General features: G+C 44.0%; 49 protein-coding genes and 1 pseudogene (2 of these 50 only partly in view). 15 read left to right on the top strand and 35 right to left on the bottom strand.

Annotated elements, in window-relative coordinates; genetic code table 11:
- A protein-coding gene (locus tag F6K63_RS10610; RefSeq protein ID WP_287255919.1) for an RNA-guided endonuclease InsQ/TnpB family protein crosses the window boundary here: on the bottom strand, positions 1-1,295 show its 5' portion. It extends 103 nt beyond the left edge of the window; only the first 1,295 of its 1,398 coding nucleotides appear in the window; the start codon lies at positions 1,293-1,295; the stop codon falls past the left edge of the window.
- Positions 1,296-1,710: 415 nt separating this feature from the next.
- Between F6K63_RS10610 and F6K63_RS10605 the strand changes: the two genes are divergently transcribed.
- The 3 genes from F6K63_RS10605 to F6K63_RS10595 all read left to right on the top strand — a co-directional run bounded on the left by F6K63_RS10605 (position 1,711) and on the right by F6K63_RS10595 (position 4,054).
- A complete protein-coding gene (locus F6K63_RS10605) occupies positions 1,711-2,337 on the top strand; it encodes a PEP-CTERM sorting domain-containing protein (RefSeq protein ID WP_287312037.1) in 627 nt (208 codons plus the stop codon).
- A gap of 410 nt (positions 2,338-2,747) precedes the next feature.
- Positions 2,748-3,581 (top strand): PEP-CTERM sorting domain-containing protein, encoded by an 834-nt coding sequence (locus F6K63_RS10600; RefSeq protein WP_287312034.1) that lies wholly within the window; start codon positions 2,748-2,750, stop codon positions 3,579-3,581.
- 218 nt (positions 3,582-3,799) lie between these two features.
- Positions 3,800-4,054 carry a hypothetical protein gene (locus tag F6K63_RS10595; RefSeq protein ID WP_071106296.1) on the top strand — a complete coding sequence of 85 codons (255 nt, stop codon included), beginning with the start codon at positions 3,800-3,802 and terminating at the stop codon, positions 4,052-4,054.
- Between the two features lie 377 nt (positions 4,055-4,431).
- On the opposite strand, the gene F6K63_RS10590 is transcribed toward F6K63_RS10595, so the two are convergent.
- Positions 4,432-4,617: a hypothetical protein gene (locus F6K63_RS10590; RefSeq protein ID WP_162278958.1), complete on the bottom strand. Its 186-nt coding sequence runs from the start codon at positions 4,615-4,617 to the stop codon at positions 4,432-4,434.
- Between F6K63_RS10590 and modA the strand changes: the two genes are divergently transcribed.
- Both modA and modB read left to right on the top strand, forming a co-directional pair.
- Positions 4,550-5,344: a molybdate ABC transporter substrate-binding protein gene (modA, locus tag F6K63_RS10585; RefSeq protein ID WP_502708295.1), complete on the top strand. Its 795-nt coding sequence runs from the start codon at positions 4,550-4,552 to the stop codon at positions 5,342-5,344. The genes F6K63_RS10590 and modA overlap by 68 nt on opposite strands.
- Positions 5,345-5,358: 14 nt before the next feature.
- On the top strand, positions 5,359-7,410 hold the full coding sequence (gene modB, locus F6K63_RS10580; protein WP_287312029.1) for a molybdate ABC transporter permease subunit: 2,052 nt from the start codon (positions 5,359-5,361) through the stop codon (positions 7,408-7,410).
- Between the two features lie 220 nt (positions 7,411-7,630).
- On the opposite strand, the gene F6K63_RS10575 is transcribed toward modB, so the two are convergent.
- On the bottom strand, positions 7,631-8,371 hold the full coding sequence (locus F6K63_RS10575; protein ID WP_287256185.1) for a hypothetical protein: 741 nt from the start codon (positions 8,369-8,371) through the stop codon (positions 7,631-7,633).
- Positions 8,372-8,373: 2 nt separating this feature from the next.
- A complete protein-coding gene (locus F6K63_RS10570; protein WP_287256183.1) occupies positions 8,374-9,420 on the bottom strand; it encodes a hypothetical protein in 1,047 nt (348 codons plus the stop codon).
- A gap of 33 nt (positions 9,421-9,453) precedes the next feature.
- Here F6K63_RS10570 and F6K63_RS10565 point away from each other — a divergent pair, with 33 nt between their 5' ends.
- From F6K63_RS10565 to F6K63_RS10560, 3 genes are all read left to right on the top strand, one after another.
- Positions 9,454-9,678, top strand: coding sequence for a hypothetical protein (locus tag F6K63_RS10565; protein WP_287256181.1), 225 nt, complete (start codon positions 9,454-9,456; stop codon positions 9,676-9,678).
- A gap of 302 nt (positions 9,679-9,980) precedes the next feature.
- The gene (locus tag F6K63_RS37170; protein ID WP_502708301.1) at positions 9,981-10,067 is read left to right on the top strand and encodes a hypothetical protein; all 87 of its coding nucleotides are present in this window, start codon (positions 9,981-9,983) and stop codon (positions 10,065-10,067) included.
- A gap of 13 nt (positions 10,068-10,080) precedes the next feature.
- Entirely contained in the window at positions 10,081-10,557 is a 477-nt protein-coding gene (locus F6K63_RS10560; protein WP_287255243.1) for a type II toxin-antitoxin system HicB family antitoxin, read from the top strand.
- Between the two features lie 426 nt (positions 10,558-10,983).
- Here F6K63_RS10560 and F6K63_RS10555 read toward each other — a convergent pair whose 3' ends face one another.
- The 24 genes from F6K63_RS10555 to F6K63_RS10440 form a co-directional block, all read right to left on the bottom strand.
- Positions 10,984-11,292: a type II toxin-antitoxin system PemK/MazF family toxin gene (locus F6K63_RS10555; protein ID WP_287312027.1), complete on the bottom strand. Its 309-nt coding sequence runs from the start codon at positions 11,290-11,292 to the stop codon at positions 10,984-10,986.
- Entirely contained in the window at positions 11,286-11,537 is a 252-nt protein-coding gene (locus F6K63_RS10550; protein WP_287265155.1) for an AbrB/MazE/SpoVT family DNA-binding domain-containing protein, read from the bottom strand. Before F6K63_RS10550 ends, F6K63_RS10555 begins: the two co-directional genes overlap by 7 nt.
- 142 nt (positions 11,538-11,679) lie before the next feature.
- Complete coding sequence (locus F6K63_RS10545) at positions 11,680-17,406, bottom strand: AAA family ATPase (protein WP_287312025.1); 5,727 nt, start codon at positions 17,404-17,406, stop codon at positions 11,680-11,682.
- A 408-nt stretch (positions 17,407-17,814) separates the two neighbouring features.
- Positions 17,815-18,114, bottom strand: a complete 300-nt coding sequence (locus F6K63_RS10540) for a hypothetical protein (protein WP_287312022.1) — start codon at positions 18,112-18,114, stop codon at positions 17,815-17,817.
- Positions 18,115-18,168: 54 nt separating this feature from the next.
- Positions 18,169-19,593, bottom strand: a complete 1,425-nt coding sequence (locus tag F6K63_RS10535; protein WP_287312019.1) for a tetratricopeptide repeat protein — start codon at positions 19,591-19,593, stop codon at positions 18,169-18,171.
- A gap of 294 nt (positions 19,594-19,887) precedes the next feature.
- Positions 19,888-20,820 carry a tetratricopeptide repeat protein gene (locus F6K63_RS10530; RefSeq protein WP_287312016.1) on the bottom strand — a complete coding sequence of 311 codons (933 nt, stop codon included), beginning with the start codon at positions 20,818-20,820 and terminating at the stop codon, positions 19,888-19,890.
- A gap of 66 nt (positions 20,821-20,886) precedes the next feature.
- Entirely contained in the window at positions 20,887-21,111 is a 225-nt protein-coding gene (locus tag F6K63_RS10525; protein ID WP_287312013.1) for an element excision factor XisI family protein, read from the bottom strand.
- Entirely contained in the window at positions 21,099-21,515 is a 417-nt protein-coding gene (locus F6K63_RS10520; protein ID WP_287312010.1) for a XisH family protein, read from the bottom strand. Before F6K63_RS10520 ends, F6K63_RS10525 begins: the two co-directional genes overlap by 13 nt.
- Before the next feature lie 253 nt (positions 21,516-21,768).
- A complete protein-coding gene (locus tag F6K63_RS10515) occupies positions 21,769-22,125 on the bottom strand; it encodes a formylglycine-generating enzyme family protein (protein WP_071103639.1) in 357 nt (118 codons plus the stop codon).
- Between the two features lie 291 nt (positions 22,126-22,416).
- Positions 22,417-23,553 carry an HAD family hydrolase gene (locus F6K63_RS10510; protein WP_071103638.1) on the bottom strand — a complete coding sequence of 379 codons (1,137 nt, stop codon included), beginning with the start codon at positions 23,551-23,553 and terminating at the stop codon, positions 22,417-22,419.
- A gap of 330 nt (positions 23,554-23,883) precedes the next feature.
- Positions 23,884-25,575: an arylsulfatase gene (locus F6K63_RS10505; RefSeq protein WP_287312007.1), complete on the bottom strand. Its 1,692-nt coding sequence runs from the start codon at positions 25,573-25,575 to the stop codon at positions 23,884-23,886.
- Positions 25,576-26,483: 908 nt separating this feature from the next.
- Entirely contained in the window at positions 26,484-26,618 is a 135-nt protein-coding gene (locus F6K63_RS10500) for a hypothetical protein (protein ID WP_287312005.1), read from the bottom strand.
- Positions 26,619-26,755: 137 nt separating this feature from the next.
- Positions 26,756-27,256, bottom strand: a complete 501-nt coding sequence (locus F6K63_RS10495) for a hypothetical protein (protein WP_071103636.1) — start codon at positions 27,254-27,256, stop codon at positions 26,756-26,758.
- A 180-nt stretch (positions 27,257-27,436) separates the two neighbouring features.
- On the bottom strand, positions 27,437-29,170 hold the full coding sequence (locus tag F6K63_RS10490; RefSeq protein ID WP_287312003.1) for a 5'-nucleotidase C-terminal domain-containing protein: 1,734 nt from the start codon (positions 29,168-29,170) through the stop codon (positions 27,437-27,439).
- 129 nt (positions 29,171-29,299) lie between these two features.
- Positions 29,300-31,399, bottom strand: coding sequence for a DUF3604 domain-containing protein (locus tag F6K63_RS10485; RefSeq protein ID WP_502708300.1), 2,100 nt, complete (start codon positions 31,397-31,399; stop codon positions 29,300-29,302).
- A gap of 340 nt (positions 31,400-31,739) precedes the next feature.
- Positions 31,740-33,833, bottom strand: a complete 2,094-nt coding sequence (locus F6K63_RS10480; protein ID WP_287254978.1) for a DUF3604 domain-containing protein — start codon at positions 33,831-33,833, stop codon at positions 31,740-31,742.
- 188 nt (positions 33,834-34,021) lie between these two features.
- Positions 34,022-35,056, bottom strand: a complete 1,035-nt coding sequence (locus F6K63_RS10475; RefSeq protein WP_287311998.1) for a HupE/UreJ family protein — start codon at positions 35,054-35,056, stop codon at positions 34,022-34,024.
- Complete coding sequence (locus F6K63_RS10470; protein WP_287311997.1) at positions 35,053-36,009, bottom strand: peptidylprolyl isomerase; 957 nt, start codon at positions 36,007-36,009, stop codon at positions 35,053-35,055. Before F6K63_RS10470 ends, F6K63_RS10475 begins: the two co-directional genes overlap by 4 nt.
- Positions 36,010-36,261: 252 nt before the next feature.
- Positions 36,262-37,326 (bottom strand): cation diffusion facilitator family transporter, encoded by a 1,065-nt coding sequence (locus F6K63_RS10465; protein ID WP_287311995.1) that lies wholly within the window; start codon positions 37,324-37,326, stop codon positions 36,262-36,264.
- A 197-nt stretch (positions 37,327-37,523) separates the two neighbouring features.
- On the bottom strand, positions 37,524-38,645 hold the full coding sequence (locus F6K63_RS10460; protein WP_229414365.1) for an HAD family hydrolase: 1,122 nt from the start codon (positions 38,643-38,645) through the stop codon (positions 37,524-37,526).
- A gap of 185 nt (positions 38,646-38,830) precedes the next feature.
- Positions 38,831-40,480 carry an arylsulfatase gene (locus F6K63_RS10455; protein ID WP_502708299.1) on the bottom strand — a complete coding sequence of 550 codons (1,650 nt, stop codon included), beginning with the start codon at positions 40,478-40,480 and terminating at the stop codon, positions 38,831-38,833.
- A 1,029-nt stretch (positions 40,481-41,509) separates the two neighbouring features.
- A complete protein-coding gene (locus F6K63_RS10450; RefSeq protein WP_287248381.1) occupies positions 41,510-41,632 on the bottom strand; it encodes a hypothetical protein in 123 nt (40 codons plus the stop codon).
- An 898-nt stretch (positions 41,633-42,530) separates the two neighbouring features.
- Positions 42,531-43,388 (bottom strand): helix-turn-helix domain-containing protein, encoded by an 858-nt coding sequence (locus F6K63_RS10445; RefSeq protein WP_287297060.1) that lies wholly within the window; start codon positions 43,386-43,388, stop codon positions 42,531-42,533.
- 39 nt (positions 43,389-43,427) lie between these two features.
- On the bottom strand, positions 43,428-43,556 hold the full coding sequence (locus tag F6K63_RS10440) for a hypothetical protein (RefSeq protein WP_008181270.1): 129 nt from the start codon (positions 43,554-43,556) through the stop codon (positions 43,428-43,430).
- Positions 43,557-43,731: 175 nt separating this feature from the next.
- On the opposite strand from F6K63_RS10440, the gene F6K63_RS10435 reads away from it, so the two are divergent.
- The 3 genes from F6K63_RS10435 to F6K63_RS10425 all read left to right on the top strand — a co-directional run bounded on the left by F6K63_RS10435 (position 43,732) and on the right by F6K63_RS10425 (position 45,821).
- Positions 43,732-43,899, top strand: a complete 168-nt coding sequence (locus tag F6K63_RS10435; RefSeq protein ID WP_154659710.1) for a hypothetical protein — start codon at positions 43,732-43,734, stop codon at positions 43,897-43,899.
- A gap of 68 nt (positions 43,900-43,967) precedes the next feature.
- Positions 43,968-44,981 (top strand): hypothetical protein, encoded by a 1,014-nt coding sequence (locus F6K63_RS10430; protein WP_287311990.1) that lies wholly within the window; start codon positions 43,968-43,970, stop codon positions 44,979-44,981.
- Between the two features lie 384 nt (positions 44,982-45,365).
- Positions 45,366-45,821, top strand: a complete 456-nt coding sequence (locus tag F6K63_RS10425) for a DUF3531 family protein (RefSeq protein ID WP_287312108.1) — start codon at positions 45,366-45,368, stop codon at positions 45,819-45,821.
- Between the two features lie 368 nt (positions 45,822-46,189).
- Here F6K63_RS10425 and F6K63_RS10420 read toward each other — a convergent pair whose 3' ends face one another.
- Positions 46,190-46,528 carry a P-II family nitrogen regulator gene (locus F6K63_RS10420; protein ID WP_287248372.1) on the bottom strand — a complete coding sequence of 113 codons (339 nt, stop codon included), beginning with the start codon at positions 46,526-46,528 and terminating at the stop codon, positions 46,190-46,192.
- A 48-nt stretch (positions 46,529-46,576) separates the two neighbouring features.
- Between F6K63_RS10420 and F6K63_RS10415 the strand changes: the two genes are divergently transcribed.
- Positions 46,577-46,816, top strand: coding sequence for a hypothetical protein (locus F6K63_RS10415; protein ID WP_008181263.1), 240 nt, complete (start codon positions 46,577-46,579; stop codon positions 46,814-46,816).
- Positions 46,817-46,858: 42 nt separating this feature from the next.
- Here F6K63_RS10415 and feoB read toward each other — a convergent pair whose 3' ends face one another.
- The 4 genes from feoB to F6K63_RS10400 form a co-directional block, all read right to left on the bottom strand.
- Positions 46,859-48,712, bottom strand: coding sequence for a ferrous iron transport protein B (feoB, locus tag F6K63_RS10410; RefSeq protein WP_008181262.1), 1,854 nt, complete (start codon positions 48,710-48,712; stop codon positions 46,859-46,861).
- A 288-nt stretch (positions 48,713-49,000) separates the two neighbouring features.
- Positions 49,001-50,065 (bottom strand): AAA-like domain-containing protein, encoded by a 1,065-nt coding sequence (locus tag F6K63_RS10405; RefSeq protein ID WP_287294653.1) that lies wholly within the window; start codon positions 50,063-50,065, stop codon positions 49,001-49,003.
- Positions 50,066-50,729: 664 nt separating this feature from the next.
- Positions 50,730-50,876, bottom strand: coding sequence for a PEP-CTERM sorting domain-containing protein (locus F6K63_RS37165; RefSeq protein ID WP_353736747.1), 147 nt, complete (start codon positions 50,874-50,876; stop codon positions 50,730-50,732).
- Positions 50,815-51,111, bottom strand: coding sequence for a hypothetical protein (locus tag F6K63_RS10400; protein ID WP_287311988.1), 297 nt, complete (start codon positions 51,109-51,111; stop codon positions 50,815-50,817). Before F6K63_RS10400 ends, F6K63_RS37165 begins: the two co-directional genes overlap by 62 nt.
- 472 nt (positions 51,112-51,583) lie before the next feature.
- On the opposite strand from F6K63_RS10400, the gene F6K63_RS10395 reads away from it, so the two are divergent.
- Complete coding sequence (locus F6K63_RS10395) at positions 51,584-51,796, top strand: hypothetical protein (RefSeq protein WP_287311987.1); 213 nt, start codon at positions 51,584-51,586, stop codon at positions 51,794-51,796.
- 499 nt (positions 51,797-52,295) lie between these two features.
- On the opposite strand, the gene F6K63_RS10390 is transcribed toward F6K63_RS10395, so the two are convergent.
- Positions 52,296-54,365 (bottom strand): elongation factor G, encoded by a 2,070-nt coding sequence (locus tag F6K63_RS10390; protein ID WP_287311985.1) that lies wholly within the window; start codon positions 54,363-54,365, stop codon positions 52,296-52,298.
- Positions 54,366-54,739: 374 nt separating this feature from the next.
- Here F6K63_RS10390 and F6K63_RS10385 point away from each other — a divergent pair, with 374 nt between their 5' ends.
- Positions 54,740-55,753: a tetratricopeptide repeat protein gene (locus F6K63_RS10385; protein WP_008181208.1), complete on the top strand. Its 1,014-nt coding sequence runs from the start codon at positions 54,740-54,742 to the stop codon at positions 55,751-55,753.
- 1,265 nt (positions 55,754-57,018) lie between these two features.
- On the opposite strand, the gene F6K63_RS10380 is transcribed toward F6K63_RS10385, so the two are convergent.
- Entirely contained in the window at positions 57,019-57,198 is a 180-nt protein-coding gene (locus F6K63_RS10380; RefSeq protein WP_071103626.1) for a hypothetical protein, read from the bottom strand.
- 280 nt (positions 57,199-57,478) lie between these two features.
- Here F6K63_RS10380 and F6K63_RS10375 point away from each other — a divergent pair.
- Positions 57,479-57,671: pseudogene (locus F6K63_RS10375) on the top strand (hypothetical protein) (its annotated part continues 764 nt past the right edge of the window); the annotation flags it as partial.

Here is a 57,671-nt window from a genome sequence, read left to right as displayed (position 1 = left end):
CCCTTACAGCGTTTTATAGTGGGGAACACGCCCAGCCCCACTCGTTTTAGGTTAATTGCGGCATTTAGGTCACGATCAACCAATAACATTTCTTGCTCATCCCAATACTCGCGGAGGTCGCAATCCGTGAATACAAACTCGTCTCGATAGCTTAACAGCTGAGAGGTATAGGCAGGGTTACACTTTTTCGTTACTGCTCCAGCTTTTCCAGCTATGTAGTCCAGTACCTCAAAGAACTGCCCAAATCCTGCGTCCAACCAAGACTTATTTAATCCAGATTTAGCGGACTGTCCATTAGGCAAATATCCACCCTTCCCATCTGGCTTGGGTTTATTTCGTTTATTTAAACCACTAAGGTTCAAATTTTCATAATAGAAAACTTTTTTTCCGGTTCTAACCAGAACATGAGCTGTTTTATAGGCATGATCCTTTCGGCTCCTAGCAATCCGTTGATGTATTCTCGCTTCACGCGATTGCAATTTCCTTCTAGCTTTACTGCCTTTTGTCTTGGCATTCTTTTTTGTCTGTACCTTTTCTAGATCAGAATGATTATTACGGTAAGACTTAAGAGAAGGTAGTTTGGTATTTTCAGATGTTGCTAGATAATCGTCTCCGTAAAGTACCGCATCCAACCCTATGCTATTATCCCAAGTGGGAATAACACTTTCTGGTGTAAGCGTTGGTACTGTAGAATCTTTTAAGCATAAGGTTGTGTACCAACCATCGGTTTTCTTGGTGATTATAATATTCTTGATCTTAAACCCATGGGGCAGCGGACGATGTAGTCGTACCTTAAGCCAGCCCTTGAGTTTACTGATCTTTAGCCATATCCATTTCCTCTCGATTCTGGCTACAGAAAAACAGTCTTTCCCATCTATCTTTAAAGTCCTGTATCTAGCTTGATTTTTAAATCTAGGTTTTCCGCTACGACTACCATTACAATCGCCTTTGATAAATCGACTGAAAGCCATATCTGCTCTTTTACATACGTCCTGTAAAGTATTCGCCGGAACTCGGGTAAAGTCCAGCAATTCACCTGAGTGGACAACTGTCACCAAGTCTTTTTTCCAGATTGGTAACAGCTTTTTTTGACTGAAATAACCGGGGTTATCTCTGAGTTCTGGTAGATAAGTAATCAACGGACAAGAATTAACAGCAGTGCGGTTTTCATTCCACCACCGAAAGCGATCGCCCAACTGCCAGTTGTACCAGTACCGACAAATCCGTAGCCAATCATTTAGTTCTAGTTTTTGTTGACTACTTGGATAAGCCTGGTATTGGTAGTTGAGCAGCATCACGATCACCTCCTAGTTTTTATTGCGCTTTACATATTATAGACTGTAGTGCTTCTCAATTAGGTGAGGGACTTTCGTCTTAGGGAGTAGGGAGATGGAGAGATGGAGATTGAGATCAGCAAGGGTTGTCGTTTCGCCGATCAGCGATTGCATCACTACTCCCTGTTCCCTGTGCCCTTTTTTATATTATCAATCCTATACTAATCAGGCAATTTGGCCTCGGCACTTTTAGGGTTTTTGATAAAGTATTGACATGTATTTTAAAGGTGACTATAATTCAAGCTAACTCTATTTTTTTAAATCGATTCTGATAAATCATAATAATTTATCATAGCAAAAAAATCCTGTTAACTATTTCCTACCGTTCCCTATTCCCTATTCCCTATTCTACACATACTGAACGAGGATACTTTCTGTGACTAATCTTTCTCACCAATTCGCACTTGTTACTACTGCTGTCGCTTTAACCTCTGCTACTGTTGCAGTTTTACCCGCTGCTGCTGAGCAAATCATTAACCAAGAATTCAGCGGCGAACTTGAATTGTCGGATTTTCCTGATTTTCTGCCAGAGCCTCCTCCCGAAACTAGAGATTACGAGGGGTTTGTTGAATACAATACTGAAGGGGAATTACTCTCTTGGTTTCTTGATGTAGAAGGGTTAGAGCAAGTCGGTTCTGATATTACCCTTGAACCGTTGCCTTCTCCTTTTCCTTCTCCTCTTCCTGTTCCTCCTAGAAACTTTATTACGACCTTTGACGCTACCCCTGATAGTTGGATTCTAGATATCGATTTTGGTAGGGCTGTTGATGCCGGGGCTTATACTCTTACCTGGAACAGAGACTCAGGAATTACCTTTACTCTTGGGGGTTCGCTATTACCTCCAACTGTCTATGTTGATCCCAATCCTAATTTTAGCGAAACTATCACCGAGGATCCCTCAAAGCCAGATCCAACCAGTGTACCTGAACCTGCGTCTGGATTAGCACTACTGGGACTTAGTGCTTTAGGTGCTGGTTCTTTGTTGAAAAGAAGGGAGCAATAATAAGAGATTCTAGTTAAGTTTTATTAACTAAATAAACCATAATTGTAGAGCGAGTTAAGTCCATAAAAATGGACTTTTTTTTATATATAGCTACGATCAACGCTATAAACCGGCGGCAGATGCAGAGGCTATCCCAAAAAATAGAAGTCAGTAAAATGGCCTATAAGTTAATTTAATCTTTCCACTGTTGTTATTTTTTGTGATAGTCTAATTTTAGCAAATGTGATCGAGTTATTTTTTTTGCCAAAAGAATAATTCGGCGTAAAGGTTAAAGTTTTACCAGATTAAATTTTATGTCTGATAAATTCTTCGGTGCTTGAGATTTTTTTGGAAACTATCCAAAATCTTAATTGCCCACTTTGTGGTGCAATTAACTCAATTTGTCTACTTACTCAACCAGGAGAATTTCTTTGATTAATTTTTATAAACAATTAGGTGTTGTTACTACTGCTATCGCTTTAACCTGTGCTACTGTTGGAGTTTTACCCGCTGCTGCTTTCCAGATAATCAAGCACGAATTCAGTGGCGAACTTGAATTGTTGTCTTCTAGATTTGGTCTGCCGTCTATATTTATATTGGATGAGTCTAGTGGTACACTAGAACCTTTTTCCCAAACTAAAGATTACGAAGGGTTTGTTGAGTACACTACTGAAGGAGAATTACTCTCTTGGTCTCTTGATGTAGAAGATTCATCTCGACTAGGTTCTGATACGCTTGAACCTTTGCCTTTTCCTGTTACTCTTGATCCTAGAACCTTTGTTCCTACAGTAGGTTCTGATCTTACTTTTGAAATTTTGCCTACTACTCTCCCTATTATTCCTAGAACTTTTGTTACTACCTTTAGAGCTACCCCTGATAATTGGACTCTAGATGTCGATTTTGGTAGGTTTATGGACCTAGGAGGTCAGACCCTTACCTGGAACAGAGAGTCAGGAATTAGGTTTTCTCGTGACTCAGCCTTCTTTCCTCCAACTATCTATGTTGATCTCAATCCTAATTTTAAAGAAACTATCACCAACCTTCCCTCAAACTGGGTTGATGTTGATCCTAATCCTAATTTTAAGGAAACCATCACCAACATTCCCTCAAACTGGCTTGATTCAGCAAGTGTCCCTGAACCGGCTTCTGGATTAGCGCTATACTGGGTTGATCCAACTAGTGTCCCTGAACCTGCTTCTGGATTAGCACTACTGGGAGTTAGTGCTTTAGGGGCTGGTTCAGTTTTGAAAAGAAGGGATAAATAATTAAGATCTTTCACCAAGTGAAAAGTTGATCTGTAAAGGTAGGCAAGAGAGAACAGGAGTATCGTTAAAATTAATACAAAAAAAAGCGATCGCTAAGGTTACGCGATCGCTTTTTTTATCCCCTTAAAATAACCCCCAAAAAAATTATAATAACCCCTTGACAAATTAATAATATAATCATTACAATAATCATATAAACAAAATTCAACTCTTGAGCTATGTCGCAAGAATTTATCCCTAACCCCGACAATAATCCTGAACATCAAATTCCCGGAATTAATCTTGAAGATATTTTCCCAAAGCAACAACCTGTTCAGCACATTTTAAAGGGGCCTCGTCAAGCAGTAACTAATAGTATTCATACCCTCTCTGCCATGGGCTACGCACAGGCTTCCGAGTGGAGTCCTCTGCAACCTACGGGCATGCCAGGAGAGGTGATTACTATCATCACTAAGTATTGGATGCTACGTTAAAACGTTAGTTTTTCGGGGGGGTTTCCCCCCTTGGCAAAAACCAAGGTTCCGGTATGATTAAATAGGATCATATTTCGATGGGTTCGGAAACTGAGTGACATAGCGATGCAGCGCGGTCTTGGGGGTTTCCCCCATGAGCGACTGCATCAAGAGAGCGATTTAACTCCACTTACTGTGGATTTGAAATAGCCGTGGATATTATTTCTACGGCTATTTTTTTTGTTCTTAAGGGGAGCATGTCAATTTTGTTAATCCCTGATTTAGATCCCCCTAAATCCCCCTTAATAAGGGGGACTTTTGAATCTAATTCCCCCCTTTTTTAAGGGGGGCTAGGGGGGATCTATTTACCTAATTACAAAGGTGACATGCTCCCGTTGTTAAGTATCTAATTGGGTAGGGAGTAGGGAATCGGGAATCGGAAATCGGAAATCGGGAATAAAATTTAAATGAAGGTCACGCTTACTATAAAGCGCTATAACTCTACTACTAAGTTTTATGGTTAAATCCCTAACTAGATCATGGTTGTTGTGCTTAAGTCTATCCTTAGTTTTGGTAGCTTGCAATGGTGCTACCCTTAACAATCAACAGCCAGAAGTGGTGAGCCTAACTGTATCAGTGGCTGCTAGCTTACAAGATGCGATGAAAGCTATCAAAGTACTCTACACTAAGGAAACACCAGATGTTACTATTATTTATAACTTTGCATCCTCTGGTTCGTTGCAGCAACAAATCGAACAGGGAGCGCCAGTGGATGTTTTTATTTCAGCCGCTCCGAAACAGATGAATGATCTGGAATATAAGGGGCTTTTAGTACAAGGTACAAGGCAAAGTCTTGTTAATAATCAGGTAGTTTTAGTTAGTCCTAAAGAGGAGACTGGTATCTCTAATTTTAAGGACTTAACCTCTGATAACATCAGTAAAATAGCAATGGGAGACCCGGAAAGTGTACCAGCTGGACAGTATGCTAAGGAAGTTCTCACTAGTCTTAATTTGTTTGAACAGCTCAAACCGAAGTTAGTTTTTGGCAAAGATGTTCGCCAAGTTCTATCTTATGTGGAAACCGGTAATGTGGATGCTGGATTGGTGTATGCAACAGATGCTAAACTATCAAACCAAGTTAAAATAGTTGCTACTGCTCCGCCAGAGTCTTACTCCCGGATTATCTACCCAGTAGCAGTATTGAAGGAGTCTAAAAACCCTGATCTTGCTAACCAGTTTGTGCAGTTTATTATTGGTGATTCAGCTAAAACTGTATTTTTGAGGTATGGGTTTATTATGGTTGATAATTAAAAATTAACTAACCTATGGAAGATTTATCTCCTTTATGGATTTCCCTAAAAACTGCTGGCTTGGCTACTATCTTTGCTTTCTTTCTGGGAATTACAGTAGCGGGCTGGATGTTTAGCTATCGAGGGAAAGGTAAAGGAATTATTGATAGTATCTTAACCCTTCCGATAGTGCTACCGCCTACAGTAGTTGGCTTTTTATTACTGTTGTTACTAGGTAGAAATAGCCCAGTGGGACAGCTATTGAGGCAATTGGGAGTATCTGTAATCTTGTCTTGGCCTGCGACTGTGATTGCTGCTACTGTCGTTGCCTTTCCTTTGATGTATAAAACTGTATTGGGAGCTTTCAAACAAGTCAATCAGGATTTGATTAACTGTGCCCGTACCTTGGGGGCTTCTGAATGTAGGGTATTTTGGCAAGTGTTGCTACCGTTGGCTTGGCCAGGGGTGATGGCGGGGACAGTTCTGGCGTTTGCGAGAGCCTTGGGAGAGTTTGGCGCTACGTTAATGCTAGCTGGGAATATTCCTGGCAAAACCCAAACCATTGCGATCGCTATCTTTTTTGCAGCCCAAGCCGGGAGGATGGGGGAAGCACTACTATGGGTGTTGATCATGGTTGCGATCGCTCTCGTGGCAATCACCATCATTAACTATGAACAGGGAGTAGGGAGTAGGGAGCAGGGAGTAGGGAGCAGGGAACAGGGAATAGAGAAAAAATCTAACATAGAAGTAAGTAAGGGATCCCCCCTAACCCCCCTTAATAAGGGGGGGACAAGAACTTCCCTGATTAAGGGGGGGACTAGAGCTTCCCTTAATCAGGGAGGAAAAGAGCAGGGAGCAGGGAAAAAATCTAATATAGAAGTAAGTAAGGGATCCCCCCTAACCCCCCTTAATAAGGGGGGGACAAGAACTTCCTGGATTAAGGGGGGGACTAGAGCTTCCCTTAATCAGGGGGGAAAAGAGCAGGGAGCAGGGAAAAAATCTAACATAGAACCAAGTCAAGGACTTTTAGTAGACTTACGAAAAGAGGTAAGCTCTAGCTTTACCCTAGATGCTAAATTTACGGCTAATGGTAAGCCCTTAGGAATCTTAGGGGCTTCTGGTTCTGGTAAAAGTATGACGCTACGGTGTATTGCTGGTTTGGCTACACCGACTCAAGGCCGCATTGTCTTGAACGGAAGAGTTTTGTTTGATTCTAAACAGGGTATTAACGTTCCTCCTCACCAACGTCGCATTGGTTTTGTGTTTCAAAACTACGCCCTCTTTCCCCACATGAATGTAGCTGAAAATATCGGCTTTGGCTTACAGGAATTGCCGAAAGCCCAAAGGAATAAACGGGTATGGAAATATATTGAACTGATGCATTTACAGGGATTGGAAAAGCGCTATCCTCACGAAATTTCTGGGGGACAGCAGCAGCGGGTAGCCTTGGCAAGAGCAATGGCGATCGCACCAGAAGCATTACTATTAGATGAGCCCCTTTCTGCCCTTGATACCTATCTACGTAATCAGATCGAAATGCTACTAACGGAAGTTTTCTCTAATTATCAAGGAGCCACTCTTTTCGTCACCCATAAATTAGAGGAAGCTTACCGGGTCTGTGGTAATCTGTTAGTACTTTCCGAAGGAAATGTTATTGGTTATGACTCTAAAGAAGCTATTTTTGAGCATCCTCCTAGCTTTAGGGTAGCACAATTAACGGAGTGTAAAAACTTTTCTCGGGTTGAAATTATTGACCACCAAAAAATTCAAGCCCTGGACTGGAACTGTAGTCTCTCAGTGGTGGAACCGATCAGGAAATCCTTAGCCTATGTTGGCATCCGTGCCCATCATTTGAGATTTCTAAAAGAGCCAAATCACGACAATACGTTTCCCTGTTGGCTGGTGACGATGAGTGAAACCCAGCACCGAGTTACACTTTATCTGAATTTATATACTCCTTCTAGGAATCCTCAACAATACCACCTCCAAGCTGAAGTTTTTAAGGAAAAATGGCATCAGATTAAAGCTTGGCCTGAGCCATGGTATGTGGAGTTAGATGCTTTGAGGTTGATTTTGATGGAGAGTTGAACATAATCGTTTTTCAGACTAGGCATTGCTGAATTGAAGTATGAATGCGCGATCGTCTGGTTTTGGGAAAGCCCCCCGTTGGTTCTCCAACTGTGGGGGACTTTGAGAGTTTTGTTCCCCCCAAAATTGGGGGTTAGGGGGGCGAGACTAACTAAATTTCGTAAGTCCTATATTATTTAAAAAAGTGGCTCCGTTAACATAGGCAAGTGGTTCTCATATTCTAGAGTTGTCTACAGAATAACTTCACACGACTTATACAACTGACGCAGTATCTTCCACCATCTGTATCGATGGCACGTGCTCCCACAACGTAATGTCCTTCAGGACAAAAAGCATCATTACTCCTATCAGTAGTAGCTTCCTGTCTTGTCCCATCCCATCGATTGCCGTTAATCAGTAGGTTACCCTGAACAACCGTCTTATCTGCATTAGTAGTCAACCCTTGAAGTTGGTTTGACAAAGTCTGAACTTCATTCGATATTCTCTGATTAACACCAGATTCAATGTTACTAATCTTCTGACCAAGCTTTTGATCCTCCTGAGTAGATGTCTTGGTTAAATTATCTAATTTTTGATCTCGATTATCCTGATTTGCTTGAAGGGACTGAATCCTAGTATTTAACCCTTCCACACTATTGCTTAAAGCTTGATGATTTTGTGTCAGTTGCTCACGATTATTACTAATTTTAATAAAATTTTGTTCTAGTTTATTAGTTGTATTTCCCAACTTTTCGTTGAGCGACTTGACTTCGTTTCTAACACTTTCAAGTTCTTGAAGCTTTGTTTGTAACTCTTGCTTCATTAAACGAATTTCCGATAATGTTGCTTCATAACATTGAAAAGCCGTAGAGTTTTTATCACACTCCTGGCGACTGTTTTGACTGTTTACTAATCGAGTACAAGAAGCTACTCCTATACTAACTGTAAGGATAATCGTGCTTAATGCCATTAAACGTTTCATAATTATTCTCCTTGTGAGCTATTTGTTAGATAATTTTTCCAAAAACGAGTTTTTATTCCGTATTCTAACCAGTCTCCTTTTATTTGATCATGTAGATCTGGTGCAATATCTTTAGCTAAACAAGCCATTCGACTAGCATTGAGTTGAAGTTGTCCGTAGTTATCTGCAATTTGCTGCATAGTTAATATATGTCCACGCTGATTGATAATTTTGTTAATTTCACACTCAGATACACGGTAAAAATATATATCACTGCCTTCTTGGTATACCTGACGCATTTCTCTTTCACAAGAGGTACGACGACGAAATATGGAAAAAGGTAGGGTGCTGCGAGCCTTTTCAATTATTTTATTAAAGCTAATTCGTAAATCTTCAATAGTGCCTGCCCTAGAGCAATTAAGTGTTTTTACAAGTTCATCTAATTTAAGGAAAATATCTCGCTCAAGGTTCTCCAATCTTGTAATTGTAGGGTCAAACAGTTCTTTGTAAAAAGTACCTGGAGTTTTTTGCACAATCTTATCAACTTGAGCAAGAAGCGTCATCATCTCTAAAGCAATTTGGTTGATTCGCGCTTCTAGGGATTGATCAACAGTACCAAGAGTATAGCGGACATCAATAAGAGTCTCTGCACGAGCACGATTAATCTCTAAGAAGGTTTCCCGCATTACGCCACGATAGCGCTCATCTACTCTTTCCAAGATATGATCAATATCCTCAACCACTTGATTTTCAATATCTAGGATATTGTCTTTACTATGGTCTAAAAGTCTCTGAGCAGCTTCCTCAGTGCGGAGAATGTTATTTGCTGCTACCCGATCAACTTTATTGATTACATCATCACTAAAGGGGCGTATTGAACTATTAAAAAAGTCCTCAAATTCTTTTAAGGCTTTATCGCTTGCACCTTCAGCAACACCTTCAGAAACAATTTTAAATGGTTTTTTAAGAGCGTCTTCGACGCTATCGAATAATTTGCTAAGAGCTAAAACTCTAGGTTGCATTGAAGCAAGTATTACGCATACAAAAGGTAATAATTTCAGAGTCTTCATTATTTTAGTTTTTAGGCGTTGCTTAATAATGGAATGATTTTAAGAGTAGGTGCGCGCCTCCTAGGGCGAGTAAATCGCCCTTGGGTCGCACCTGTGGAATGGGCATCTTGCCCGTTCCTGATCTTTTCGGTCGTGCAGGATACCCACCCTACTTCTATTCATTCCTTGATTCAGCAACGCCGGATAATTACCCTTAATACAAATCTGCCCCATCTCCCCATCTCCCCATCAATCTTCTTGATGACTGAAGTTAATTAATACATTTATTCTATTAATTTATAAAAGCTTGACTGTGCTGACATTATAGTAAAGTCTTGATTTAATGACAATCGCTGACGAAAGAAAGAGGCTTTGGGAAGGCGGTTTCGGGAGCCAAGCCCTCACGGATCCCTTCGCCCTTGACTACCGGACAATAATGTCCGATAGTTTTATTATGAAAGGAAGTGAGTTCATGATAGAGGGTAAAAAAGTTAGCAAGAGAGCGTGGTCTCGAATCTCGTGTTGACAAAAAGCGCGGGAAAGGAAGCCACGTCACACTCTATTTTGGTGATCGATTTACTATTGTCCGCAATCCCAAAGATGAACTCAAGACTGGGACATTGAAGGCAATGCTACGTCAGCTTGGTCTACAGGAAGATGAAATTTAACCATGCCATTACTATGAGTCGATTTTCATTCCCGGCTACATTTACCCCTGACGAGTCGGATGGCGGGTTTGTGGTAACTTTTCAGGATCTGCCAGAAGCCATTACTCAGGGAGATTCCATGGAACAAGCCTTCGCTGAAGCAGCGGACTGTTTGGAAGAAGCGATCGCAGCCAGAATTGATGACCAACTCGACATCCCCAATCCCTCACCCCCAGCAGGCGGAGACTATTTAGTGCCGGTGCCAATTCAGACTGCCTTAAAAGCTGCCCTTTACCTGGCCATGTGCGAAGCAGGGATTACATCACTCCAATTAGCCCATACTCTCAATACTGATGAACAGGAAGTCAAGCGCATTCTCGACCCCGATAACGGGACGAAACTTCCTACACTGGAACGGGCACTAGCTGCCTTAGTTGACACTCGCCGTCTTGAAAGAACGGCGATTCCCAGATCAACGAGCTGCCTTAAACCACCATGTCCTAATCTTTGACGCCGCCAAAAATTAAGCAGTACCTAAACCAAATACCCGTCAAGACCAAGACTTCAGTTCAGTTCACAGTAGACCCAGCGGGCAATTCTCGCGATCGCGTTTGGCTACTTGTAGGGAAGTGCCTTAAAAAGTCCGTTTTCTTCCTTTTCACCTGGTTCCGGCGTGCCCCGCCGTACAGTTTTTTTTCTCAAAATGTGATTCTGCTAGGTTCACACGCCAACGGTTAATTGACGGTTGGGTTTTTAAGGAGGACTTTCCCTACCCTCCGAGCATTACTGCTTTCAGGTCAGTAAGTTACGGGTCTCTCTCCCGGCTCAGCCTGCGGTTTCTCAGCCTGTACTCATACCTTTAGTATACTCTAGCGCTAGATAATAGTCAACACCAATTGCAAAATTTTTTCGCTGGCTTTAAGCGCGCTATTCACTTTCATCCCTGCTCGCTTTGTGACGGGGCTTTCAGTGTGGGTCTTCGAGTAAACGGATTGAACTTCGCCTTTTTTAGGGGAATGTGGTCAACATCATCAAGAGGGGAATAGGAAAAAAATCCTGTGTGCCTCATTACCAGGGGATAATTTCGCTTCGCTGTCGTCATTGGTGCAATAATCACTGTCTTAATATACTGATTCATCTCATTAGGAGATATAATCACACAAGGGCGAGTCTTCTGAATTTCAGAACCAATGGTGGGATCGAGACAAACCAAATACACCTCAAATTGCTTGGGAATCTCTACCATTTCCAATCCTCTTCATCCCAATAATTTTCAATCCGATCATCAATTAATAATTCATCATCACCATTTTCTGCCATTTCTTTAAACCTTTCTTCCCATCCTTGACGAGAGTGGGATACTGGCGAAATGATCACCTTTCCATCTTCTACTGTTATTTCAACTACATTAGCTAAACCACATTTTTCAATAATTTCTTTAGGAATTCTAATTCCTTGGGAATCTCCAATACGTACAATTGCCGCTTTCATCAGTTTAATTACTTTTGATGGATAATTCCTATTTTATAGCAATCCTAAATCAATTGTGATAATTTTTGATACCCTATTCCCTACTCCCTACTCCCTATTCCCTGTTCCCTTTACTATTTTAATTGAAAGTCCAACATCTCAGTCACACATGCTGCTCAACCCAACTGCGGTCAAAGATCGATTGATAAATCCGGTTATTGACTCTCAGAGATCCCTGTTGCTTAACTACTAACCCAGACAACAGCAATTCCTTTTCCTCTGGACTGTCAACAGCCACCACTTCTCCCTGGTCCACAATTTGTCGATATATCTCCAGTAGCCCTACAGATTGCTTACTTTCGAGGATGCGATCGCGTATGGTTCTCAAATGCTCCGGTTCATCCTGGGATTCCCAATTCTCTATCACCCTGGTTCGCACCAAATTTTCAATCCATTCAGCTTCGTCGTTAGTAGGGATAGCAGATGAAGTACTGCGGATGAATTGACAGATCTTTTGGGTCAAAAAAGGCTGACCACTCGTCCATGCTAACACTTCTTTGAGCAGTGTTTGAGGATTGGTCACTTTCTCGGCTAATCCTTGAAGCAAAGGTTGAGCTTCATGCTCCTTAAAGCCCTCTAGTTGAATCGCCTGACCAATATTAAAAGGAGTTCTTTTGTGGTCAGTAATTAAGCCAGAGGGGGTAGCCACCCCAAACAGAGCAAAGGTTAAATTGCCATAGTCTCGATTGATAGTACGCTGATTATAGCAGAAGCGAATCAGAGCAAAAAAGTCATTAACTGGAAAATTCAAGCCCAACACGCTATCAACTTCATCAATAAAAACTACCCTTTTATTGGGTAAACTGTTATCTGGTTGCTCAAGTTCATCCAGCAACACTTCTTCTAGAAATTGACTCAACCGCTGAACCGTAGAAATATCTGCTCTTTCATTCCACCACTTTTTTAAATTCACCTTTCTTAGTAAACCAAAACTTCGCCATAGCTCTACTGCCAATCCCTTATACCATTGGTCAGGGGTAACATTTTCGCTGCCAATCCGAGTCAGGTCGATGGCCGCGCAGCTAATCCCCTCATGGTTCAGGTGGTTAATCATACGTACCATCAGGCTTGACTTGCCCATCTGGCGGGGATTGAGAATGTAACAAAACTTCCCTTGCTTTAATGATTTGTAGAGATTTCTGTCAGCAGAACGCACCACATAAGTGGGAGAATCCATCGGTAAACTTCCCCCCACTTGATAATCAAAATTCGCGGCTTGTTCGTCACTCTTCAGTAACTCGTTTTCAAATATTAGTTCCGCTTGAGTAGCTTTGAGAACTTCCAAAGTTTGAGATAGTTCTTGAGTGCGCTCTTCTACTTTAAGCTCTAGATTGCGGTTATAGTCTTCTAACTGTCCATAGAGACGAGCATTTTCAATAGAGATAGCAGCTTGAGCAGAAAGCATTCTTAAAACTTCAATGCGATCGCTCGTAAATGCGTCTGTGGTTAAATTATTTTCTAAATATAAAATACCGCTTAGTTTACCTTGATTTAACAAAGGAGTACAGATAATCGATTTGGGTTGAGTGGCAACAATGTAAGGGTCACGAGTAAATTGTCCTTGATTAGCCGCATCACTTAAGACTAAATTTTCCTGGGTGCGAGCCACATAATTAATGATAGAGACTGACAAGACCGGGGTTTGACTAGCAGCATCCACAGAGTCTACTGGCAGGGATTGCAGTGTAGTCACCTGATCAGAATCCACTGTTCCTTCCGCTTCAATTACCCAATTACCGTCTTTATCCAGTATCAGAAAACCTTGTTGAGCGCCAGCATTCTCAATCAGGATTTTCATTAACTTTTCCAGCAACTTGTCTGGGATAATTTCCCCAGAAATTGTTTGCGATGCTTTGAGAATGCTATTGATATCCAAAACACCGGATGTAGTTTTACCTGAGTCGGTAATGGACGGATTTAAGCTAGTTTTAATACTATCTGTTGAAACTGTAGCTAAAAATTGTGGGTATCGAGCTTCCAAATCGTTTACCTTAGCCACAGCTCCCCAGCCTTGATAAGTATAGTGGGCATCTTGTAGGTAGTGGCGAGCAACGTGGTTTTGGTTTCTGGCTAAATAGAATTTGCCTGCTAGTTCATAAGCTAGGGCTTCGTCGTTGAGATATTCGTTTTTATGGGCTAAAGTAATAGCGCGGTCGTAATAGTCTCTAGCTTCGCTATCTCTGCCTAAAACTCGGGTTCGTTCAGCTTCGACTAGATAAAATTTGTGTAGAAAATTCATCGGAGCTTGCTTTGCCCATAGTTCCATTTTTTCTTGTTTAGCAGCAACCTTGGTCAAGATTTCTGCTCTTTCAGTCTCTGAAGCATCAGGATAAAATGCTAGGCGAGCCAGGGCATCATAGAAGTAGGCAGTGGTAAAGAAGAATGATGAGCCAGCATTGGCAGCATAGTCTTCAAACTGGTCGGCATTTTCAACCGCTTGCTGAAATTCCTGGAAAAGATAACACAGAGCGAGTTTATGTGAATAAGCATGCATCAGTGCACTTCTATCCCCAGCGGCCAGATGGACTGGCATCATCTTTTCTTCATCGTATACTTCACCAATCAAACGGCAGGGATTGTCGGCTTCTCCCATCAAGTTAAGGATAGCCTGCATATAAGTTTGAGTCCAATGAAGGTAAGCTTCCTGCTGAGTTTGAATAATAGCTGCAATTGCCTTTTCCATCTCTTTCTTCGCATCCGTCAGCTCAATGCCACTTAGGTACAAAGCGTAGGCATAGCCAGTTATAGTACTAGCAGCAAATTCAAGATCTCCAGTTTCTATGCCACTTTGATAAGCTTCCATGGCAACAGATGATGTGTCCCTGAGCGGTTCCTTCCAATGCTTGAGAAATCCCTTATACATCGCATAAGTTCTTGCTTTAAATGTTTTATCTTTGAATCGTTCTAGTAACTTCAAAGCAAGTTGACCAAACTGATAGCCAGCCTCAAGCTCCCCTAATAAACAGAGGATAAGCCCGTAACCAGCATAGGGAAAAGCGGAATCAGGGGAATTACCAAACTGAATCGATAAATTCACCTGTCGGCACCAAATTACCAAGCTGAGTTGATTCATTGCTACGTATGCAGAGCTCAACAAGTAGTTCATAACCCGCATAGCTGCTAGTTTATGGGGATCGGTCATTTGGGGTAAGTCCATTAGCTGCTGGGGTTGCCTGCCCCCCAAGGCAGACTTGATCTGCTCTATCTCTGCCGTCAGATCAGATTGGTTGGGTTGTTCGGGTAATTCGATCCCAAGTAATTTCAGAACGTCTAGCCCAGTTTTGATTGCTTCTATAAATTTTCTTTGAGCACAATAGGCTTGGATTTTGACTTCATAGACTTTGACTTTGTCTAGCAGTGTTTGGGCTTTTTGCAAGACTATCTCAGTCCAGGGCTCCATTTGGTCGTAGTTGGCAATTGTATAAGCGGCTTCTGCTGCCTCCACATACAAATCTAAGCTGAGGTTATACTGCTGCGACCAACTGTGCTTACCTAACAAACTTAAGCCGGTCTGGAGATAATTCAAAGCAGGTTGACGAGCAGCTGAAGATTTGGCTTTTTTGCCTGCCCGTAGATTTAAGAGAGCTAACTCATCTCGCTCTGTTTGTCCCTCAATTAGCTCCCGACCTTTGTTCAACTGGTTAATAATCTCAAACAGCTTCTGTTCAGATTCTTCAGAGGATGTATTTTGCAGTAACAACTTGCCAACCCCCAGGTGTACTGCTTGGGTATCTACTTTGGGAATCAGCGAGTAAACTGCTTGTTGGATGCGGTCGTGAGCAAATTTATATTCTACAAATAACTGATTTGACAACCCTTCTATATCAAGTTCCACCAACTGGTAGCCATAGCTAAGGGGTATAATTAGACCAGATTGGAGTGCTGACTGTAAATCCGTTGCAGTTTCCTGTATAGATTTTTCATATATCACTGCCAGTGTTTTCAGGTTAAACTGGTTCCCTATGCAAGCTGCTAATTTTAATAATGCTTGAGTTTTTGTGGGTAATTCTTTAACTTTTTTAGTCATCAACTCCACCACATTATCTGTAAGGGGTTGCGCTTTTATTTGCTCTATATCCCACTCCCATTTCTGATAATTATAGTTAAAATACAACCAACCTTCAGAATACAGAGATTTTATAAACTCATTGATAAAAAACGGATTTCCGCCAGTTTTTTCCTGTATTAATTTTGCAAGGGGTTTAGCAGTTATTGAATCTACGAAAAACGTATCAACGATAAGTTGGCTAACATCAGTTAAGGCTAAGGGGAGAAGTAGTATTCTCTTAATTGTTACCTTGGCTTTTTCAAGCTGTTCCAAGGTTTGAGTCAGCGGATGCGCCTCGTTGACTTCATTATCCCGATATGCCCCAATGAAAAATAGATATTTATTGTCTCCTGCTGTCATCAGCAGTTGAATTAATTCCAGGGAAGCTCTATCTGCCCACTGTAAATCGTCAAGGAAAATGACTAACGGATGTTCCGGTTGAGTGAATATCTTAATAAATTTTTGAAAAACAAAATTAAAGCGATTCTGTAGTTCTGTTGGCGGAAGCTCTGGGACAGGTGGTTGTGGACCAATAATCAGTTCGACTTCAGGAATAACGTCAATGATTACCTGTCCATTTTCCCCTAATTCCCCTTGCAGCTTCTCTCGCCAATTGTGAATCTCTTGCTCACTTTCGGTCAGTAACTGTTGTGCTAATGACCGAAATGCCTGAATTAAGGAAGCGTAAGGAATATTTCGTTGAAACTGGTCAAACTTACCAGAAATAAAATAGCCATGTTGGCGAGTCAGTGGCTTATATACCTCCTGTATTAATACGGACTTGCCAATACCAGAATATCCCGAAACCAGCATCATTTCACTAGCTCCTTGGCTGACTCGTTCAAAGGCAGCTAATAGGGTAGAAATCTCCTGTTCTCGCCCATACAGTTTTTGTGGTATTTGAAATTGATCGGAAACCTTGTGCTGATCGATCACGAAAGCATCAATTTGCCCTTTGGTTTGCCACTGTCTGATACATTCTTCTAAATCTGCCTTGATCCCATAGGCTGATAGATAGCGTTCTTCAGCATTTTTCGCCATCAATTTTAACAGGAGCGCTGAAAGAATTGGTGGAATATCTGGTTTGAGTTCCTGTGGTGGTGTCGGTTGTTTAGCAATATGACAATGGACTAATTCCAAAACATCATTGCTGGGGAAGGGTAACTCTCCCGTCAGCAATTCATAAAAGGTCACCCCCAGGGAGTAAAAATCAGTGCGGTAATCGATGGCTCGATTCATTCGACCCGTTTGTTCTGGGGAGATATAAGCTAGGGTTCCTTCTAATACATTCGGGTTGCGAAAGGTGGAGATTTCTCGCGACAGTGTGGTTGAAATCCCAAAATCAATTAGCTTAAGCTTACCAGTATTCTGATTTAAGATAATATTTGATGGGTTAATATCTTTGTGAATAATATGCTGCTGGTGAACCTGACCGAGAATGTCAACAATCTCAATGGCCAGGTGGAGAAACTCAGCAATGGTGAATTCTTGCTTCGGAATTATCCGATTGAGAGATTCGCCGCCAAAATCTTCTAACACCATTACCCAGTTAGTTTCTAGCTTTTCCCAGCTGTAAACATCGATTACACCGGGTAAGTTAATAGTTTGGGTTGTTTCATACTCTCGCTTGAACCAAGCAATCCTTTCAGGGGAAGGATAAGCCTGTTTGAGCATTTTAACGATAACAGGTTGGTGATCTGCCCGCCGATGTCCACGATAGACTAGGGAGTTGGTGCTCTCATGGAGTTTTTCCGTAACTTGGTAACCTGATAAATCGCGCATGCTTACCTCCTTTAAAGGAGTTTTGATCAGCTCAAACCACAACCAGTGCGGTTTGAGCTTATCAAATAATAATCCATTTGCTTTACCAAGTCTACAAAGAGTTATAGCGTTTATCGTAGCTATGAGGTACACATTATTTTTTGCCTCTTCCCTCTTCCCTCTTTCCTTCCCCTCCTGGGAGGGGTTAGTTGCGTAGGGTGCGTTAGGGGCGGACTTGCCCTAATTTTTTGCTTCGTAGGCAGCCTTGGGATAGTCCGCCCCGTAACGCACCACAGGTCAAAAAGCATCCATTGAGATACATCCTACCAAGTTATCAGTGATTTACAGTCAAACACCCCACCTAACCATTAGGTTAGGTGGGGTGCATCTCCTAAAAGCTGTTTGACCCGGTGGGTGGAATGGGCACCTTTACAAAAGCAACGCCGCTTCTTCTTCTTCTTCTGATGGAGAAGGCTCTGGATCTGGCATAGGAAAAGGGTCTGGATCTGGCAAGGGATCGGGACCGGGATCGACCAAAGATAAGGCAAGAGGAACTTGTTCCTCTGCAAATAGTACTGCAATTTTAGTAGGTTCTTTGCTGATCATCGCCGTCTGCTCTGCTTCAGATAAACCCACCTTGTCCATTACGGAACTGGGGTTATTGATGAAAACACTTTGTTTCTTGGGGTCAAGGGCCAAATCGGTTAATAAATCAAATAGTTTACTCATCAGATATCCTCCTAATTTTTATAGTCACGAATCGAGAATCTAAGCTAATGGTAGTCATTTTATCCACGGCGACAATTTCTTAAATGTTTCTACCCGTTCTGCTTCTGACAATGCTGGAGTTTGATAAAGCCTTTCCAGTGCGTATTGATCATAGATTATCAAGGCAAGCACTCGATAAGGCAATGGTTTACCAGTTATATCATCATAGTGTTGATCAAAATATCGCAGAACTTCACTTAAATCAGCAAGGAAGGAAAGACCACTGGCAGATCCTTCGACCCATGCAAAGTTTTGCCACAGCCATAATTGTGCCTCTGCTTTAATATCAGGATTGTTGGGATCAGAATTGTTGATATCAGGATTGTTGGGATCAGGATTGTTGGTATCAATATTGTTGGGAACAATATTTTTGGGAACAATAAAATTGTTGAGGACATCATCAACAAGCTTCTTTAATTTATGTCCTGACATACCTTCTGCCTGAGCCAGCATCTCCAACTTATTCTTGGTTTTAGGCTCAGCCTTTATCATGTATATCAATACTGCTTTACATATCTCAGCAAGCTTGGCATCTATTTTTTTAATAACTGTCTTGCATTCTTCTCTAAATTTATCATTAAGTTGGTCTTTTTCCTTCTTTTGTGTACCTTCAATTATCTTGAGAATGAGTTGACCTATCAAATCACCTGGCTTCAGGATCAAGACTTGTTCGGCACAAGCGATCGCTCCAATATAGTATCTCTCTTTCTTTTCTGAGTTATCTTGTCTCTTCGTTAAATAAAAAAACAGAAATGCATGTTCATAAAGACTTACCCTCCTGCTTACTAAGCTTGAAACAGGATAATAAGAGTGTTGTAAAGTCTCCAGGTCTGGAGATATTTGTGTTTCTACTCCCAAATCCCACAATGACTCCTCGTATTCTTGAGCTAATCTGTGAACTGCCGCTCGCATACCCCAAGCCCAGGCATATGTGGGCATAAGTTCAATCGCTCTGTTAAGATAATTCAAAGCTTGTTTTTTACTTTCTTGATCTATCTCATTTTCTTTGATTAATTTAATCTTATCCAGAGTGATTTTCAGGCGGTAGGTTGCTCCCAAGTGAGCTAATGCCCACCCATAGTTGCTGTTTTCTGGTGCTTTATGAGCAATCGCTTTTTTGAAATGTTTTATAGCTGAGTTAATAGATTCATTTTTCTGCTCTTTATCATTTTCTGTAATTGCTCGTAGACGGTAGGTTTCACCTAGATGTGCATGAGCCCAGAGATAGTTATCATTCTTTTCGACGGCTTTTGTCAAGTACTTTTCGGCATTACCATAATCCATCAACTGGTAGTAAAGTGTTCCTAGGTGGGCATTAAGCCAAGCATTGTCCGAATCACTTTTTTGAAGTTCTTCAAAAATCTCAATCGCCTGTTCATAGGCCCCTGACAAGCTAAGAGTTTCTGCTTTTTGAGCAAGAGCCCAAGTGTTATTATCCATCTGGATTAAATTCCTCCTTAACTGTTATTTGAAACTTAATTTATTGAGGTTTGTTGTCTCAAAAGCTTAACGATAGCGTTTGTATCTGGGTTGTAAACACACTTCTTGCGTTAAAAGGCAAAAGGCAAGAGGCATGCATGCTAGAGTAACCCACCCCTAACCCCTCCCAGGAGGGGAAAAAGATCCGGAGTTTTATTGTCCAATAAAACAAGACCATACAGGTTTACATCTCATTGAGAAACGCGCTTATAGCAATCCGTGTAGGAATTGTGAGAATTGTTGATACCATATTCCCTACTCCCTGTTACCTGTTCCCTGTTCCCTGTTCCCTGTTCCCTTTCCTATAGCGATTAATGCCTGAGTTTTCGGGTGATCTCGCCACTCCATCCAAGCTGGGTCGTGATCGACTAACTCAATGGCTTCATCATTAATAGGAATAGCTTCTTCTAGATATTCCCATGCTTGTTCGCAGTTACCTACCAAGATGGCTAAGCCGCTCAGTCGGTACAGAATATCTCCTCGATCCCCTGTCTGCCATTGAGAGCGCAATACTGACCGCGTAAGCTCAATCTCGCTTTTGGCCTGGGTCAATCCTTGCCAACGAGCCTTTGCTACTGCAATACAGTACAAAGCTGTAGTGTCATCAGGAACTTCCTCTAACCTCTGCTGGCAACAAGCGATCGCTTCAGCATATCTATTGGCATAGTTGAGTAGTAACCCCCGTTCAATCCGCCAATTTTTCACAAATATGGTTTTGTCAAAGGCGATCGCACGGTCAAAATCAATCAGGGCTTTCTTGTAGCACTTCATCAGCTCATAAACTCGGGCACGATAGGCAATTGCCCAAAAGTAATCCGGCTTCAGCTCAATGGCTCGATCCAAGTCAGCCACTGCCATTGTGTAATATGCTTCCCCCATAAAGCGGTAGGTTACGCCCCGGTGAGCCAGAGCCCAAAGGTAGTTAGGGTTGAGATCAATAGCGCGGCTAAAATCTGTTCGGGCTTCCTGATAACGTTTGATCTGATAGTAGGTTTGCCCACGGTGAGCGAGAGCCCAAGGGTTGTTAAAATTTAGCTCAAGGGCATCGGTGAACTTGGCGAGGGCAGCTTCAAAATTTCCCATCAGCCGATCCGCCTCACCTTGCTGAGCTATAGCCTTAGCTTTCTCTGGGTTCTGTGGGGACGCTAACTTGAGGTCAGACACAGTTTGTTGATAAGCTGTCATCATATCTGTTTCTGATACTTTTAACCCGGACAAATTCCGACATCTTGGATATCTAGGATATCATTTGAGTCAGAAAAGCTGAGTACTACATCCCCGACTGCTTCGAGGAAGGTGGTATCCCACATCGCCTTCAGGAAATCCATCCCAGCCGATATCTAGAAGTTGATAATGGTCATGTTCTGTGTCAAAAATAACTTGACCTTCAATCTCTGAATCTGAATTATTCGCTTCTAACCTGGCATGATTAGTTAATAGCTGGCGAATTATTAATCGGTACTTTTCTAATTTTTCCATTCGATTATTACCTCCTCAACAGGATTATATATGAGCAATTTTACTTGATAAACCTTTACTGCTTCTTGGGGCAATTTTTCTTGGAAGAATGATTCAAAGGTATCAACAGGAACTCCCAGATAAAGTATTCTATCTGATTCGCTCATTTGTAATGCTAAGCGATAGTTTAAAAATTGACCTAGTGCCGCATTAAAATCTGTAATTGCCGAAGTATTGAGGAAACTTTTTATTTCAACTGCTATTTTTCGTTCTGCTTTTTGAGCTGCTATAACTTTATCGGCTGCTAAATCTATTTCAAGCTTAACTCCCTCAATCTTAATTTTTAGGGGATCTGCTGTGATAATCCAATCGTCTTTTAGGAGTGCTTGTTTTACAGCATCATGGAATAGGTCTTTGGCAGCCATTACTTTTTCTACAACTTCTAGGACTATTATCCTTGAATAGTGAGGGGGATGCTTACCGCAACAAAGGGTAACCATTATAATGAGTAGTATAGCGTTTATTGCAGTTATGAGGTACAGTCTTGATGGAGCGCATCCCTATTCCCTATTGCCTCTTTTCTCTTCCCTGTTCCCTCTTTTCTCTTCCCTGTTCCCTGTTCCCTGTTCCCTAAAATCCCGAAATTGTGTACTTCACAAGTCGTAGAATGGCTATAGATTAGAAAGGTGCCCGTTGCTCCTCTGATAAGTCGGGAAACTGTTCCGAAGAGAGGGGACGCTCTGCTACTGTAATATAACCAGTTTCCTTGACAAATTTGGCAAATTCGGCATTAGTGACTTCGTATTTATCGATGCAGAAGCTCTCAACGGTAACATCGTCCGCAGAGCGCTCCGAAGGGTAGTAAACGTCGGAACCCATCTTGAAAGTGCCCCCAGGGATGAAGGTCATACCTTCAGGGCAGCTATTTACCGTGGGAGATGCCTTGACTGGTGTGGCAGTGCCAAAGACTAAGCATACTGTCAGGAAACTGAGGAAAAGTTTGAAGAGAAGTGATTTTAACCAAGGAGTCTTCATTGTTGAACTATAAAAGCGATTAGTTTTATGAAATAGTACTATTAAACTTAGGTATTAAACTTAGATATTAAACTTAACGTAAGCATATTCTGATAGCTGATAGCTGATAGCTGATAGCTGATAGATTAAAACTTACTTTACATTACAAAGGCATCACTGGTGTGCAATTTTTATAATTTATCATCCAGTGACGCCTTGATGGTCAGGTTATTACAGTTGCGGCTATGCCAAATTGAAAATGCTTATGGTCTAAGCTTTTCGTTGATGCTCTGTACTAGGGCTTAGCATTTACTACCTACGATACCTACCAGCCACTGATGAGCGCACTGAGCGTTGGTATTTAGATGTTGTTTGATCTCCAGATGTGTTCTCATATCCAGATGCTTGTTGAGATCCAGATACATTCTCCAATAGAGTTATCGATGGAGTTATATCTCCATACACTGTTACGAAATCGTCTTTCATACTGATAACTGTCCAACCACGGTCATCGGCCACATCAAAAACATTAATATCATCCTCGGACTTTTTATCGTATGGACAGTCAATGTCAGGGTTATCAACAGCATATGGACATTCACGGGGATCATCATGGTGAAGCAGTACCATTAAAGCTGGACCAATGCTATCATCAGTGTAGTCAAGCATTTGTAAATCACCACTGGAATTACCAACTGCCATAATTGGTTTTTTACCAATGTAGCGTTCAATTCCCACTGGTTTACCTGGTCCATCGTTAATGGGTTGCACCAGTTCTGGCTTCCTAACCAAGAGATAAGATCCATCGCCTTGGGCGATATATTCTGTTTGGACGGTCGTACCAATGACGTTTTCAGGGGGAATACCATAGGCATCTTCGGCAAAAGAGCGAATGAAATCAAGTCCTCCTCCAGAGCAAATATACACCTTGAAATCATTACTTTGGAGATAATTGACCAGTTCAACCATGGGCTGGTAAGTCAGCTCGATGTATGGCACTCCAAGGTATGGGTGCAAAGAGTTATCCAGAAAGTCCCTAGCCTTCTGTTTATACTCTTCCGGTGTTAATGGCTCCGGTTGGATATATTCTAGGGTGATATCCTTTACCATGACATCCTGTTCAGTTAAAGAAGGAAGTTTTTGAAGAGCTGGCAATGCATTACTTAGCCTATATTTGATAAATGACTCCTGAATATATTCTGGTTTTTCAGTCCACAGGGTTCCATCATTATCAAAGGTGGCAATGCGATCGCTAGGAGGTACGTAGTTATCACTGTTGGGATTGGTAACGTCTTCCACAAAGTTAACAATCGTTTGCTTAGTCCCACAGTCATTCCAAGACACTAAGGGGTCATAGTCCGCAGCAGCAGGGGGAGATGCCACAAAGCCTCCTAGGCAAAAGACTGATAACAGAATCGATAGGAAAACTAAAAACGTTCTTTTTTTCATGAGTTAAGACTTCTGTAGTGTAATTGCTGAGCAGCTTTTTGCCAATTAAGGCTATTTTTAGGTAGCCAACTGATCTTGTGAATACAAACTATTGCCAAGTAGTTATGGTCAAGGCTGGTTGGCAGGCGTCACTGATGGGCAGATTTGCCATCAAGTGACGCCTTGATTATCCAGCTAGGGGTGGCACTTAGCCAGTAAAGACTTAGTGCTATAGCAGTCGCCAGGGTAATTAGGACATGACAAAAGTCTCAAACTACAGTATGGCAAGAGTTTAACTTCTGACTTCTGACTTCTGACTTCTGACTTCTGCTATATAGCCTACTGAGCAGCTTAATCCAATGCCATATTCTTGAGGTCTTCGATTAGCTCCTGCACAACTTGATCGACGCTAAAAGATGCGGGACGTTGACTAGGTGGAAAATCCCTGAAGGTATCCAGGAATTGAGCCATATATGCTACGGCTGGACCTAGCAAGTAAGTGCGTCGGAAGCGCCAGTCTACATAATAGTCAGACTCGGTGGGAGCTTTTTCAAAGGGATCGCGACGCAGATTAAGGATCATAGGAACCCTCAAATTTACATAGGGTTCCTGCCAAGTATCAAAGCCTTCAGCTCGCTGCTCGGCAAAAATTATCTTCCAATCTTTAAACCGGAGTGCTGATGGGTAAGCATCGTCAGTTAAATAGTAAAACTCTTCACGAGGTGCTTTTTCCTTATCTGGATCTAATAGATAGGGCAAGAAGTTATAGCCGTCTAGATGAATGAGGATAGGGTTACCGTCCTCATCAGTGCCGTAACCATTTGTAAGTAGCTGCTCCTTGATATCGGGCACACCAACTGCAGCCATGAGCGTGGGCAGCAAGTCTTGGAGAGACATGATTTCGTTGGAAATCACACCACGTTTGATATGAAAAGGCCATTTGATCATAGCGGGCACGCGGAAACCACCTTCCCAGTTAGTTACTTTTTCGTTATGGAAAGGAGTCGTGCCGCCGTCGGGCCAGGTAAATACTTCTGCACCGTTGTCAGTGGTGTAGACCACAATGGTGTTATTTTGAATGCCCAATTCTTCAAGCTTATTGAGAAGTACCCCAACATGGCCATCGTGTTCCACCATACCGTCTGCCTCGATTCCCTGTCCGGTAACCCCTACAGATTCATCTTTGAGGTGGGTAAAGACGTGCATACGGGTGGAGTTAAACCAGACAAAAAACGGCTGGTCATTATAGTGTGCCTTGGAGATGAAATCTAGTGCACCATCTAGAAACTCTTCGTCCACTGTTTCCATCCGCTTTTTATTTAGCGGACCTGTATCGCAGACTAGTTGACCTTCACTAGGATTATTCGGATCTTCATCTGTTACGTCTATTATTGGTTTTGTTAATGTCCCCTCTTCGCATGCTTCAGGTTGTATTGGATTGTCTGCATAGCTGTGGATGACGCCTCGTGGCCTAAAGTTGTCGTCGAATGCTGGATACTCACCTTCCGGTGGATAGTCTTCGTTCTCTGGTTCCTCTTCAGCGTTGAGGTGATAGAGGTTGCCATAGAACTCGTCGAAGCCGTGGTTAGTGGGTAGATACTTATCTAAGTCACCCAGATGGTTTTTACCGAATTGACCAGTGGCGTAGCCCAGGGGCTTGAGTAGCTCAGCCAGGGTTGGGTCTTTAGCCTGTAATCCTACGTCAACACCAGGTAAGCCCACCTTGGTTAGACCAGTACGTCCAGGACTCTGACCAGTGAGAAAGGCAGCGCGGCCAGCAGTACAGCTGTTTTCACCATAGAAGTCGGTGAAGAGTATGCCATCTTCAGCAATACTGTCGATGTTGGGTGTTTCATAGCCCATCATCCCCCGGTTGTAGATACTGGGGTTGAACCAGCCGATGTCATCTCCCATAATCACCAGGATGTTGGGCTTGGTTTCTGTGTCGGCAAGTGCTATTCCCTGGTTAATCCCCGGGAGGAAACCTACTAGGGTGAAGGTAATCGTTAGTACGATTGCCGTCACCACTCTCAAATATTTCATAAAATCTCCCTATGTATCGGAGTTTCAACTTTGGGTTTACAAGTTTTCTGCACCCCTTGGTTAGTATCTCACACTTTTTGCATCACAAAAATTATTTTTTTGATGGAATGTGATTAAAAACACCTTGATCAGTGACCAGATTTAATCTGCCTAAACCCACCTAAATCAAGAGTTTGCAAGCACTTATTTGACCAACGTTTTTTCTAAAATCCGGCAAAAATTCTGGTATTATATTTGAAATTTTTATCAAAAAAAAAAAAAAATATAATAAAAACTTATATCCCCAAGTTTAAGAAATTTACTATAATGCTTTCCCGAGAAAATAAGGTTAATAAATGTTAAAAAAACCTGGAATTGGGTCTAAGTTTGATAAGATAGTATATTAAGCAGTAAACAAAGATAAGATTTATTAATAATTTTCGCTCTTTGGTACTTGTTAGGCTATAAGGGTAATTCTAATCCCCTAAAACGACTACTGTGTATAGGGTTGAGATTTTGATAATGTAAGCATTCAGCTATCAGCCGTCAGCCGTCAGCTAATTAACTAATCAAGGGGAGATAGTAAACAAGCTTACGAACGAGTATGGCTGGTTGACAATCCCTGCTCGTTTTACTGATCCGACCCAGTGCAATTAAGAGGTTGTCTGAGAAGTCTCATTTGCTACATCCAAGCCCCCGTTGGTCCCCCGAGCGAGCAATCCCTCGCTCGGGGGACTTTTAGAAGCAAATTGACTCTTGTTCCCCCCAAGCGAGCAATCCCTCGCTTGGGGGGTCAGGGGGGCAAAATTCAGTATCAAAAAACTTTTCAGATATCCTCTAAAGCGCCTACTCGCTAATAGCTGATAGCTGATAGCTGACGGCTGAATGCTTACTTGATAATTGATTTTTTAGGCTATGACAGTTGAAGTCTATAACATCCGATATAGGGTGATTTCATCGATAGTTATTGACAAAAGTGCCACAATATGTATTCCTAGGAAATTGCCCTTCGAGGCACAGCATTCGGAAAAAAATGATGCGATCGCACTATGACGCGATCGCATCTGAAAAAAAGTATTGTTGACATCTCCCCCGAGCGAGCAATCCCTCGCTCGGGGGATTTTATGAGGTTGTGACGCGGCAGCGGTTTTGCCGTGCCGCCTAACATTTCATTCGGTATGATTTTTTCACCAATCCCCGCTTATTCAGGAATTACCGTATCTTCCCGGAAAGCCAGATTTTGAATCCGTTCGTCCAATGTTGGGTCAGTATCGGCCTGATTAAAGGCATTAGCTGCTGTGGGGAAGAATTGATGGAGGTATTCTGCTAGGGCATCCTGCTCGGAACCAAAGGAGGCAAAATTGGCAAAACCCTCGAAGGCTTCAGGGAGCGCAGCATCTCGGACCCCGTTTTTGTTGAGGTCTTCTTCAGCATCTAAAACCCCATCGCCATTGCTATCCGGCTCACCCCAGAAATCGATCCGATTGAACAAAGCTGGATTGGCACTCAAGAAGCTGGAGAAGGGAGCGCCATCAGCCACATAGCTAATGGTAACACCACGAAACGTGCGGCTGGGATCCCCCACTAATTCACCATTCTGAGCCACTACATCAATAACTTGGTCTTGATCGTCCAGGACAACCAAAGACAGAACCCGATCATTGGCAGGACGAGTGCTATCAAAGGTGACATACTCCCACACTGAATCGAAGATTACAGTGTGGGCTTCTTACCAACTCCAGCCATCACTTCGGATACTCGGTAAGCTTTATTAACGACACGGGATGCCCCTCCGCACCGGAACAATACAATAAGTTCTATTTTTTAGACACGTAAGTGGCTGACAAACCAGCATTTTCGGCTTTGTTTATCAGTACATATATTATAGCAATTTTATAATACCCTGTGCAAAATTCATCCCACACCTAATGCGTAGCATTAGGTGTGGGATGAATTTTGCCGGACAGCTAAATTTAAGGCGACCGATTTGGGGAAACTGGCCGGGAGTCACACCCGGAGCTGTTGCCGCAACCGCATCCTCAATGGTTTCCAGCAATTGATCCGCTGTGACGGTAAACAGGGTAAGTCCATTATTAAAACGGAGGGAGTTTGTAATGTCGAGTTGGGAAACTTCCCCTTCTTCCTTGCCCAGCGCAGGATTGGCTGCTGGGGGCAACAGTTCAAAGTCGTTGGGGTCGATGCCACCGTTAGCAGCGCTAATCACCCCGATGTTGGAACGGATGCCACCCCCATTTTTGAAGGAAAACACGGTTGTAGCATCTACAGTCTTGGCATAAACCAGGTTAGCATCAGCGGTCAGGTTACCTAGGTTGGTTTCTTCGGTGCGGACAAAAGCGCGATCGCCCCGCAGGAAAACTTTGGTATTGCCAAAAATATTGCTATCCTGAGTACTGATCACTTCATCAAGGGTATTGGTAATTTCTACAACCTCCGGGTCTGGGGTTCCTCCTACCGCTTCAACTCCTTGATCATCTGTGGCGTAGGCTCCACTAATGTTGGGGTCAATACTGCTGGGAATCAGGATACCGTTTGCATCAAAGTCAACCACCAGACGACCCACATATTTATAGGTGGCATCGGTGTTCACAATAGCGATCGCATTTCCATCTCCATTGGTTTTGAGAATAGGATAAAGACCACCACTGGTATCTCCCAGCCGCAGATGATCGGTGGCATCAGACAGCAAGGTGTGAGACCCTCCCGCCACAATTATATCTACATCCCGCAAACGAGGGGCTAACTCATCCCGCTCAATGGTCAACTGTTGCATGTGCGCTAGGACAATAATCTTGTTGATGCCCGTAGCGGTCAATTCATCCACCGCAGCTTGGATTTTAGCAGCTAAGGCGTCATAGTCTGTGGGATTTTCCGGGAATACCGTGACTCCATCAGAGGAAGAGATGGTAGGCAAAAGGGGTGTGCTTGCTCCCACAATACCAATTGGCTCACCATTGACGGTGATCACTCCAGTCCCCGCAACCTGTCCTGCCGGAATAGTACTGATTTCTTGACCGTTCGCCGTGATCAGGCTTGATAGGTTAGGGTCTGTGGTAAAATCCAGGTTGGAACTCAGATAGGGAAACAGCGCTCCACGGTAATCTCCATCTGGTTGAATGATATCCCGCACTTCCTTGCTGCCCAGATCGAAATCGTGATTGCCAAAGGTCGAAGCTTGGATACCCAGTTGATTGTGGATTTCGATATTAGCGTGACCAATACTAGCTTCTCCCACAGGGGTCTCGTTCAACCTAGGGTCGCTGCCCGCAAACAGGAACGGACTGGGAATGTAGTTGTCTCCAGAGGAGAGGACAACCGTGTTGGGGTAGTCCTCCTTCAGGGCATTCAGGACGGCGGAAAACCGAGGAGCATCTTCCAATGCGGCCAGTCCAGCCTCAAAATCTGAGGCATGGAGTAGTTGCAGAGTAAAAGGCTCTGTATCTGAGTCAACCACCTCTGGCTCAGGGTTACTGGTGCCTGTAGAGCCTATATCGGGAATGGGTCGATTCTGTTGTGCTATCACAAGGTAGGCAACGATGGCCAAAACTAGAGCGATCGCAACTGCCACCCCTATTTTCCAAATACGGTTCAAATTCATTTAATATACCTAATTTGTGCCTTGTTTACCCTATCAATTAATTGCCCTTTTTTGTGCGATAGGATGCCGAAGCAATACCAAACTTCGACATCCTATCTCTAATCCCTAGCTATTAAATTCAACAGTTACTTATCGAATAACTTCGTGAATTATTCTGTTCCAGAAGTCAAAATCACTGCCATCTTCGGGATTTTCAGGCAACGGAGCTATCTCAGATGTTACGTTAGATGGGGAGTACCAAATCGGAGAAGTATACACCCGTTCTTGTAGGGTTAAGGGAATTTCCTCAGCCATTTCTATCTGATAAAATACCTTGTCGTAGTCCGTCCAACGAGGAGTCGGAATTTCCAGCACCCGCGCGTAGTAAAATGCCTTTTGGGTAGGATCGAAGTCCGGGTCTGTCCAAACCTGAGCCAGCTCAACCGCACCAATGCTATTTGTCCACTCGGCTGTGTCGGTATTGACGGTACCGGTATCTTCCATCGGATCGTCCGTCTCACAGATAGCAGGATTGACCTCACAACCCACAAGGGGAAGCTTACCAGTTGTGTCATTAGGTACGCGATCGCCTGACCAGACCACATCGTAAACTTTCTCCTGGGTTTGGCCATTCTCCAGCCAGCCCTTGACAATTTGAATCCGATCAAGGTTCCCCCGAATCGGATCTTTCAATGCAGCTACTAAAAAGGTGGGAACTTTTCCTTCTGGCATACTGGTCAGATCGCTTCCCATAGGAACGCCTTTGGCATAGCCCACTTGTCCAGGGTTAAAACTCACATCTTCCGAGGTAAAATCCCAACCGCCAAAGAAGCGAACTATCATCCTTGGTCCGCTGGTGGCATAAACTTCCCGTCGTGCCATGGCATCAAACAGGGACTCGCGGGTATTGGCTTCAGCCCAAACTCCTACAAAGCCAGCTGCTCCATACTGCCATCCGAACCGGTTCACCTCAGGATTCTCCGGAACACAGTTGCCATCTTGATCCTTAGTAAAACAACTTGTCTTTGAGACGTGTTCTGCCCGTTCGGGGCTAGGGGTATAAATGGGAAACTTGCCCATAAAGCTATTTTCTTCCACCCCGGAAATCCCAATATGGGAATCCGTGGAACCTACCAGACCAAATTTGAAGGGATTAGCTCCCAAGTCTTCTTCAAACTTCAATCCATTCTTGAGGGCAGCACGGGCATACTCATGCTCGTACATATCAGGTGTTTCCGGAGCGGTCAGGTCTAGATTACCATTATCCCAACCTGCAATTTCAAAACTAGCAAATTCATCATCAGGAGACAAAAAAGGATGAGTCTCCCCCGCTCCTTTAATTTGGATAACTTCATAGAGTGGCTCCCACAGTTGTCGCTGCTCGGCATAACTGTGGTTTAGGGGCATACCGCGAGCATCGGTGTCGGCAAACATCTTTCCGTTGCTCAGGTTGCCATTGTGGGGTATGGCCAGCACATCACCACCCGTTGTGTCTTCATAGTTCTGCATCCACGCCCAGAGAAGTTCTGGGTCTGTGCCATCTGCTGTAGTTTTAGGGAGCAACTGTTTTGCTTTGTCGCCATTGTCACGGAAGATGACATTCCGGTGGAGGTTGTCCCCTGCATCTAGGGAAGTCCACTCATACCCAATCACTGCTGTAAATTTGTGGGGGTCGTTGAACTCTTCTGCCCAATCGACTTCATTATCCCAAGCTGCACCGAACTCCTCTGGGCTTTGGAGCATACAGGCTGGAATGGTACCTTGAGCAAAGGCCGAGGTAATCTCGTTCTGTGCGTTGGCTGCAGCATCACCGCCTTCTTCGATCGCTTCATGCCAATCATCTATCTGCTGCTGATCGTCACCGCAATCTTGTGGGGGGTAATCGACAAACTGTTGGAAGGAGCCCAACTGGTCGGTGTGATCGGTTACCACCAAGAAATCTAAGGGACGAGACAACTGGACTGGTTGCCCACCATCGGTTGTCACTTCCTCTCCTCGGGCAAATCGGTAGGAATTTTCCGGGGTTAGCGTAGTTCCAGCCGCACCCGCATCAAAGGAATAGATGGTATGGAGGTGGGTGTCCCCCCAGAATACCTGCTGGGGATGGCTCGGCTGATACTCATCGGGTCGCCCTGCATAAGGGGAGTAGGGTATTTCTCCCGGAAGGGGTACATGTCGGTTGAAATATGGAATTTCGTACTCTCCAGGGGGCAAAGAAATTGCCAGGGCACTGTTGGAAACAAATAGCATGTTCCCGATCAGAAAGCAAATACACAACCCTATGATAAATAGTTTGCGAATTTGCAAACGTGAAACTGTTCGATTCATGTTGATGAACTCCTTTTAGAATTGTTTTTGATTGAATCATGCTGTTTGAGTCTGCCAATGGCTCAAACAGCATGGTACGTTAGGATGGATTGGGAGCGTTCGGCTGATGGCAAGAGATTTGGGCCATAATCACGCACCCTATGTAACTGCGATCGCTTCTAATAGTTATAAAGCGATCGCTTGGTTGCTGGACTTACACTCAGTCAATAGGTTTTGAAACTACCAAGCCATGGTGGGATGCCAGGATCATAGATTTACTTCATCATTTGGTTGAATAATGTTTCTCAATTTCCTGAATGATTCGATTCCAAAATTCTTCCTGGCTCATATTTTCAACAGGTTGGGCAGGCAGAGGTTCGATAGCTGGAGAATACCAGATCGGGGAAGACCAGGCCCGTTCCCGAATAAAGGGTTTAGCACCAGAGGCGAAGATAGATTTGTCAACGGCGAGCGCATCATGGCTACTCCAGCGACAGGTGAAATTTTCGATCACCCGTGCGTAGTAAAATGCGTGTTGATTGGGGTCAAATTCAGGATCACGCCAAACAGTACTGAGTTCTGAGTCTCCCACATTCTCGGGATAACTACAGGTAAAAATATTCGGTATGGCCTTATTTCCAGGACATGAGCCATTCTCATTTAGCTGTTTGTCATCGGAACAGGCAACATCATAGACCTTTTCATGGGTTTCCCCATCATCACCGAGCCAACCCTTAATGATTTGGATGCGGTCTATGGGAGCACTCAAAGGATCTTTAATCGCCCAAACAAACAACTCAGGGTCTGCCTCAGCAGTGGGAAGGATTGGGAAATCGCTGCCCATGGGAACGCCAGTGCCATAAGCAATCTCGATGGCATCATCTCGAAGATTGAGATCTTCTGGGAACTCGTAGCCGCCAAAGAGTCGTACTTGAATACGAGGACCGCTGGTGGCAAAGGTTTCCCGTCGCTGGAAGGCATCAAAGATACTGTCGCGGGTGTTTTCTTCAGCCCAAACTCCTGTTAACCCACCAGGATTATTCAAAAGGTTATCGAGTTCACCACTAATGGGACTTTGTTCAATCCCCAATCGGTATTGAGGAGTATCGTCAGCCATACCATGATTACCCTGGTAATTATCTTCTTCCCCACTTGACGGAACCCCACTGTGGGTATCGGTCGCGCCCACAAAACCGTACTTAAAGGGGTTGACACCAATTTTAGCCTCTTGTTTGACACCTTCTTTGAGTCCTTCTCGGATGTAGCTATATTTGTTAATACAACCCTCTGGTTCAAAAAGTTCATCACAGATGGGGGCAGTGGTTAGGGATTGGACGGCAGCCCCTTCGATCAGAAAGGAAGGACCCGTCCGAACGGAACGGGTATCGAGTTTTTCAAAGTTACACAGTTCATCCACATTGCCTAAACCCGTTTTGCACTCGGACTCCCCTTTGGTTTGCATCACTTCTACCAGTCGCTCTAGTCGTTGTTGAGTGCTGGCGCGAACATCATCTATGGGGGTAACGTTGTCGTAGTAGGTTGGGTTAAAAGCAGTTCCCTCAGACAAGTTAGCGTTGTGGGGAATGACGATCACCTCACACTCTCCGGTACAGTTAGTATCCAACCAAGCCCACAGATGCTCTGGGTTGGGAGAAGACTTCAATGGGTCGGAAACATCCGAACCCGAAAACACAGTCTCAGGAACGGTATCATTACTAAAAATGATATTACGGTGAATACCTGCCCCCGCAATTCCTCGTGGCACATTGCCAGGAGAAGTCCATTCATAGGCGTTGAAGGTGGTGAATACCCCTGGCTCGTTGAACTGTGTCGCCGCATCTTGGATCTTGTCCCAAACGAGAGGGGTATATTCCTCGCAAAGTTCGTTATTATCACCACAAACCCCAAGATCCTCTTTACCCATTATAAATCTTTGAAATGCCTCCCCAGCAGCGTCTATATCGTCTTGTGCATCCCTTACTAGCTGACAATTTTCGGAGTTATAGTAAGGGGAATTTTCATCCATCGTACAGATGGCTATTTCTCCTAAAAACTCTGCATGATCAGTTAAGGCAGTGAAATCCAGGGCAGTTTTCAACTTATGAGATTGTCCTGAAGCCATCGTAACCGCCTCCCCTCGGGCAAAGCGGTAGGCTTCTTCTGGACCATTGGGGTTGGCTCCAAAATAGCTATCGAGGGAGTAGTTGGTGTGAACGTGCAGGTCCCCGAATAGGGCTTTTCGTTCCACTGGGAGCGGTGCAATTTCTGCTGAAGCTATAGGTATTTGTCCCATCGTTAGCAGTAGACTGAGAACTCCTACAGTGAGTACTCGCAACCACAAGGGTCGAATCCTCAGGGGTAAAGGCTTCAATTTCATCGGATATTACTCCTTAAATTAGATAGGGTTTGGTAAATAGTTTCTGTTGAAACGAGGGAAATGCTGGACTTACACTCAGTCAATACATTGTTGACATTGCTAACTTTGTAATTGTGAGATGCCAGGATATTTTCTGAGAGAGCGTTTTGGGTAAGATTTCTGGTTTTTGCGTCCGCTAAGTGATAAACTCACCCCCAAAAGGCAGCAACCCGCTGGAAACACCAGAACGAGGCCAGAATGCCAATACTATAGGTGGGCACCCAACCCAGCCAGCGCGGGTAGTGGTGCGGACCAAAGCGTTTCAGGCTCTCCATCACAGCAACCACTACTAGCACAAAGGCCAGTTGTCCTAATTCCACCCCAACATTGAAAAACAACAGGGCTGGGGGAATGTCTTGGGGGGGTAATCCCACCTCTGCCAAGGCTCCCGCAAAGCCAAAGCCGTGGAGCAGCCCAAAGGTGAGAGCCACTAGCCAGGGATATTGCTCAGTCAATCCTGGTTTCCCCTGGCGGCTGTGGGCCAGTTCCGAAGCTAAGAACAAAATGCTGAGGGCAATCACAGCTTCCACTGGGGCTTGGGGCACATTCACAAGACCTAAGGTAGCTGCACCCAGGGTAATGCTGTGGGCTAGGGTAAAGGCGGTAATGGTCTTGACCAGACGCCAGGATGGCCCGACAATTAAGACTAGCCCTAAGACAAACAGCAAGTGGTCGATGCCGCTGAAAATGTGCTCGACCCCAAGTTTGAGGTAGGTCTGGCCCACTGCAAACACAGTGGTTTTTTCTGGGATAACAAAGGTCTCTTCGCCAGTGGGCACCATGGTGGTTTGGGAGTGCCCATCAGCCCATTCCACCCGCAATAGCACTTCCAGAGAGCTTTGGAGCAGTCCCGGAAACGCAATGGTTTCTTCTGCCAAGCCGTTTTTACCGCAATCCAATGTCCAGCGGGTGATACGGGTGGCCGGAGTAGCCATTACTTTAGGCACGGTCACCCCAGTGCAGTGGCTGGGAAAGACCGGGCTAATGGTCATGGGACTACTCAGCCCTTCATCCCCAAAACTCATGGCTGATGGGGTTTTCCAGACCACCTCCACCTGGCCAGAGGGTTGCTCTCGTAGTTCCAGGTAGGACGTTTGAAAGCCGTGGGCCTGGGCGGGGGCGGGATGGCATCCCAGGCCGAGGCAAACCAACAGAGCAATACAAATCCATTTTCCTAGGTTCATCCCTGGTCCTCCTGAATAGCTTGGTTGAAGGCATCTTGGTCAATGGAAACCGTGTAGCGATCGCGTAACTGTTGATAAAACTGCTCGTCCAGCTGTTGGCGCTGGTCTCTCATCCAGTCCCGACGGACATCCCTTTTGACCTCTGCCAAGGTTGCGTTATGACCCGGTTCAATGTCGCTAACGTAAACCAGATGACTGCCATAAGCGGAATGGAACGGGCCTTGCCAGCCGTTTTCCGTAACCCCAGCCATCTCCTGACCAAAGCTTCCACCAAAGGTGTTGCTTAGGATCTCAGCTGAGGCTAGATTATAGGTTATGGGCAACATGGAGCGGTCCCCTAGCTTCTGGAACCGTTCCAGGTTGGGGTTGGCTTGCAACTGATTCAGAAGATCACGGGCTTCCGCATCAGTGCGATCGCGCCGCATTTCCCGGCTGAAGTAAATCTGTCCAAAGCTAAACTTGCCCGGTATCGCGTAGCGCTCAGCATGCTCCCCTAAATAGGCTTCCAACACTTCATCGGAGGGTTCCTGCAGAGCCGACACATCTTCGACCAAGAACTGCATCTTTTGAACCACCCGTCGCCGCACAATCAGGTCGTTTTGATCTAACCCCAATGCCAGGGCTTCCTGATACAGTACTTCATCGCGAACGTATTTATCCACAAGGCTTTCCAGCTCTTGGGGCAAGGGCTCTCGTCCCCACTGCCGCTGCCAGGTTGTTTTCAAAGACTCAATGGTGCCAGCAGACACCTCAATGTGCTTGGGAGAATCCGATGTGATAGAAGGACCACCAACCCAAAAATATAGCCCAAACAGCAGGGCACCCAAAACCAGGAAATGCAGCAATGGTTCCCGCAAAATCCGAATTAGTGGCTTGGGTCGATCCTCCCTCTTAACCGGGATTTCAGACAGTGAAGTTTCTTGATGAATCAGTGTTGTTGCTGTTTCCTGCATGGCAATTATAACGGTGTTCAATTAGGTGAGGTACATTTTTTTGGGTTTTAGGGAACAGGGAACAGGGAACAGGGAACAGGGAGCAGGGATTAGGCGTAGGGATTAGGCGTAGGGTGCGTTAGGGAAGGGCTCGCCATGATTTTAACGGTCGGCCCTTGTTGAGATAGCCCTTCCCGTAACGCACCACTGAGTCAAACAATCTTCTCAATGATTGGTGAAATCTTTTATTGCCTATTGCCTATTGCCTATTGCCTATTGCCTATTGCCTACTCCCGATTCCCGATTCCCGATTCCCGATTCCCTCGTTTGAGTAAAAGGTACAGCGCGAACCACTATCAAACCTAGATAGGGCAGTTCGGCTTTCAGTTGCTCCTCAACAGTATTAGTAATTCCTTGGGTCTGCTGAAGAGATAGAGTCGGTGGTAGCATGAGGTCCATCTCGACATGGAGCCGATGCCCCAGCCAGCGGGGTCGAAGGTTTGCCACAGCATCAGCTTCTAGTTCAGGGACATGATTGATGGCATGGTTGAGGGATTCTAGCACCTCTGGTTCCACGCCATCCAGCAAGCGACTAAAAATAGTCTGCCCCGACTCCCAGACAATTTTTAGTAACACTGCTGTGATCACTAAACCAATCACGGGATCGGCCCAGGAATAGCCCAGGGCAACCCCCACAGCGCTGACCAACACTGCCAGACTGACTAGACCATCAGCCATAGCGTGATACCCATCAGCAATCAGGGCAGCGCTATTGATTTCCCGGCCAACCCGAATCCGGAAAAGAGCCACAACTTCGTTGCCAATAAAGCCCACGATGGCCGCAATTGCCAGGGCTCCCAAATGATGCAGGGGCTGAGGATGGTAAAATCGCTCCACAGACTCATAGGCGGTAATCACGGCACTCAACAGCACAATCACCACAATCATCACCCCGGCCAAGTCTTCCAATCGAGCAAAGCCATAGGAAAATCTGGCGGTTGGCTTGCGTCGCGATACTAGAAACGCCACCCCCAAGGGCACAGCAGTCATCGCATCCCCCACGTTGTGAATTAGATCGGCCAGGAGAGCGACACTGCCAGAGAGCCAGAACACCACTGCCTGCAAAATTGCAGTGATCACCAAGCCCACCAGAGACCATTTTACCGCCCAGATGCCCCGAGCAGAGCTAGCAATTTCGGGGTCGATCACCCCGTGGGTGTGGCTATGATCACCATGGTGGTGATGGGGATGGGGATGGTGATGGTGGTGATCTTCCACCTCTGCTTTTGGGAGTTGAGGGATATCATCGGTGGGGATAGACGTAGAAATTTGTGTCATAATACTTTTCCAGACAGGACATCCATCTGAGGATATGGATGGTAAGGGGGTTTTAGCACCAAAAGGTAAATTGTGATTTGGAAAGTTTGGGGTTATGTTACCAGTAAGACCCAGGAAATATCTGTGATATAATGCCGAAGCAATAGCAAATAAACAGCACCTATTTATAATAGCTATTTGTTTAATTCAACAGTAAATTATCGAGTAACCTCCTGAATTATTCTGTCCCAAAAATCCTCTTTACTGATATCTAATTCAGATGCTGTCTGGGCTTGATCGATTTCTTCTCCAGACACTGTTCCGAAATCCTCTTTACTGATATCTAATTCAGATGCTATCTGGGCTTGATCGATTTCTTCTCCAAATACTGTTACAAAATCCTCTTGCATACTGATAACTGTCCAACCACGCTCATTGGCCTCATCAAAAACCGGATCATCGTATGGACAGTCAATGCCAGCTTCTTCAGCATAGGGACATTCACGGGGATCATTATGGTGAAGCAGCATCATTAAAGCTGGACCTTGGTCATCATCAGTGTAGTCAAGCATTTGTAAATCACCACTGGAATTACCAACCGCCATAATTGGTTTTTTGCCAATGTAGCGGTCAATCCCCACTGGTTTACCTGCTTTATCGTTAAAGGGTTGCACCAGTTCTCGCTTCTTGAGCAAGACATAAGTTCCATCCTCTTCTGGGTCAATATACTCGGTTTGGGTGGTACTACCAATGATGTTTTCAGGGGGAATACCGTAGGCATCTTCCGCAAAGGAGCGAATGAAATCCGTTCCACCCCCAGAGCAAATATAGACCTTGAAATCATTACTTCTGAGATAATTGACCAGTTCAACCATGGGCTGGAAGGTCAGCTGGATGTATGGAAAGCCAAGGTATGGATGATTTTGTGTATCCAGAAATTCCCTAGCTTCCTGTTTATAATCTTCCGGTGTCATTTCCGGTAATTCGAGATCTGCTAGGACGACTTCCTTTTCAGTTAAAAAACCAAGTGTTTTAAGATCTGACAATCCATTGCCTAGCCTAGATTTTATAAATTCCCCCTGAATAAGGGGTTTTTCAGTCCACAGGGTTCCATCATTATCAATCGTGACAATGCGTCCCCTCGGAGGAACGTAATTACAACTGTTAGGATTGGTAACCTCTTCCACAAAGTTAACAATCGTGTCTTTAGTCGTACCCTCATTCCAAGACACTAACGGGTCATAGTCCGCAGCAGCAGGGGGACATGCCACAAAGCCTCCTAGGCAAAAGACTGATAACAGAATTGAGAAGAAAACTACAAAGGTTCTTTTTTTCATCATCTAAGAGCTGAATTACTTTGTGCCAACCAAAGACATCTTTACTCAAGTAACGTATCTGGTTGATATAGCACTACGCATTAAGGTGTTTGACATTCATACAAGCAGCAAAAGCTGTTACAGTAAACTGCTGCCTTTTGCATGCATGCCTAAAGCCCTTGCGCGTAGCGCTATATGCCTTTTACTTCCTAGTCAGCACCAACCTCTGTCAATCCAATCTCATCAACAATGTCGTCAATGATTTCGTTAGGATTTAAACCAAAGGGAGCTTGACTGGGAGGATACTGGTCAAAGGTATCCAGGAACTTCTGAACCAAAGCTGTTGCTGGCAGCAACAAGTAATTCCGGCGAGACCACCAGTCATTGTAGTTATTAGAGTCTGTGTCTGCGCGCTCGTAGGGATCCCGACGTAAGTTAAACAGTTTTGGAATCCGCAGTTGCACAAACGGCTCCCGCCAGACATCAAAATAGTGAGCCCGTTGTTCCGAAAAGACTATTTTCCAATCCCCAATGCGAACCCCTGGCAGTTGACCCTCATCATTGAAGTAGATGAATCCCGGACGCTGTCCCTTTTGGTTCTCGGGATCGGTCAAATAGGCCAACTGATTGAACCCATCGAGATAGGTTCCACAGAGGTTTGTGGGTTCATCTTCCGGACAGGGCTGCTTCAGGGTTTCGTTGATGTCATCCACGCCAACAGCCGCCATCAGGGTTGGCACCCAATCTAAGTGAGAGAAAATCTCATGGGATACGGTTCCAGCGGGGATATGACCAGGCCAGCGCACGAGTGCTGGAACGCGGTAGCCGCCTTCCCAGTTGGTGTTCTTCTCACCCCGGAAGGGACTCAGACCGCCATCAGGCCATTGATTGTAATGGGGGCCGTTGTCTGTGGTATAGATGACAATCGTATTGTCTTCAATGCCCAGCTCCTTCAGCAGGTCGAGCAACTCTCCTACATGGCCATCGTGCTCTAGCATGCCATCACCGTAGAAGCCCTGACCGCTGATTCCCTTGACCTCATCACTAATATGGGTATAGAAATGCATCCGGGTGGAGTTAAACCAGGTCAAGAAGGGCTTCTGGTTTTCCACCGCTGTTTCAATGAACTCCTTCGTCCGGTCTAGGAATTCCCGATCTACGGTCTTCATGCGCTCAATGTTGAGCGACCCGGTATCATAACATTCCTGATAGCCCAACTCGCCAAAGCGTTTTGAATAGTCTGGATCTCCAATGATCGGTTCCTCGTGATATTCACCAGGCGTTGCTTTGCAATCCAGAACTCCGCGAGGTCCAACATTTTTGGCAAACCAGCCATCTGGTCCGCCGGGATAGTCCGAATTCTCCGGCTCTTCTTCTGCATTCAAGTGATAGAGGTTGCCCAAGAATTCGTCAAAGCCATGGACTGTGGGCAGAAACCGGTTGAGATCCCCCAGGTGGTTTTTGCCAAACTGCCCCGATGTGTAACCCAAGGGCTTCAGCATTTCTGCCAAGGTGGGGTCTTCATCCTGGATGCCAAAGGGTGCTCCTGGGAAACCGACTTTCAGCAAGCCAGTCCGCAAACCACTTTGGCCAGTGATAAAAGCTGCCCGACCGGCGGTACAGCTTTGCTCAGCGTAGTAGTCCGTAAACAGCATGCCCTCATTGGCAATGCGATCGATGTTGGGCGTGTCGTAACCGACAATGCCCTTTTCATAAGCACTGACATTAGTCCAACCAATGTCATCTCCCATGATCACCAGGATGTTGGGCTGGCCTTCTGTGTCGGCAAGTGCGATTCCCTGGTTAGTCACTGGGAGGAAACCTACTAGGGTAAAGGTGATCGTTAGTAGGATCGCCATCACCCCATTGAATAATCGCTTCCCCATCTGGGCATTGTCATGACTGCCCTTGGAGCGATTAGCTCTCAAATATTTCATTAAGGCTACCGTTATATCAAACGTTTAAACTTTTGTGTTGCAAGTTTTATGCACCCGTTTGTTAGTATCTCACAGTTTTTGCATCACAAAACTTTTTTTTTGATTGACTGTGATTGAAAATATCTTGAGCACTGACCAGATTTTATCTGTCTAAATCAGCTGAAATATAGAGTGGGTAAGGACTTGGCTGATCCAGATCTTTTCTGAAATGAGGATTCCACGAATATATATATATTTCTTATTCAGATCTCCATAAATATATAAGAAAAACTAATGCATTAACATGATTATTATTCTTAAATAATTTACTAGAATAATAATCATTAATATCACCAAAATAAACGTTAATTAATGTTAACAAATCGGGGGGGGTAGTCTAAGTATGATAGGATAGTATTTTAAGCAGTAATAAATTTTAAAATTTATTAAAAATTTAACCTATTCGATACTTAAACTACTATAATGCGTGGCCTGGAAAACCTCGTTAATTAATGTTAAAAAAACGGCAATTTTATTTTAAGTATGATAAGATAGTATTTTAAGCAGTAAAAAGTATAAAATTTATTAAGAATTGGGTATATCCGGTAATTGTTCTGGTAAGATGCTAATTTTGAAGTAAGCATTCAGGTATCAGCCATTGGCCTATAGCCAAGCTAGGTGAGGTCACAGGCTTGAAGCCTGTGCCACCCATATGCTTACAAAAAAGCGATCGCAAAAAAGCGTCCGCTTCTTATCGACCCAATCAAGGTTTCATGTCTGTATTATCCCAATCATCCCGCACTGATTAAAAAGCGTCCGCTCACAGATACTCAAGGGAGCATGTCAATTTTGTTAATCCCTGTTCAGATCCCCCTAAATCCCCCTTAATAAGGGGGACTTTTAAATCTAATTCCCCCCTTTTTTAAGGGGGGCTAGGGGGGATCTATGTACCTAATTACAAAGGTGACATGCTCACAGATACTCAACATGCCCAACCATTTCCTCTGGCTTATAAGTCTCCTGAATCAAAACTAAGCCTTTGAGCATCAGGAAAACAGCAGGAAAACGCAAGCAAAACAGAGGATGCGATCGCAACCGCCACTATCTTCTTCTAAATACAGTTAAAACTTATTCATAAACCCTGATAAAAACAGTAAATCAACTCCCGGCAATAACCAGGGAGAGCATAGTTCCAAAAGCTGGCGTTGCTGAATCTTTGAATTAATAGGAGTAGAGTGGGCATCCTGCCCGCTCCAAAAGATATCGAACAGGCAAGATGCCTATTCCACAGGTGCGACCCAAGGGCGATTTACTCGCCCATTGGAAAGCGCACCTACTCTTAAAATCATTCCATTATTAAGAGTTTTTAGGTGCGCTTGAGCGATCTAATTATTAAATTCGCGCTTAGGCGCGCGCCTCCTAGGGCGAGTAAATCGCCGTTGGGTCGCATCTTTCGGCAAAGCCGACGCGGGGCGCGAACGCGGGGCGCGAACGGGTCGCATCTGAGGAATCGGCATCTTGCTGTGGAACTGGCATCTTGCCAGTTTCAATATATTGTCGGGCGGGCAGGATGCCCACTCTACTCCTATTCAGCGCGAAGATTCAGCAACGCCACTTCCCTTAGAACCATTAGCTCTCAAATATTTCATAACAGCTTCCGTCTGTATCAGAGTTTCAACTTTGGTTTTGCAAGTTTTCTGCACCGGGAGCATGTCACTGATGCAGAACATTTGTACTAAAGCTATAGCTCCCTCATCGGTTTTAGCTTGCTCGGATAGTACATAGTTCATAAGTTGTGCAACTTTGACTGTGCAACTTTGACCTGCTGTCTATTTAAGCTTAAACATAAACGGTTCCCCTCAATACTCAAAAATTCCAACTTTACTAACCATAAAAATAAAATAGTCTTTGACGGGACAATAATTAGTTTTATCTATAATTCGTTTTGTTAAGCGTCGTCATATATCGTCTCAAAATCAGGTACAATCGGCTTTTAAGATTCTTGTCTAACTTCTGGTTTCCTCTGCAACGTTTTTGAAGGCAATTCCCCAAACATGACTCTGTAATCTCTAGCAAAATGGCCTCCATTCCAGAAGCCAAATTGGTTAGCCAGGATTTCTACGCTACAACTGTCTGGATCACTTGCCTTCAGGCACCTGCGCACCGCATTCAGCCGTCGCACCTTGAGATAGCGCATGGGACTCATGCCAAATAACTCCTGAAACCCATAGGACAAAGCTGAACTGCTAGAGCCCAATCGTTTGGCTAGCTCCTTCAGGGTCAGGGGTTTTTCCAAGTGGGCTACTATTTCTTGCTCCGCTTGGGCTATCAACTTTCTGCGCCGAGAGGGTTTGAGGGTGGGGGTGGAACTGCCTTGAATGGGAATGGCTTGAATCACCAACGGAACCAGATCATTTGCAACCAGCTGTTGAACATGGGGCTGGTTCAACCAGTCAGGTTGATGTTGCGCCAACCAAAATAGTTCCCGCAGATAATCCTTGATCTCCCCAATCCGATCGGGCAATATACTCACATGATTCTTGGCGAGGAAGCGATCGTCCAAATCATAGCGCTGCAACTGATTTGCACAAGCTTCAAAGATTCCCACCGGGATGAATATGTCTACCATCATTCCCACTTGAGGAGTCACGAAGCCCGTTTCCCGTTGCCGATCAAAACCATTCAAATCAGTTTGGGGACACAGGGGCTGACCGTGGCCATAAAAATGGCCTCCTTTAGCCTCCCAAACCAACGCAAAAGTTAAATATCCCTGCTGTTTCGGACCGCTTACTTGAACCGATTGATTAGCGCTAATACGTGTGAAATATAAATCACCAATCTGGGTAGCCAAAAACTCACTCTGGAACGAACCACGAGAAAGCTGAATAATTTACATTTGGCTATAGGTCAAGAACTCAGTGAACTGTTCCAGAACCGTAAAACGACCGGAAATAATCTTAGAACTTACTGCTGTAGATTGGTTCAAATCTTGACTAGAATTTGCTGCTTTAAAACTCATGACTGCTTGAGATAAAATACATTATAATTCGTGGCAGTTGTGTGTAAGGAGGTACCTCGGCATTGGAATTTTTGAGAGTAGGGAGTAGGGAGTAGGGAGTAATAAAATTAAATCTACCTCATAAGTATGATCAATTATATCAACTATTTGCTAATATATAATTTTAAATTATCTCATGAAACCAAATGCTGATTTATCATACAGTCGTTTTCCTATTAATGAAGTACACACACGGATTCTTTCCCTGTTCCCTGTTCCCTGTTCCCTATTCCCTCTGCCCTATTCCCTATTCCCTGTTCCCTATTCCCTTTCACCATCAATTATAGTTTCACATCTCAAATGAAAATTCTATAGCTGACAGCTGAAAGCTGACTGCTGAATGCTTACTAACATCCTACCTTAACAATAATTATGAAACCCCAAACTGAGCAAATTGTTACTACCCTTCAAGAATTAACCAAAGATGAATACTTCAGCCTAGTTGGTGACGCTCCTTATATAGTTATTCCTTGGGAAGTGGACGATAAAGGTTCTTTTTCAGTGGAACGCTTTCTAGTCGATAACACCGGTCTTATGCCCTTTACTCCTGAAGAGTTTCTCAGTCAGATTCGCGCAACCCAATCTCAACCTGTGAGCGCCCATTACCAAAATCTGATCGCACTGCTGCAAGCTAATTTCTCAGAGTTAACTATCTATGGCTATCGCCTTCCTACACTACCAGAAGAATTGGAAGAGGGATTTCCCATTCAACAAAGTATCTTTGGCTCCTTAGGAATTCCGATGCTAATTGGTTTATCAACAGCAGGAGAGTGGATTGGATTAGGTATCAAACAAACCTGGCGGTGCAACTCATCACCACAATTTATGATTCCGGATCTAGAATCTGTCCAAGACAATACCGCTGCACTAGTTGAGCAAATCCAATCTATCACCAATCAAATTACTCATAAAGCCCAAGCAGAGGAAGAATTGACTTTGGGAGGTTTCGAGGTAGTGATCACCACTAGTCGCCACGAAGTTATGCAAAAATTATTGGATACTACGGGATTTTTAGAGATTAGCGAAATCAATGAATTTATTAGAGTTCGAGATGATTACGGAAATGAGATAGAAGAGTATCAGGAAACAATAGCACAGCTAGAACAAGAACTAGTAAAGTTAGAGGAAGAAGGAGAATTATCAACGGAACAATACCAAGAGGTTCAAGAAGAATTGTCAGAAGAAAGAGCCGGATTAGAGGAAATCCAAACAGAATGCAAGTTCGAGATAGATTTGAGAAACCTGTTTGCCACTCAACTGCTTAATTCCAAAACTTACCATCTTAACTTCAATCTGTCTGGAGAATGGTGTACAGTTCACTATGCCTTAGGGAAAACTCACGATCAAGATTGGGTAGTAGTAGCAACAAGTAGTTATACTCTTTGAGGGAATCACAGGAAGAGCAGGAGATGGGGAGATGGGGACTTAGATCAGCAACTGGCTCTCCACAACTGCTTAGGTGCCCTTGAGCTGCTCCGTTCGCGTAGCGTGGCCTACGGCCTCAGTCCCTGCTCCCTGCTCCCTCTCTCACTATTGGTGATTTTTCATAACTATATTTTTCACAACTCGTTTAAAATTGTGATAAGATAGGGTTTGAAAAAAATCAGGATTAATCAAAAAGTTAATATCCGATATTCGGGATTAATGGCGATAAAAAAAACTAAGTGTTAGTTAAAATAATTGCTTTTCACCGATTCCCGATTCCCGATTCCCGATTCCCGATTCCCGATTCCCTGTTCCCGATTCCCTGTTCCCTGTTCCCTAAACGATATGCAAATTATATTTCGTGAGTTTAACCCATTTGATTTGTGGATTTGGATAGAATTTAGCACTGTTCCTTCCTATCGGGAAAAGGAATATGTGGAAGAACTGTTCAATTCCTGGTTTTTATTAGGTAAATTGGGAGGATTTGATGCAGAAAACCTGCCAGTGCAAGAGGTTGGCCTAGAAATCAGCTACATGGAATATGATGATAGAGTAGCGGAAAAGAGTTTAATGGCCTTGATGCATAATCAGGGCGAGTTTGAGTATGAAGGCACTTGGGGGCGCTGCTGGTTTGATTTAGGAACTAGTGATGCGATCGCTCTTGATATTTTAATTAATTCTCTCCGGCAACTTGCCAAAGAATATGTGGAGATTGAAAAATTAATTATAGGTGGTGAAAACGACGATTGGCCAGTGTCCAATAGGAGCAAATCACTGTTTTACGAGTCTAATTTAAACTAAGTCCTACTAATCACTTAGCAAATCGTGGGTGGATTGTAAGCATATGCGCTACGCGCACGCGTACGCGAACAGCGTTCAGCTGTCAGCGGTCAGCTTAGAATAAAATTGAAAGTCTGGGGAAAAGCCCTTGGCCTTTGGCTGATAGCTGAATGCTTACATTACCCATCACCACTTAGTAAAAAAAATACCAATTCAATTAGGGTGGGCAAAGTAATCTAATCATTAATACTGATTTGAACCAAACTGTTTTTGCCCACCGGACAAGCTCAAGTAAAAAAAATACCAATTAAAGTAGGGTGGGCAAAGTATTCTAATCTAGAATTATCAAAATAAGCAAACTGTTTTTGCCCACCCTACTTGATTAGGGATTAAACCGCCTCTAGATTCCTTTCCCCAGTCCTAATCCGGACAATTTGCTCAATGGGACTGATGAAAATTTTACCGTCGCCGATTTTACCAGTGTGAGCAGCAGCGAGAATTTTTTCTACTGCCATGTCAACTAAGCCATTTTCAACAACCACTTCTAGCTTGACCTTGGGAAGAAAGTCTACTCTGTACTTTGTACCGCGATACTGTTCAGTTTGACCTTTCTGCCGTCCAAATCCCCGAACTTCAGACACGGTCATGCCAACGATACCAGCATTGACTAAAGCGATTTTGACGTCTTCGAGCTTATAGGCTCGGATAATTGCCTCGATTTTTTGCATTTTCCCAGCCCCTTACTGGGGCTTCCACTCCAATTAACTAACACCAGCATGACATATATACCACGAAAAATAAATTTTTCTGTAAAAAATAATACATTTATGATTGGTCATTGGCTCATTGCGATGTTCTTGACTGTCTTGCTCAGGGAGGATATAGCGCTACGCGCAAGTCAGAAGTTAGAAGTCAGAAGTCAAAAGTCAGCGATTACTTACGTTTCGGAGTTTAGGAATGTCCTAACAGTAGCGCATAGTGCTATAAGTGGGAATCCCCCTCCCGACTCCCATTAACCCAATAATTTGTACCTCACCCAATTGAGAAGTGCTATCTCTTCATTGAAATCCCAGTGCTAAAGCTCCCTGGTAAAATATCAAGCTAGCTACCCAAGCCAACCCTAAGGAAAACACTAAGGAAAATAGGGTAAATTTCCATGATTTTGCCTCATTAAATAGGGTAACAACGGTAGTTAAACAGGGAGTGTAGATTAAGCAAAAGATACAAAAACTATATCCTTGGATAAATGTCACTGTATCAGTTATCTGCTGACTAACAGCAACGGAGTTAAGTCCATAAATTACAGCTAAAGAGCCAATCACAATTTCTTTAGCAATGAAACCAAAAATTAGAGCTAGGGTTAAATGGGGATTAATACCAATGGGATTCATGACCGGACTGAAAAATTGTCCAATTTGCCCGCCAATGGTATCCAATCCTGTCGCTCCTGGCGGTAAATTCGTGATGAACCAAACGGCAACACAGCCAAAGGTAATAAACCCAGATGCTCGTTGCAAAAATTCTTTGACTTCTCCCCACCCTCTAAGTAACACTTGTTTGAGGGTGGGAATTCGGTAAGGGGGTAATTCTATAATAAAAGGTTCCTCGTTTTTAAAGACTCCTTGGAAAAGAGCAGCAGTGACAATGGCGGCTACAAAACTAAGTAGGTATAGGGAAAATAATACTAACGCTCCGTTACCATGGGGAAATACAGCAGCAATGATAAAGACAAATACCTGGAGTCTGGCAGCACACAAAGCAAAAGGAATCACTAGCATAGTTAGCAGTCGCAAGGCTTGCGATCGCATAACTCTAGTTCCCATTAATGCGGGCACATTACAGCCGAATCCCATCATTTGCATCACAAAACTGCGACCATCTAACCCCAACCGTTCCATAAAGATATCCATTAAATAGGCAGAACGGGATAGGTAGCCACTATCTTCTAGAATTGCCATTAAGATAAAGAACAGCACAATTAATGGAACAAAGGAAGCAACGGTAGCTAAACCGTTCCAAATCCCATTAATCAAAAAGTCTTGAATCACTGTGGGTAAGGGTTGGATGACAGGCTCAATTATGGCACCTTGAATCCAGCCAGTCATATCATCCATCAGGTCTTGAGAGGGGAGTCCCACAGTCCAAACCACCCAAAATACCAGGAACATTCCTAAGAAGAACAAGGGTAATCCCAATATCGGATGCAGCAGGAACTTATCAATCCTGGCAGTTAAATTGACTGCCATCTCAGAGGGCATTTCTACCGCACCATTTAGTACTGATTCTATCTCTTTAGTGGAAATAGAGCTATGCTCAGATAAACGAGTTTTTAGATTATCTATTCGATTATCTCTATTAATCGATTCTTCTTGTGCGTTTAATGTTTTAGAAATTTCTAGGTATGCCCTCATATAGCCGTCTCCATACTTGGCACTAATGAGGAACACAGGCATATCCAAATTATCGGATAATTTTTCTGTGTTGATTTTAACTCCATATTGCTTAGCTTCATCAGCCATATTCAGCATCACCACTGCAGGTAAACCTAGGGCTTTTACCTGCAATGCCAAGCGAATTTGACGGTCAATTTGGGAAGCATTGAGAACAATAATAAATAGATCAACAGCAAAATTTTCTAAGAAGGTTTGAACAATTTTCTCATCATCAGAAAATCCGTTCAGGTCATAAATTCCTGGTAAATCTACGAATTCCGTAGGTTCGCCATTGAGTTGGACATTAGCTTGTAGTAGATCTACAGTAATGCCGGGCCAATTGCCAACGTGAGCACTGGTACCTGTGATACGGTTAAAGAAGGTTGATTTGCCCGTGTTGGGCATTCCTAGCAAGGCAACTCGCTTAACCCCTTTCGAGTCTTCAATGACGGCGGTGCTGGTATTATGGCAAGAGGTCATAATGTTACTGGCAGATATTTGTTTAAGCTCTGCAGGCTATCGGGGGGCCTTGAACAGTAACGATTATATAGCAATATAGCGGTTTTTAATTGGGTGAGGTACAGAATTTTGGGATTTTAGGGAACAGGGAACAGCGGATCTGGGAACAGGGAACTCAGAAGAGGGAATAGGGAACTTCGGAATTGGGAAAAAATCCTGTGTATCTCATAAGTATGGAAAACCCTATATTTCCGATTACTATAGCAATACGCCGTCGGGTATTTACAAATAATGGTGAGGCATAAATTACTACAAGCTTTGTAAAACTTGGCTTGCCTGTTGCCTGTTGCCTGTTGCCTGTTGCCTGTTGCCTGTTGCCTGTTGCCAGCCCGTAGCGCTATAACTATTAAAGCGATTCGGCAAAGCCGACGCTACGCGATCGCTAAAGTATCGCTGATACAAATTGCAGCTAACCATCACGTGATTGTCTGACCAATTCACCAGCTCGATACTGTACAACTTATAGCAATTCTCATAGCTATGAGAATTGCTATAGTCTTGGAAATAGGTGGTGCAGCTGACTTTACTACCGAGGTCCTGATGCCAATAATCATCCAGCATAGGTTTTAGGTTCAGCTTGCGGGTGACATTGTAGGCTAACCAACGCAAAAATTTATCTAGGTTAGTGAGAATTTCAACATCCACTCGTTGAAGGTTCAAACGCACAGTTTGGTAACCCTGAGTTTCTGCATGAGCCAGAATCCTGACCATCAGGGATGTTTTACCCATCTGTCTGGGTGCTTTAATATGAATAAAGGCTCCTGGTTTAACAATCTCTTCGTAACACCTAAATTCATAGGGGACTCGCTCGACATAAAATCGGGAAGCTAAAGGAACTCTTCCCTCTGGTAACTCCAACTGCTGGGATTGGTGATTGAGGATTTGGGATTGGGGATGGTTAGGAAAAAGAACATTTGAGATCTGTTGCTTAGCTGTAGATTGCACCTTCCCTTTGTAGTAAGGCTCTAGTCGCTGTTTCAATACCCCAATCTGCTCCTGAGTATGACTCGATTCTTGATTGACCTGTCGTCTTTCGAGTACACTGCGAAAATTGGTTTTACTGACTTTTTCCCCTAGTGCCTCTGAGAACAGTTTCCATAATTTAGGGGCAACGGTCTGCTTGATATAACTTGCTGAATAGCCTAACTCTTGAGCGATTTGGTCATAGGTTTTGCGTTGCCCTTGCCAGGATTTTTGCAAAACTGCTCTTTGGATATCACTCAGATATTGCCCTGTGTTGGAAAACACTAATTGTTCAGCAAATCCTAATCCTTCCTGAATATCAATCAGGTATTGTGAGTTAAGCACTGCCATTTACTTTGCACCCTACATGATTCTTGGCGGCTAACCTGAGTGTGATATAACCATATAAAACTGCTATAATACCAGGTCAGTAATCAAAATTATGGCTAGAAGCAAACCAAAAGATGAGTAAGCATTCAGCCGTCAGCTATCAGCTATCAGCTTATGGGCTACGCGCACGCTACTTGAGGTGCTAGCAGGCCCGAGAACTGCACGGGGTCGGATGAGTAAAACGAGCAGGGATTTTCAACCAGGCGTACCAGCCCGTAAGCTTGTTTACTACCTCCCGTTGATTAGCTGACGGCACCTCAAGTAGCGTGAGCCTTTGGCTCACGGCTGATAGCTGAATGCTTACAAAGATGATAGCCCTTTTGCTGAAATCCTAATTGCTTCGTTCTTTGGCTTCGCCTACTTCGTTATTCAAAATGATTAATGTCTCGATCGGGTAGGAGCTAGTCAAGAGTTCGGTGTGTTATATCAAATTCCGTTAGCCTACATTTTTAGTAAGGCTTACGAAAGTTTGCGATCGCGTAGCGTGGCCATAGGCCAATCGCGTTTGCTCAACGTATGGCTTAGGTATAGATTGTCTACACTATATAGCAGCTCTCAATACCCAATTGAGAACTGCTATATATTGGTAATTTGTTAAGATTGCTAATTTCTTGAGAAGGCCAGCTTAGGCTTGCTGTTTCTTTTTGCCCTTGAGGGTTGCACCAACACCGAATGCACCCACTCTCAGCAGACCTAGCACTGAAGCCGGTTCAGGGACAGATGTAGTTTCTAAGTTTGTAGTTTCTACGTTTAATGTAAATTGTCCCACCATGTCCCAGTAACCATTTGGACCGGGCTAATTCTCCAAAGACTGAAATCCCTGGATTGGCGGTCTCTCCATTGAAAAACAAATTCAAACCGTAATCACTGCTGCGATTAGCAAAATCGCTTCTCCCATCACCATAAATCGTAAATGTATGGATACCTTCTGTTAGTTCAAAGTCGATGTTGCGAGTACTTGAGCCATTAATGAATTCACCGTCTTCACCATCGCTGGTAACGAACAAGTCCCAAAAGCTATTATCAGCACCGGTATCCCAAACAAGTGGACTGTTCGTACTTCCTGATCCATTAGTCCCAAATTCAATCAGTCCAGTTAAGCTTGTTGCTTGTGCGCTGCTGGTAGTTCCTAAGGTGACTAAGGCTAGGCTGGTGGTAGCGGGTGCATCTCAATGCACCCCATGGGATGGGACCTAGGAGCCGCTACGCGATTGGCCTATGGCCACGCTACGCGAACGCATCTTGAGGTGAATCAAACGGACCCCAAGGTGGGACAATTTAGGTAAGTATCCGAAAATCCCATTCTCAATCGTGTAGTCTCTAGGAGAATAATCTGGGATCAAGTTCTGCTAATTGGCAGTGTTGCATGGTCAGCACCCCCCTCTTGCCTAGACGGGGCAACCTGACTCAACTGCTATGTTTTCCATAACCCTGATGCTAGGTTAGGTAATTATGGCGGAAAATGTTGAGGTAATAATTATGATTATCCCATTATCGATAACTTTGATGATCGCCTCAGTAGCCATTTACCTTTGCGTTAAGACTACTGAAGAAATCGTCAAAGTGGCTGCAGCTATAACAGCCTTACTGTGTCTGTTTGTCAGCCTATTTTTTGTTCCTTGGCCAATCAAACTACTGATTTTGATAGTTCCCTTTATTTTTGAAAAACTCCAGCGGGTAGCCTCTCGCTAGGGATTAGGAATGATTGCTTTAGGCTTTAAGTAATAAAATCATTAACGATTAACTATTAACCATTAACCATTAACCTAACCCCTAACAGGGTAAGCATATGCGCTACGCCCAGGCTACGCCAACAGCTATCAGCGTGTCGCGTATCAGCTTTGGGTCTGTGGCCACGCTACCGGAACAGATTATCCCCATAGCGCAGGCTGTCTTGATGCAATAGCGAGTGGTTTGTTCGCGAAGCGTCGCCTTTGGCGATAGTTACCGTAAGACAGGCTCGCCTTAATCAATAAGTTTTAACCATGCATCTGCATAGCCTACCAACCATAAAGGCGAGCCTGTCTAAGGTTTCGTTTCCGGGGGAAACCACGGCAGTCGCTCATGGGGGGGACCCCCAAGACCGCGCTGCCTCCCCAAGACCGCGCTGCATCGCTACTTGAGGTGCTTTTGAATAAAATAAGCTGACGGCTGACCGCTGACGGCTGAATGCTTACCTAACAGGATTAACCTAGCTCTTACCATTACCATTACCATTGCCAGTGGTTGCCAGCACCCGATCAGCTAGCTTACCTGGCACTTCCTGGAGATGGTCATAGGTCCAATTAAAGAAACCGATCCCTAGAGTAAGCGATCGCAATTCCATGATCAAGTTTTGCATTTCTGCCTGGGGGATATAGCCAGAGACACAATCCCATCCTGTCCAATCAGAACAGGTCTCATAGCCGAGGATTTGACCCCGATGACCGGTGATCAATTGCAGCACCTTAGAGGTAAATTCCTGAGGTGCATAGACCCCAACAGACATAATTGGCTCAAGTAACGTTGGTTCACAATTGGGCATACCACCGGTCATAGCGAGCCGTGCTGCTTGTTTAAATGCCTGTTCCGAACTATCTACCGAGTGGTAAGAGCCATTGGTGAGAGTAACAGCCACATCTACCACTGGGAAGCCTAAGGGTCCGTGGGACAAGTACTCCTTTACTCCGATCTCCACACCAGGGATATATTGCTTTGGGACGACCCCACCGACAATGCTTTCGGAGAAGTTAAACCCTTCACCCCGAGACAAGGGTTGGATATCAAGGTAGACATCACCATATTGCCCATGACCACCACTTTGGTGCTTGTAGCGCCCGTGAGAGGTAGTGGATTTGCGGATAGTTTCTTTGTAAGGCACTCGGGGTAAGTGAGTGGTCATCGGTAAGTTGTATTTGCGGCTCATCCGGTCTAGAGCAACCTGAAGATGAATATCTCCCTGTCCCCATAGGATGATTTCGTGAGTGTCTCCATGTTGTTCCCACACCAAAGATGGGTCTTCTTCCAGCAGCTTGGTTAAAGCACCACTGAGCTTAACCTCATCTTTGCGCTTCTGAGGGGTAATGGCTAACGCATAGACTGGTTTGCTTGCCTCAGCTATTGGTAATTTAATCTCTCGATTACCCGTATCAGTGGTCAGGGTGTCACCAGTTTTAATGCCCTCTAAGCGTCCCAGGGCAATGATATCACCAGCAGAGACTTGGGAAACTGACTGAGTGTGGTGACCAAACATACGGTATAAGCCTCCGGCGCGGGCACCATTAAAGACCATGCCATCGGTTAGTTTACCTTGCCAAACTCGCACTAGGGAGAGTTTTCCACCTTGGGGAGTGTAATAGGTTTTGAGTACCTGTGCCACCGTGCTTGATTCATCACCAGCAATGTCCCGACGCTCGGCGGTGGTTTCTGGGGTTGGTGCTTCCCGCAGTAGGGCATCGATCAAGGGGCGAACACCGTAATCTTGCTGAGCAACACCTATAAATACAGGTACAATCAAGTCGGCCCCCAATTCCATCTTCAGGTCTTGGACAATTTCTTCTTGGGGTGGCTCGATTTCTTCTAGTAGTTCTTCGAGGAGGTGGTCGTCAAAATCTGCTAAGGTTTCTAGTAATTCTGTGCGTGCTTGCTGTTCTGCCTCTTTCAATGACTCTGGCAGTGGGATCGGATCAGCTGGGGCATCAGGATGGTAAAGATAGGCTTGTTCGGTGACTAAATCAATAAATCCGGTGAGGTGTTCTCCCTTACCAATGGGGTATTGGTGCAGTACTAAGGGGCGAGTGGAAACGGAATTGAGGGCATCGAAGACGGACCGTAAGGAGTTACCATTAGCATCATCGGTCAACTCAAACCGATCCATTTTGTTAATAAAGACTAAGTGGGGGATTTCCCAGTCGTCGAGAAATTTGAATAAGGGTGCTAGGGTGAGGACGCGATCGCTTACTGGTTCACAAACCACGACAGCCGCATCCACACCAACTAAGGCGTTGTAGGTTTCTTGAGCAAATTCAATGGAACCGGGACAGTCTATAAAATTGAAGCAGATATCTTGATACTCGGTGCTGGCGGCAGTTACCTCCACACTCATTTGGCGTTGCCTGGCCTCGGTGGCACTATCACCGACGGTGTTGCCTTCCTTTACTGTGCCTTTGCGAGAAATCCTACCAGTAACGGACAACAAACTTTCGAGTAGAGTGGTTTTACCACTGAGATACGGACCAACAATTGCCACATTACGGGTGGCTTTACACACTTTGCCGTTCATAATTTACCCCCAAATTATTTCAATTGGACTTATGCATTGAAGCGGAGCTTGAAGGGGATGATCTGGTAGGGAGGTTAGTTGATTAAAAAGTGCCATGTCAACGGTTCTCTTACCTAATCATTCTACCTACTTATCTCCTGACTACTGGTTTATGCAGAAGTTTTGTTGAGATGGGATCAACGTTATCTGGTTGTGAGATTAACTTATTTTGGTTTGATCTAGATCGAACTTGCAATGTCTTGTAATGTAAACTACTAAAACTGTTAAGTTAGATAACTCTAGGTCACTAATTTTCAAAAAATATGAATACACGTAACAACTATAAAAAAAAATGTTTCAAAAATCTTAAGAAAAATTTGTTCCCACTCAACTTAATGTTTGTTAACACAAAAGTCACTGCCAGAGGATATTTCTGCCTAGGAGTCAGTTGGCTGTTGGTGCTGACACAGCCACTAGTTTCCCATGCCCTAGGGGTTAACCCAGATCATCTGAAGGATTCACCAGAGAGACTGAGTAGACATCATCCCCTTACTCGCCCTTACGGTTACAGTAGTAGACAAATCGCCCAGTCTCAGTATCTGCCAGCACTTAAACCAACTCAACCGGCAGCCCTTGAGCAACTTAATCAAGGACTGGCATTAATTCAACAGAGTAAGGTACTTGAAGCGATTGTGGCGTTTGAAAAGGCAGCCCAACTGAATCCCAAGCTAGCACCAGCACACTACAACTTGGGTCTAGCATTGCGGCAGGTTGGTAAATTGCAGGCGTCAGCCGATGCCTTTTATCGGGCAACCCAGACTGATCCCAAATTTGCTCTAGCCTTTGCTAATTTAGGGGCTGCTCTGTTGGAAGGAAAGAATTTGTCTCAGGCACGGGAATATCTAGAAAGAGCTCTGGAACTTGACCCTAAACTGGGTGTTGCTCACTATAACATGGGTCTAGTTATGTCCCAGTTGCGAACACCCGCACAAGCGATCGCATCATTTAAACAAGCAATGGAATTTAGCCGTAATGCTCCCGAACCGGCATATCATTTGGGACTGATTTATAGGCAACAGGGCAAGCTGGAGGAAGCAAAAAAGGCGTTTGAGCAAGCGATCAAAATCAATCCCAAATACCCCGAAGCCCACTACAATATCGGGGGAATTTTATTTAATCAGAGAGATTTGGATGGTGCTCTGGCAGCTTTCCAGCAAGCAGCGGTAGCTAACTCGAACTACGCTAATGCCTATTATGGTGCTGGTGTAGTATTTCTGCGCCAAAACCGATTTAGTGATGCTCTGGAAGTCTTGCAGTATGCTAGAGACCTTTACAATAGCCAAGGTAATCCCCAGTGGGGACGTAGGGCTGAGCAGTTGATGGAGCAAGCCCGTAATTCTGGTTTTTAGTGGGGTTTGTACCATCAGAACTTGTTAGCTTTGACCCCTTTGGGGAATTAAAAATTAAAAATTAAAAATTAAAAATCTAGAAGCGATGCAGCGCGGTCTTGGGGAGGCAGCGCGGTCTTGGGGGTTCCCCCCACTCGCTATTGCCGTGGTTTCCCCCACTCGCTATTGCATCAAGACATTGAACAAATTTTGAATTAATTAATTCCGGGTACAAGCCCCCCGGGGAATTAAAAATTAAAAATTAAAAATTAAAAATCTAGAATTGTCCGAATCATTTTGAATTAATAATTTTGAACTTTGAATTGGAGCGTTCGCGCAGCGTGACCTACGGTCAAGCGACTTGACGACTCCCCACAGATAAATCGGGAGCGTTGCATCTGTAGGGGGATGATTGATCGAGATGGGGAAGATGGGGAAGAATCCACCCATCCTCCTGTTGATGTTTATCACGTTTTTATTAGGATTTCTATATCAGTTGTTTTTTGCTTTTTTTGATGGCAGGCTTAACCGAATATTTTTAATTATTAATAAAATTATTACTATAAATAAACTAACTATTTATAGTAATAAAAGCAACCCTATTGTCAGTATTTTTTACTGATTTATTAGTAGTGGTATTTTACTGATTATTATAATAATTTCATAGATAATTTTTTATATTTTAAAAACAAATAAAAAATTATCATATCACATTTTAATTTCACTTATAGGGCTACAAAAATTAAAAAGCTTAAAATGGATTGTCCTTTATATGGAAAACTTTAGGTATTTTACCGGCTAATACTAGTCTAGCTTGAATTTTTAGCCGATTATTAAAAGTGGAGTAACCTTGGGAGACCTTGAGTTTAGTGGATAAGACGGGGTAGGGACGGTTAGCCTAATTGAGACATTATCAAAACCCGATTCCTACTCCCCACTGCACTCTCCTGCAATTACAGTTAAGACTACAGCATACTATAACTGATAAAATTTAGCCACACTCAATACAAAAAACCCCTGATGGGCGGTTGGGTGCCCCAGGGGGATGCAGCAAAAGGTTAAAACTACCATATACAACAGTAATCGGAAATGACAGTAAACCGTATCCGCAAAATCTCGGAAATCTCTGAGCCACTCGCAATAGTGGCCTACGAATAATTACGTAGTTGCCTTATCCATGGTTACTATAGGGTTCTTGTCTACTAATATTCACAGCCATCTGACAAACCAGTAACTTGGGTCGAACTAGGGAACTGGCTCCTATTCCACACCTAGTTCAGGGAAGGTCAACGGAATTGAGTTGCCTTGAGGGCAAATCCGACTCGAAGGGCCTGTTCTATGTGCTGAACCCTTTGGAGTTTTCCAGGGTTTTGATCCTGCCGATACAACTTGTCTAAGCCAAGAATGAACACAGTGAGTATGATTAGTGTAGTGGCCAAATTGCGAGCAAATAGTAAATCGAACATGACTATATCCTGAATGTGTCAATCCCTGGGCATTCTGAGCCCCATTGCCCATGATTAAAAATTGTGAAGTGCCGATGTTTAATTTAGGGTTGACGCTCAGGTGTACAGTGTTGGTTGTTGTGTAAGAATTGAGAGCAATCGCTACAATTGGTGAAATCTGGTGAAATCTCGGAAATCTCGTCACTTACTAGTAGCTTCCTTTGTCCCGTGGCTGAATCTTCCCATGAATAGCAGTAGAGTGGGCATCCTGCCCGCCCGAAAATATATTGAAACTGGCAAGATGCCAGTTCCACCAAGATGCCCATTCCACCTCACTCTTAAAATCATTCCATTATTAAGCAATGCTTTCGTTGTCGCTGGCGCTGTCTTGGGCTGTACCCACCAAGTTATACCGACCACACCAGCGTCAGATGCTAAACCAGTGATTAGCAGATCTGTTACTGATCTAATTCAGATTGAACCCTTACCGATTG

Origin of the sequence: Moorena sp. SIO1G6, assembly GCF_010672795.1 — a bacterium.
In the GTDB taxonomy this organism is placed as follows: domain Bacteria; phylum Cyanobacteriota; class Cyanobacteriia; order Cyanobacteriales; family Coleofasciculaceae; genus Moorena; species Moorena producens.
Note: the sequence above shows the minus strand (reverse complement) of the source record. Positions and strands in the feature narration are given on the sequence as shown.

What these genes read in the sequence shown, in the direction of transcription:
- F6K63_RS10415 (WP_008181263.1), top strand. Translation starts at nt 46,577, where the DNA reads ATGACATATATACCACGAAAAATAAATTTTTCTGTAAAAAATAATACA.
- F6K63_RS10540 (WP_287312022.1), bottom strand. Translation starts at nt 18,114, where the DNA reads ATGAGTAAACTATTTGATTTATTAACCGATTTGGCCCTTGACCCCAAG.
- F6K63_RS10485 (WP_502708300.1), bottom strand. Translation starts at nt 31,399, where the DNA reads ATGCTATTTGTTTCCAACAGTGCCCTGGCAATTTCTTTGCCCCCTGGA.
- F6K63_RS10480 (WP_287254978.1), bottom strand. Translation starts at nt 33,833, where the DNA reads ATGAAATTGAAGCCTTTACCCCTGAGGATTCGACCCTTGTGGTTGCGA.
- F6K63_RS10390 (WP_287311985.1), bottom strand. Translation starts at nt 54,365, where the DNA reads ATGAACGGCAAAGTGTGTAAAGCCACCCGTAATGTGGCAATTGTTGGT.
- modA (WP_502708295.1), top strand. Translation starts at nt 4,550, where the DNA reads ATGGTTAAATCCCTAACTAGATCATGGTTGTTGTGCTTAAGTCTATCC.
- F6K63_RS10440 (WP_008181270.1), bottom strand. Translation starts at nt 43,556, where the DNA reads ATGAGTTTTAAAGCAGCAAATTCTAGTCAAGATTTGAACCAATCTACA.
- F6K63_RS10550 (WP_287265155.1), bottom strand. Translation starts at nt 11,537, where the DNA reads ATGAAAGCGGCAATTGTACGTATTGGAGATTCCCAAGGAATTAGAATT.
- F6K63_RS10500 (WP_287312005.1), bottom strand. Translation starts at nt 26,618, where the DNA reads ATGCGATCGCGTCATAGTGCGATCGCATCATTTTTTTCCGAATGCTGT.
- F6K63_RS10460 (WP_229414365.1), bottom strand. Translation starts at nt 38,645, where the DNA reads ATGATGAAAAAAAGAACCTTTGTAGTTTTCTTCTCAATTCTGTTATCA.
- F6K63_RS10525 (WP_287312013.1), bottom strand. Translation starts at nt 21,111, where the DNA reads ATGGAAAAATTAGAAAAGTACCGATTAATAATTCGCCAGCTATTAACT.
- F6K63_RS10535 (WP_287312019.1), bottom strand. Translation starts at nt 19,593, where the DNA reads ATGGATAATAACACTTGGGCTCTTGCTCAAAAAGCAGAAACTCTTAGC.
- F6K63_RS37165 (WP_353736747.1), bottom strand. Translation starts at nt 50,876, where the DNA reads ATGGTGGGACAATTTACATTAAACGTAGAAACTACAAACTTAGAAACT.
- F6K63_RS10490 (WP_287312003.1), bottom strand. Translation starts at nt 29,170, where the DNA reads ATGAATTTGAACCGTATTTGGAAAATAGGGGTGGCAGTTGCGATCGCT.
- F6K63_RS10380 (WP_071103626.1), bottom strand. Translation starts at nt 57,198, where the DNA reads ATGTTCGATTTACTATTTGCTCGCAATTTGGCCACTACACTAATCATA.
- F6K63_RS10560 (WP_287255243.1), top strand. Translation starts at nt 10,081, where the DNA reads ATGAGTCGATTTTCATTCCCGGCTACATTTACCCCTGACGAGTCGGAT.
- F6K63_RS10595 (WP_071106296.1), top strand. Translation starts at nt 3,800, where the DNA reads ATGTCGCAAGAATTTATCCCTAACCCCGACAATAATCCTGAACATCAA.
- F6K63_RS10530 (WP_287312016.1), bottom strand. Translation starts at nt 20,820, where the DNA reads ATGATGACAGCTTATCAACAAACTGTGTCTGACCTCAAGTTAGCGTCC.
- F6K63_RS10555 (WP_287312027.1), bottom strand. Translation starts at nt 11,292, where the DNA reads ATGGTAGAGATTCCCAAGCAATTTGAGGTGTATTTGGTTTGTCTCGAT.
- F6K63_RS10470 (WP_287311997.1), bottom strand. Translation starts at nt 36,009, where the DNA reads ATGCAGGAAACAGCAACAACACTGATTCATCAAGAAACTTCACTGTCT.
- F6K63_RS10565 (WP_287256181.1), top strand. Translation starts at nt 9,454, where the DNA reads ATGATTTTAAGAGTAGGTGCGCGCCTCCTAGGGCGAGTAAATCGCCCT.
- F6K63_RS10385 (WP_008181208.1), top strand. Translation starts at nt 54,740, where the DNA reads ATGTTTGTTAACACAAAAGTCACTGCCAGAGGATATTTCTGCCTAGGA.
- F6K63_RS10465 (WP_287311995.1), bottom strand. Translation starts at nt 37,326, where the DNA reads ATGACACAAATTTCTACGTCTATCCCCACCGATGATATCCCTCAACTC.
- F6K63_RS10510 (WP_071103638.1), bottom strand. Translation starts at nt 23,553, where the DNA reads ATGAAAAAAAGAACGTTTTTAGTTTTCCTATCGATTCTGTTATCAGTC.
- F6K63_RS10435 (WP_154659710.1), top strand. Translation starts at nt 43,732, where the DNA reads ATGAAACCAAATGCTGATTTATCATACAGTCGTTTTCCTATTAATGAA.
- F6K63_RS10425 (WP_287312108.1), top strand. Translation starts at nt 45,366, where the DNA reads ATGCAAATTATATTTCGTGAGTTTAACCCATTTGATTTGTGGATTTGG.
- F6K63_RS10515 (WP_071103639.1), bottom strand. Translation starts at nt 22,125, where the DNA reads ATGAAGACTCCTTGGTTAAAATCACTTCTCTTCAAACTTTTCCTCAGT.
- F6K63_RS10575 (WP_287256185.1), bottom strand. Translation starts at nt 8,371, where the DNA reads ATGAAACGTTTAATGGCATTAAGCACGATTATCCTTACAGTTAGTATA.
- F6K63_RS10455 (WP_502708299.1), bottom strand. Translation starts at nt 40,480, where the DNA reads ATGGCGATCCTACTAACGATCACCTTTACCCTAGTAGGTTTCCTCCCA.
- F6K63_RS10395 (WP_287311987.1), top strand. Translation starts at nt 51,584, where the DNA reads ATGATTATCCCATTATCGATAACTTTGATGATCGCCTCAGTAGCCATT.
- F6K63_RS10420 (WP_287248372.1), bottom strand. Translation starts at nt 46,528, where the DNA reads ATGCAAAAAATCGAGGCAATTATCCGAGCCTATAAGCTCGAAGACGTC.
- F6K63_RS10405 (WP_287294653.1), bottom strand. Translation starts at nt 50,065, where the DNA reads ATGGCAGTGCTTAACTCACAATACCTGATTGATATTCAGGAAGGATTA.
- F6K63_RS10430 (WP_287311990.1), top strand. Translation starts at nt 43,968, where the DNA reads ATGAAACCCCAAACTGAGCAAATTGTTACTACCCTTCAAGAATTAACC.
- F6K63_RS10545 (WP_287312025.1), bottom strand. Translation starts at nt 17,406, where the DNA reads ATGCGCGATTTATCAGGTTACCAAGTTACGGAAAAACTCCATGAGAGC.
- feoB (WP_008181262.1), bottom strand. Translation starts at nt 48,712, where the DNA reads ATGACCTCTTGCCATAATACCAGCACCGCCGTCATTGAAGACTCGAAA.
- F6K63_RS10570 (WP_287256183.1), bottom strand. Translation starts at nt 9,420, where the DNA reads ATGAAGACTCTGAAATTATTACCTTTTGTATGCGTAATACTTGCTTCA.
- F6K63_RS10505 (WP_287312007.1), bottom strand. Translation starts at nt 25,575, where the DNA reads ATGAAATATTTGAGAGTGGTGACGGCAATCGTACTAACGATTACCTTC.
- modB (WP_287312029.1), top strand. Translation starts at nt 5,359, where the DNA reads ATGGAAGATTTATCTCCTTTATGGATTTCCCTAAAAACTGCTGGCTTG.
- F6K63_RS10475 (WP_287311998.1), bottom strand. Translation starts at nt 35,056, where the DNA reads ATGAACCTAGGAAAATGGATTTGTATTGCTCTGTTGGTTTGCCTCGGC.
- F6K63_RS10520 (WP_287312010.1), bottom strand. Translation starts at nt 21,515, where the DNA reads ATGGCTGCCAAAGACCTATTCCATGATGCTGTAAAACAAGCACTCCTA.